This is a genomic window from Janthinobacterium sp. OK676 (assembly GCF_900103595.1).
In the GTDB taxonomy this organism is placed as follows: Bacteria; Pseudomonadota; Gammaproteobacteria; order Burkholderiales; family Burkholderiaceae_D; genus Janthinobacterium.
On sequence record NZ_FNHA01000006.1, the window covers coordinates 1 to 57671 of the forward strand.

At 64.0% G+C, this 57671-nt stretch carries 49 protein-coding genes and 1 other RNA gene (1 of these 50 running past the window's edge); 26 read left to right on the forward strand and 24 right to left on the reverse strand.

The window, feature by feature from the left end; all coding sequences use genetic code 11:
* From lpdA to aceE, 3 genes are all read right to left on the reverse strand, one after another.
* Positions 1–1729 (reverse strand): dihydrolipoyl dehydrogenase (lpdA, locus tag BLU39_RS13245; protein WP_092713676.1); only part of this gene is annotated, 1729 nt, incomplete at its 3' end.
* Positions 1730–1739: 10 nt separating this feature from the next.
* Positions 1740–3404: a dihydrolipoyllysine-residue acetyltransferase gene (aceF, locus tag BLU39_RS13250; protein ID WP_092713678.1), complete on the reverse strand. Its 1665-nt coding sequence runs from the start codon at positions 3402–3404 to the stop codon at positions 1740–1742.
* 94 nt (positions 3405–3498) lie between these two features.
* On the reverse strand, positions 3499–6195 hold the full coding sequence (aceE, locus tag BLU39_RS13255) for a pyruvate dehydrogenase (acetyl-transferring), homodimeric type (RefSeq protein WP_092713680.1): 2697 nt from the start codon (positions 6193–6195) through the stop codon (positions 3499–3501).
* 530 nt (positions 6196–6725) lie between these two features.
* Here aceE and folD point away from each other — a divergent pair.
* From folD to BLU39_RS13280, 5 genes are all read left to right on the forward strand, one after another.
* Positions 6726–7571 (forward strand): bifunctional methylenetetrahydrofolate dehydrogenase/methenyltetrahydrofolate cyclohydrolase FolD, encoded by an 846-nt coding sequence (gene folD / locus BLU39_RS13260; RefSeq protein WP_034747393.1) that lies wholly within the window; start codon positions 6726–6728, stop codon positions 7569–7571.
* A gap of 34 nt (positions 7572–7605) precedes the next feature.
* Complete coding sequence (locus tag BLU39_RS13265) at positions 7606–9687, forward strand: M3 family metallopeptidase (protein WP_175539313.1); 2082 nt, start codon at positions 7606–7608, stop codon at positions 9685–9687.
* A 5-nt stretch (positions 9688–9692) separates the two neighbouring features.
* Complete coding sequence (locus BLU39_RS13270) at positions 9693–10118, forward strand: DNA polymerase III subunit chi (protein ID WP_092714176.1); 426 nt, start codon at positions 9693–9695, stop codon at positions 10116–10118.
* Positions 10115–10486 (forward strand): hypothetical protein, encoded by a 372-nt coding sequence (locus BLU39_RS13275; RefSeq protein ID WP_092713684.1) that lies wholly within the window; start codon positions 10115–10117, stop codon positions 10484–10486. The genes BLU39_RS13270 and BLU39_RS13275 overlap by 4 nt, the downstream gene beginning before the upstream one ends.
* 310 nt (positions 10487–10796) lie before the next feature.
* Positions 10797–11939 (forward strand): branched-chain amino acid ABC transporter substrate-binding protein, encoded by a 1143-nt coding sequence (locus tag BLU39_RS13280; RefSeq protein ID WP_092713687.1) that lies wholly within the window; start codon positions 10797–10799, stop codon positions 11937–11939.
* 91 nt (positions 11940–12030) lie between these two features.
* Here the strand turns inward: BLU39_RS13280 and BLU39_RS13285 are convergent, their stop codons facing one another.
* Complete coding sequence (locus tag BLU39_RS13285; protein ID WP_092713689.1) at positions 12031–12933, reverse strand: LysR family transcriptional regulator; 903 nt, start codon at positions 12931–12933, stop codon at positions 12031–12033.
* Between the two features lie 91 nt (positions 12934–13024).
* On the opposite strand from BLU39_RS13285, the gene BLU39_RS13290 reads away from it, so the two are divergent.
* Positions 13025–14026 carry an NAD-dependent epimerase/dehydratase family protein gene (locus BLU39_RS13290; protein ID WP_092713691.1) on the forward strand — a complete coding sequence of 334 codons (1002 nt, stop codon included), beginning with the start codon at positions 13025–13027 and terminating at the stop codon, positions 14024–14026.
* Positions 14027–14047: 21 nt separating this feature from the next.
* Here BLU39_RS13290 and BLU39_RS13295 read toward each other — a convergent pair whose 3' ends face one another.
* Positions 14048–14359, reverse strand: coding sequence for a c-type cytochrome (locus BLU39_RS13295; protein ID WP_092713693.1), 312 nt, complete (start codon positions 14357–14359; stop codon positions 14048–14050).
* 223 nt (positions 14360–14582) lie between these two features.
* Positions 14583–16448, reverse strand: a complete 1866-nt coding sequence (gene ilvD, locus BLU39_RS13300) for a dihydroxy-acid dehydratase (RefSeq protein WP_092713695.1) — start codon at positions 16446–16448, stop codon at positions 14583–14585.
* Between the two features lie 165 nt (positions 16449–16613).
* Between ilvD and BLU39_RS13305 the strand changes: the two genes are divergently transcribed.
* The 3 genes from BLU39_RS13305 to BLU39_RS13315 all read left to right on the forward strand — a co-directional run bounded on the left by BLU39_RS13305 (position 16614) and on the right by BLU39_RS13315 (position 20084).
* Positions 16614–17540, forward strand: a complete 927-nt coding sequence (locus BLU39_RS13305) for a LysR family transcriptional regulator (protein WP_092713697.1) — start codon at positions 16614–16616, stop codon at positions 17538–17540.
* Positions 17541–17603: 63 nt separating this feature from the next.
* Complete coding sequence (gene lgt / locus BLU39_RS13310) at positions 17604–18434, forward strand: prolipoprotein diacylglyceryl transferase (RefSeq protein ID WP_092713699.1); 831 nt, start codon at positions 17604–17606, stop codon at positions 18432–18434.
* A gap of 153 nt (positions 18435–18587) precedes the next feature.
* Positions 18588–20084 carry a GGDEF domain-containing protein gene (locus BLU39_RS13315; RefSeq protein WP_092713701.1) on the forward strand — a complete coding sequence of 499 codons (1497 nt, stop codon included), beginning with the start codon at positions 18588–18590 and terminating at the stop codon, positions 20082–20084.
* Here the strand turns inward: BLU39_RS13315 and BLU39_RS13320 are convergent.
* The 5 genes from BLU39_RS13320 to BLU39_RS13340 all read right to left on the reverse strand — a co-directional run bounded on the left by BLU39_RS13320 (position 20081) and on the right by BLU39_RS13340 (position 22334).
* A complete protein-coding gene (locus BLU39_RS13320) occupies positions 20081–20545 on the reverse strand; it encodes an EVE domain-containing protein (protein WP_092713703.1) in 465 nt (154 codons plus the stop codon). The two genes, BLU39_RS13315 and BLU39_RS13320, sit on opposite strands and share 4 nt — an antisense overlap.
* A 79-nt stretch (positions 20546–20624) precedes the next feature.
* Positions 20625–20802: non-coding RNA, 6S RNA (gene ssrS, locus BLU39_RS13325), on the reverse strand.
* A gap of 54 nt (positions 20803–20856) precedes the next feature.
* Complete coding sequence (locus BLU39_RS13330; RefSeq protein ID WP_034747344.1) at positions 20857–21168, reverse strand: cell division protein ZapA; 312 nt, start codon at positions 21166–21168, stop codon at positions 20857–20859.
* Positions 21168–21431, reverse strand: coding sequence for a DUF904 domain-containing protein (locus tag BLU39_RS13335; protein ID WP_092713705.1), 264 nt, complete (start codon positions 21429–21431; stop codon positions 21168–21170). Before BLU39_RS13335 ends, BLU39_RS13330 begins: the two co-directional genes overlap by 1 nt.
* Before the next feature lie 156 nt (positions 21432–21587).
* Positions 21588–22334, reverse strand: a complete 747-nt coding sequence (locus BLU39_RS13340; protein ID WP_092713707.1) for a hypothetical protein — start codon at positions 22332–22334, stop codon at positions 21588–21590.
* 515 nt (positions 22335–22849) lie between these two features.
* Between BLU39_RS13340 and groES the strand changes: the two genes are divergently transcribed.
* The 5 genes from groES (at position 22850) to BLU39_RS13365 (ending at position 27836) form a co-directional block, all read left to right on the forward strand.
* A complete protein-coding gene (gene groES, locus BLU39_RS13345; RefSeq protein WP_010400979.1) occupies positions 22850–23140 on the forward strand; it encodes a co-chaperone GroES in 291 nt (96 codons plus the stop codon).
* 50 nt (positions 23141–23190) lie between these two features.
* Entirely contained in the window at positions 23191–24840 is a 1650-nt protein-coding gene (groL, locus tag BLU39_RS13350) for a chaperonin GroEL (protein WP_010400981.1), read from the forward strand.
* 220 nt (positions 24841–25060) lie between these two features.
* On the forward strand, positions 25061–25537 hold the full coding sequence (locus tag BLU39_RS13355; RefSeq protein ID WP_254788966.1) for a hypothetical protein: 477 nt from the start codon (positions 25061–25063) through the stop codon (positions 25535–25537).
* Positions 25538–25622: 85 nt separating this feature from the next.
* Positions 25623–26180, forward strand: a complete 558-nt coding sequence (locus BLU39_RS13360) for a GNAT family N-acetyltransferase (protein WP_092713709.1) — start codon at positions 25623–25625, stop codon at positions 26178–26180.
* Between the two features lie 117 nt (positions 26181–26297).
* Positions 26298–27836 carry a POT-type proton-dependent oligopeptide transporter gene (locus BLU39_RS13365; RefSeq protein WP_175539291.1) on the forward strand — a complete coding sequence of 513 codons (1539 nt, stop codon included), beginning with the start codon at positions 26298–26300 and terminating at the stop codon, positions 27834–27836.
* 113 nt (positions 27837–27949) lie between these two features.
* Here the strand turns inward: BLU39_RS13365 and BLU39_RS13370 are convergent, their stop codons facing one another.
* Positions 27950–29581 carry an alpha-D-glucose phosphate-specific phosphoglucomutase gene (locus BLU39_RS13370; protein ID WP_092713714.1) on the reverse strand — a complete coding sequence of 544 codons (1632 nt, stop codon included), beginning with the start codon at positions 29579–29581 and terminating at the stop codon, positions 27950–27952.
* Between the two features lie 391 nt (positions 29582–29972).
* On the opposite strand from BLU39_RS13370, the gene BLU39_RS13375 reads away from it, so the two are divergent.
* From BLU39_RS13375 to BLU39_RS13390, 4 genes are read left to right on the forward strand one after another with little or no spacing between them, the layout of a single operon-like run.
* Positions 29973–30719 carry a DUF4198 domain-containing protein gene (locus BLU39_RS13375; RefSeq protein ID WP_092713716.1) on the forward strand — a complete coding sequence of 249 codons (747 nt, stop codon included), beginning with the start codon at positions 29973–29975 and terminating at the stop codon, positions 30717–30719.
* A 2-nt stretch (positions 30720–30721) separates the two neighbouring features.
* Complete coding sequence (locus BLU39_RS13380; RefSeq protein WP_092713718.1) at positions 30722–31057, forward strand: DUF3649 domain-containing protein; 336 nt, start codon at positions 30722–30724, stop codon at positions 31055–31057.
* Positions 31054–32676: a PepSY-associated TM helix domain-containing protein gene (locus BLU39_RS13385; protein ID WP_092713720.1), complete on the forward strand. Its 1623-nt coding sequence runs from the start codon at positions 31054–31056 to the stop codon at positions 32674–32676. The genes BLU39_RS13380 and BLU39_RS13385 overlap by 4 nt, the downstream gene beginning before the upstream one ends.
* Complete coding sequence (locus BLU39_RS13390; protein WP_092713722.1) at positions 32676–33056, forward strand: DUF3325 domain-containing protein; 381 nt, start codon at positions 32676–32678, stop codon at positions 33054–33056. The genes BLU39_RS13385 and BLU39_RS13390 overlap by 1 nt, the downstream gene beginning before the upstream one ends.
* Here BLU39_RS13390 and BLU39_RS13395 read toward each other — a convergent pair.
* The 9 genes from BLU39_RS13395 to BLU39_RS13435 all read right to left on the reverse strand — a co-directional run bounded on the left by BLU39_RS13395 (position 33043) and on the right by BLU39_RS13435 (position 44689).
* Positions 33043–34851 (reverse strand): putative bifunctional diguanylate cyclase/phosphodiesterase, encoded by a 1809-nt coding sequence (locus BLU39_RS13395; protein ID WP_092713724.1) that lies wholly within the window; start codon positions 34849–34851, stop codon positions 33043–33045. The genes BLU39_RS13390 and BLU39_RS13395 overlap by 14 nt on opposite strands.
* Positions 34852–35019: 168 nt before the next feature.
* Positions 35020–36648, reverse strand: a complete 1629-nt coding sequence (locus BLU39_RS13400) for a methyl-accepting chemotaxis protein (protein ID WP_092713726.1) — start codon at positions 36646–36648, stop codon at positions 35020–35022.
* A gap of 226 nt (positions 36649–36874) precedes the next feature.
* Positions 36875–38350 (reverse strand): xylulokinase, encoded by a 1476-nt coding sequence (gene xylB / locus BLU39_RS13405; protein ID WP_092713728.1) that lies wholly within the window; start codon positions 38348–38350, stop codon positions 36875–36877.
* 17 nt (positions 38351–38367) lie between these two features.
* Positions 38368–39258 carry an AraC family transcriptional regulator gene (locus BLU39_RS13410; RefSeq protein ID WP_092713730.1) on the reverse strand — a complete coding sequence of 297 codons (891 nt, stop codon included), beginning with the start codon at positions 39256–39258 and terminating at the stop codon, positions 38368–38370.
* A gap of 35 nt (positions 39259–39293) precedes the next feature.
* A complete protein-coding gene (locus BLU39_RS13415) occupies positions 39294–40418 on the reverse strand; it encodes an ABC transporter ATP-binding protein (RefSeq protein WP_092713732.1) in 1125 nt (374 codons plus the stop codon).
* Positions 40419–40420: 2 nt separating this feature from the next.
* Positions 40421–41461 (reverse strand): NAD(P)-dependent alcohol dehydrogenase, encoded by a 1041-nt coding sequence (locus tag BLU39_RS13420; RefSeq protein ID WP_092713734.1) that lies wholly within the window; start codon positions 41459–41461, stop codon positions 40421–40423.
* 11 nt (positions 41462–41472) lie between these two features.
* The gene (locus BLU39_RS13425) at positions 41473–42273 is read right to left on the reverse strand and encodes a carbohydrate ABC transporter permease (protein WP_232731382.1); all 801 of its coding nucleotides are present in this window, start codon (positions 42271–42273) and stop codon (positions 41473–41475) included.
* Between the two features lie 152 nt (positions 42274–42425).
* Positions 42426–43316, reverse strand: coding sequence for a carbohydrate ABC transporter permease (locus tag BLU39_RS13430; RefSeq protein WP_092713738.1), 891 nt, complete (start codon positions 43314–43316; stop codon positions 42426–42428).
* Between the two features lie 110 nt (positions 43317–43426).
* Positions 43427–44689 (reverse strand): ABC transporter substrate-binding protein, encoded by a 1263-nt coding sequence (locus BLU39_RS13435; protein WP_232731383.1) that lies wholly within the window; start codon positions 44687–44689, stop codon positions 43427–43429.
* Between the two features lie 302 nt (positions 44690–44991).
* Here BLU39_RS13435 and BLU39_RS13440 point away from each other — a divergent pair, with 302 nt between their 5' ends.
* The 6 genes from BLU39_RS13440 to BLU39_RS13465 all read left to right on the forward strand — a co-directional run bounded on the left by BLU39_RS13440 (position 44992) and on the right by BLU39_RS13465 (position 52281).
* Positions 44992–45984 (forward strand): sugar ABC transporter substrate-binding protein, encoded by a 993-nt coding sequence (locus BLU39_RS13440; RefSeq protein ID WP_092713742.1) that lies wholly within the window; start codon positions 44992–44994, stop codon positions 45982–45984.
* Positions 45985–46079: 95 nt separating this feature from the next.
* On the forward strand, positions 46080–47039 hold the full coding sequence (locus tag BLU39_RS13445; protein ID WP_092713745.1) for an ABC transporter permease: 960 nt from the start codon (positions 46080–46082) through the stop codon (positions 47037–47039).
* A complete protein-coding gene (locus tag BLU39_RS13450; protein ID WP_092713747.1) occupies positions 47039–47836 on the forward strand; it encodes an ATP-binding cassette domain-containing protein in 798 nt (265 codons plus the stop codon). Before BLU39_RS13445 ends, BLU39_RS13450 begins: the two co-directional genes overlap by 1 nt.
* On the forward strand, positions 47829–48284 hold the full coding sequence (locus BLU39_RS13455) for an RbsD/FucU family protein (RefSeq protein ID WP_092713749.1): 456 nt from the start codon (positions 47829–47831) through the stop codon (positions 48282–48284). The genes BLU39_RS13450 and BLU39_RS13455 overlap by 8 nt, the downstream gene beginning before the upstream one ends.
* A gap of 43 nt (positions 48285–48327) precedes the next feature.
* Complete coding sequence (locus tag BLU39_RS13460; protein WP_092713751.1) at positions 48328–50955, forward strand: glycoside hydrolase family 32 protein; 2628 nt, start codon at positions 48328–48330, stop codon at positions 50953–50955.
* Positions 50956–51033: 78 nt separating this feature from the next.
* Positions 51034–52281: an ROK family transcriptional regulator gene (locus tag BLU39_RS13465; protein ID WP_092713753.1), complete on the forward strand. Its 1248-nt coding sequence runs from the start codon at positions 51034–51036 to the stop codon at positions 52279–52281.
* A gap of 29 nt (positions 52282–52310) precedes the next feature.
* Here the strand turns inward: BLU39_RS13465 and BLU39_RS13470 are convergent, their stop codons facing one another.
* From BLU39_RS13470 to BLU39_RS13480, 3 genes are read right to left on the reverse strand one after another with little or no spacing between them, the layout of a single operon-like run.
* Positions 52311–52835, reverse strand: coding sequence for a GNAT family N-acetyltransferase (locus tag BLU39_RS13470; protein WP_092713755.1), 525 nt, complete (start codon positions 52833–52835; stop codon positions 52311–52313).
* Positions 52832–53350 (reverse strand): GNAT family N-acetyltransferase, encoded by a 519-nt coding sequence (locus BLU39_RS13475; RefSeq protein ID WP_092713757.1) that lies wholly within the window; start codon positions 53348–53350, stop codon positions 52832–52834. Before BLU39_RS13475 ends, BLU39_RS13470 begins: the two co-directional genes overlap by 4 nt.
* Positions 53351–53386: 36 nt before the next feature.
* Positions 53387–54661 (reverse strand): amidohydrolase family protein, encoded by a 1275-nt coding sequence (locus BLU39_RS13480; RefSeq protein WP_092713759.1) that lies wholly within the window; start codon positions 54659–54661, stop codon positions 53387–53389.
* Between the two features lie 382 nt (positions 54662–55043).
* Between BLU39_RS13480 and BLU39_RS13485 the strand changes: the two genes are divergently transcribed.
* Together BLU39_RS13485 and BLU39_RS13490 are read left to right on the forward strand one after the other, a co-directional pair.
* Positions 55044–55886 (forward strand): phasin family protein, encoded by an 843-nt coding sequence (locus BLU39_RS13485; protein ID WP_092713761.1) that lies wholly within the window; start codon positions 55044–55046, stop codon positions 55884–55886.
* A 164-nt stretch (positions 55887–56050) separates the two neighbouring features.
* Positions 56051–57671, forward strand: the 5' portion of a protein-coding gene (locus BLU39_RS13490) for an ABC transporter ATP-binding protein (RefSeq protein WP_092713763.1). 131 nt of this gene lie beyond the right edge of the window; only the first 1621 of its 1752 coding nucleotides appear in the window; it begins with the start codon at positions 56051–56053; the stop codon falls past the right edge of the window.

The window sequence follows — 57671 nt, forward strand, 5'->3', positions numbered from 1 at the left end:
TACCGATCGATTCGCCCAGGGTCGGATGCGGATGGATGGTCTTGCCGATGTCGGTGCCGTCGCAGCCCATTTCGATGGCCAGGGCGATTTCGCCGATCATGTCGCCCGCATGCGTGCCGACGATGGTGCCGCCGATGATGCGGTGCGTCTCAGCGTCGAACAGCAGCTTGGTGAAGCCCTCGGCGCGACCGTTGGCCACGGCGCGGCCCGAAGCTGCCCAAGGGAAGTGGCCCTTCTCGACCTTGATGCCCTTGGCTTTCGCTTCGTCTTCCGTGATGCCGGCCCATGCCACTTCCGGATCCGTGTAGGCGACCGATGGAATCACCTTGACGTCGAAGTGCGACTTCTGGCCGGCGGCAGCTTCCGCCGCCACGTGGGCTTCATGCACGGCCTTGTGCGCCAGCATCGGCTGGCCCACCAGATCGCCGATGGCGAAGATGTTCGGCACGTTGGTGCGCATCTGGCTGTCGACGTTGATGAAGCCGCGATCCGTCACTTGCACGCCGGCCTTGTCGGCGGCCAGCTTCCTGCCATTCGGGCTGCGGCCCACGGCCACCAATACCAGGTCGTAGACTTGCGGCGCCGGGGCCGTGGCACCTGCTTCGGCAGCTTCAAACGTGACCTTGATGCCTTCCGGCAGCGCTTCCACCGCGACAGTCTTGGTCTTGGTCATGATGTTGTCGAAGCGCTTCTCGTTGAACTTCTGCCACACCTTGACGGCGTCGCGGTCCGCGCCCTGCATCAGGCCATCCATCATTTCGACCACGTCGATGCGCGCGCCGAACGTGGAATAGACGGTCGCCATTTCCAGGCCGATGATGCCGCCGCCGATGACCAGCATGCGTTTCGGGATCTGGCGCAATTCCAGCGCGCCCGTCGAATCGACGATGCGCGGGTCTTCCGGCACGAAGGGCAGTTTCACCACGGACGAACCGGCCGCGATGATGGCTTGCTTGAACTGCACGATTTTTTTCGAGCCGTCGCCTGCCGTCACTTCGATGTGGTTCGCGGACAGGAACTGGCCCACGCCCGTGACGACTTGCGTCTTGCGCGCCTTGGCCATGCCGGCCAGACCGCCCGTCATGTTCGAGATCACGCCTTCCTTGTACTTGCGTACCTGGTCGATGTCGATCGTCGGCTTGGCAAACGTCACGCCCGTGTTGGACATGTGCGCCGTTTCATCGATGACGGAAGCGACGTGCAGCAGCGCCTTCGACGGGATGCAGCCCACGTTCAGGCACACGCCGCCCAGGGTGGCGTAGCGCTCGACGATGACCGTCGACATGCCCAGGTCGGCCGCGCGGAACGCCGCCGAATAACCGCCAGGACCGCCGCCCAGCACCATCATGTCGACGTCGATGTCGACCTGGCCGCTGTAATTGCCGGCCGGGATGGCGGCAACGGCTGCAGCTGGTGCCGCCGCGGCAGGAGCCGGTGCCGCCGCAGGTGCAGCAGCGGCCGCCGGTGCGGCTGCGGGAGCGGCAGCGCCGTCAAGTGCTTCCACCACCAGCAGCGCGCTGCCTTCGGCGATCTTGTCGCCGACCTTGACCTTGACTTCCTTGACGACGCCGGCGTGGGTCGATGGAATCTCCATGCTGGCCTTGTCCGATTCGACCGTGACCAGGGACTGGTCCACCTTGATGGTGTCGCCGACCTTGACCATCAGCTCGATGACTTCGACTTCCTTGAAGTCGCCGATATTCGGTACTTTTACCTCTACTGTGCTCATCAATCGCTCCTTACAGCAGAATTTTGCGCATGTCGGCCAGGACTTCGCCGAGGTACACGGAGAATCGCGCGCCCATCGCGCCATCGACCACGCGGTGGTCGTAGGACAGCGAGGTGCCCATCATCAAACGTGGTTGGAAGGCCTTGCCATCCCATACCGGCTTGATCGAGGCTTTCGACAGACCCAGGATCGCCACTTCCGGCGCATTGACGATAGGCGTGAAATGCGTGCCGCCGATGCCGCCCAGGGACGAGATCGTGAAGCTGGCACCCTGCATGTCGGCCGGTTTCAGCTTGCCTTCGCGCGCCTGCAGCGACAGTTCCGTCATTTCGCGGGCGATCTGCGAGACCGACTTCTGGTCCGCGCCCTTGATCACGGGGACCACCAGGCCGTTCGGCGTGTCGGCAGCGAAGCCGATGTTGTAGTACTGCTTGAGGATCAGGTTTTCGCCCTTGGCGTCGAGCGAAGCGTTAAACGCGGGGAATTTCTTCAGCGCGGCGACGGAAGCCTTGATGACGAAGGCCAGCATGGTCAGCTTGGCCGCATCCTTGTTCTTCGCATTGGCCGCGTTGGTGTCGACGCGGAACGCTTCCAGGTCCGTCACGTCCGCTTCGTCGAACTGCGTGACGTGCGGGATCATGACCCAGTTGCGGTGCAAATTCGGACCCGAGATCTTCTTGATGCGCGACAGCGGCAGCAATTCGGTCGTGCCGAACTTGCTGAAGTCCAGCGACGGCCATGGCAGCAGATCCAGGCCCACGCCCGAACCGCCTTTGGCGGCGACGGGCGCATTTGGCGCGGCGACGGCGCCCGACATCACGCCCTTGACGAAGTTCTGCACGTCTTCCTGGGTGATGCGGCCCTTCGGACCGGAACCGCCCACGCGGGCCAGGTCCACGCCCAGTTCGCGCGCGAACTTGCGGATCGATGGCGACGCGTGCGCCAGCTTGCCGTTGACGGCAGGCGCGGCGGCAGGAGCCGGTGCCGGGGCAGCGACCGGCGCCGAAGCGACGGCGGCGGCTGGCGCGGCGGCAGCTTGCGCGGCGGGTGCCGGTGCGGCAGCTGCAGGTGCGGCAGGAGCAGCGGCGCCCGTCGTTTCCACGACCAGCACCAGCGAACCCTTGGCAACCTTGTCGCCGACCTTGACTTTCAATTCCTTGACGATACCGGCGTGGCTCGACGGGATTTCCATGCTGGCCTTGTCCGATTCAACCGTCAGCAGCGACTGGTCGACCTTGATGCTGTCGCCGACCTTGACCATCAGTTCGATGACTTCGACTTCCTTGAAGTCGCCGATATCGGGCACGGTCACTTCGACCAGGGCCGGCGCGCCGGCAGGGGCGGCAGGTGCTGGCGCGGCCGCAGGAGCGGCGGCAGGTGCAGCTTCAGCAGCCGGTGCAGGGGTGGCAGCGGCAGGCGCAGGCGCCGAGGCGTCGTCCGCCACTTCCAGCAGCAGGACCAGCGAACCTTCGGCGATCTTGTCGCCCACGTTGACTTTCAATTCCTTGACGACACCGGCGTGGCTCGATGGAATTTCCATGCTGGCCTTGTCCGATTCGACCGTGATCAGGGACTGGTCGACCTTGACCGTATCGCCTGGCTTGACCATCAGTTCAATGATCTCGACTTCCTTGAAATCGCCGATATCCGGGACTTTGACTTCCACAATGCTCATAGCTTGCTCCGTTATTTTATTTGTCAGATGGACCCGCACACACGCCAGGGCGGCACTTTCGCACCGCCCTGGCATCATCGGGTCCGCACAACGATTACTGGGTCACCGGATTCGGTTTGTTCGCGTCGATGCCGTACTTGGCAATCGCCTGCTCCACCACCGACACGTCGATCTTGCCTTCGTCAGCCAGCGATTTGAGCGCGGCCACGGTGACATAATAACGGTTCACTTCGAAGAACTCGCGCAGCTTGGCGCGGCTGTCCGAGCGGCCAAAGCCATCGGTACCGAGCACTTTATAAGTGCGGCCCTTCGGCATGAAGGCGCGGATCTGTTCTGCAAACGCGCGCATGTAGTCGGTCGTGGCGACGATCGGGCCATCCGTGTCCTGCATCAGCGACGTCACGTAAGGCACGCGCTGCTCTTTCGACGGGTTGACCATGTTCCAGCGTTCCGCATCCTGACCATCGCGGGCCACCAGGGTCAGCGACGGCGCCGACCACACGTCCGCAGCCACGCCCCAGTCGTTGGCAAGCAATTCGGCGGCGAAGATCGATTCGCGCAGGATGGTGCCGCAACCGATCAGCTGTACGCGCAGCTTGGCGTCCGCCGGACCTTCCTGCAGCTTGTACATGCCTTTCAGGATACCTTCTTCCTGGCCTGGCTTGATGCCTGGCTGGGCGTAGTTCTCGTTCATGATCGTGATGTAGTAGAACACATCTTCCTGGTTGGCGATCATGCGGCGCAGGCCGTCCTGGATGATGACGGCGACTTCATGGCTGAAGGTCGGATCGTACGGCATGCAGGTCGGGATGGTCGCGGCGAAGATATGGCTGTGGCCATCTTCGTGCTGCAAGCCTTCGCCGTTCAGGGTCGTACGGCCAGCCGTGCCGCCCATCAGGAAGCCGCGGGCACGCATGTCGGCCGAAGCCCATACCTGGTCGCCGATGCGCTGGAAGCCGAACATCGAGTAGAAGGTGTAGAACGGGATCATGATGCGGTCGTTGGTCGAATACGACGTCGCCGCGGCGATCCACGAGCTCATGCCACCCGCTTCGTTGATGCCCTCTTGCAGGATCTGGCCGGCCTTGTCTTCGCGGTAGTACATGACCTGGTCCTTGTCGACCGGCTCGTACAACTGGCCTTTCGGGTTGTAGATGCCGATCTGGCGGAACAGGCCTTCCATGCCGAAGGTACGCGATTCATCGACCAGGATAGGCACGACGCGCTGGCCCAGGTTCGGGTCTTTCAGCAGGGTCGAAATGACGCGCACGAACGCTTGCGTGGTCGAGATTTCACGGCCTTCAGGCGTGGCTTCGAGCACGTTCTTGAACGCGTCCAGGCCAGGCACCGGCAGGGTTTCTTCCGCTTTCCGGCGGCGCTGCGGCAGGTAGCCACCCAAGGCCTTGCGGCGCTCGTGCAGGTAGACCATTTCCGGCGCGTCGTCGGCTGGCTTGAAGAACGGGATGTCGGCCAGCTTGTCGTCAGGAATAGGCAGCGAGAAGCGGTCGCGCATTTCGCGGATGGCTTCGTCGTCCAGTTTTTTCGTCTGGTGCGCCGTGTTGCGCGCTTCGCCGGACTTGCCCATGCCGTAGCCCTTGATGGTTTTCACCAGCAGGACGGTCGGCTGGCCCTTGTGTTCCTGGGCGATCTTGAAGGCCGCGTAGATCTTGTGCGGATCGTGGCCGCCACGGGTCAGGCGCCAGATGTCGTCGTCCGTCATGTTGGCAACCATTTCCAGCAGCTTCGGATGCTTGCCGAAGAAGTGCTTGCGCACGTAGGCGCCGTCTTTGGCCTTGTAGTTCTGGTATTCGCCGTCGACGGTTTCCATCATCACGCGCTGCAGAATGCCTTCCTTGTCTTGTGCCAGCAGGGCGTCCCAGCCCGGGCCCCAGATGACCTTGACGACGTTCCAGCCGGCGCCGCGGAATTCGCCTTCCAGCTCCTGGATGATCTTGGTGTTGCCGCGTACCGGGCCGTCCAGGCGCTGCAGGTTGCAGTTGACCACGATGACCAGGTTGTCGAGCATGTCGCGTGCGGCCAGGCCGATTGCGCCCAGGGATTCCGGCTCGTCCATCTCGCCGTCGCCGCAGAAGGCCCAGATCTTGCGGTTGTCGGTTTTCGCGATGCCGCGTGCGTGCAGGTATTTCAGGAAGCGCGCCTGGTAGATCGCCATGTGCGGGCCCAGGCCCATCGACACGGTCGGGAACTGCCAGAAGTCAGGCATCAATTTAGGATGCGGGTACGAGGACAGGCCCTTGCCGTCGACTTCCTTGCGGAAGTTCAGCATTTGCTCTTCGCTCAAACGGCCTTCGAGGAAGGCGCGCGCGTAGACGCCGGGCGAGGAGTGGCCCTGGATGTACAGCAGGTCGCCGCCGTGGTCGGCCGTCGGCGCGTGCCAGAAATGGTTGAAACCGATGCCCAGCATGTTCGCCAGCGAAGCGAACGAGGACAAGTGGCCGCCCAGATCGCCGTCGGCGCGGTTGGCCTTGACGACCATGGCCATGGCATTCCAGCGCATCCACGAACGCAGGCGCTCTTCGTATTCCAGGTTGCCGGGACAGTGTGCTTCTTGCTTGGTGGGGATGGTGTTGACGTAGGCGGTGGTGCTGGAGAACGGGATCTGGGCGCCGCGGCGGCGGGCCAGGTCAACCATGCGCTCCATCAGGTAATGCGCGCGTTCCGGACCTTCATTTTCCAGAACGGCTTCGAGTGCGTCCAGCCACTCCTTGGTTTCCTGCATATCCGGGTCGGTGCCGATCTGTGTCGTTACCTGGTTCAGTTGAGCTGACATCTGTTGAGTCTCCTTTGTGAACGCCCCACCCCGATTTTCCGGATCGCTGTCGGACGGTATTTCGCTGATTATTTACTATTAAGTCGGTTTAGTGTGGGGATTCTAACAGCGTATTTACTATTTTTCAAATTACGATATAGCGTTTCGTATTATGAAATTGCCCTATGAAATTTATGCTGCACTGCCGCAAATTCTGCCTGGAAATTAGGGTGATCAAAGTGCCAAAAACGGCACCCAAAAACCCCCCAGGCCCTTGCGCTCCCTACGCCACCAGCACACGAGCAAAACGCATTAACGCCCCAGTCGCCCGCCCAGGCACTTCGGGCCAAGCGGGCCTGAAAAACGTCGAGGGCAAGGCGCAGCGACGCAGACAGTACGCCAGTACGGCAAGGAGCTGCAACGCCGCCATCGGCATTTTCTCAGGCCCGCGTCCCTGGCCCGCTGTTGTCACGCCTTTGCATAGCCAAAACCGCCCCTTTGCGCCGCCCGGCTTTATAATCTGTCTTTTCCCTCCCACACAGCCTCCTACCATGCCAGCACAACTGATCGACGGAATCGCCCTCTCCCAAAAACTGCGCAGCGAGATCGCCACGCGCGCCGCCGCCCTCACGGCCAAGGGCACCCAGCCCGGCCTGGCCGTGATACTCGTCGGCGAAGACCCGGCCAGCCAGGTGTACGTCCGCAACAAGGTCAAGGCGTGCGGCGACGTGGGTTTCCACTCGGTGCTGGAAAAATATGAAGCGGACCTGTCCGAAGCGGACTTGCTGGCGCGTATCGCCAGCCTGAATACCGACCCGGCCATCCACGGCATCCTCGTGCAAATGCCGCTGCCAAAACACATCAACCCGCACAAGGTCATCGAAGCGATCGCCACGACGAAAGACGTGGATGGCTATTCGGTCCTGAGCGCCGGCGAACTGATGACGGGCTTGCCCGGCTTCCGCCCGTGCACGCCATACGGCTGCATGAAACTGATCGAAAGCACGGGCGTGGACTTGCGCGGCAAGCACGCCGTCGTCATCGGCCGCAGCAACACCGTCGGCAAGCCGATGGCCCTGCTGCTCTTGCAAGCGAACGCTACCGTCACCATCTGCCATAGTGCGACCCCGGACCTGGGCCTGTACACGCGCCAGGCGGACGTGGTCGTGGCCGCCGTCGGCCGCCGCAACACCCTGACGGCCGACATGGTCAAGCCGGGCGCCATCGTCATCGACGTGGGCATGAACCGCGACGATGAAGGCAAGCTGTGCGGCGACGTGGATTTTGCCGGCGTGAAGGAAGTCGCCTCCCACATCACCCCCGTACCGGGTGGCGTGGGTCCGATGACGATTACTATGTTGCTCATGAACACGGTCGAGGCCGCCGAGCGGATTTAAGAATCACCGGGGCGGCATGACCGCCCTTTTATATATGGAACCGACGATGAATACCAATCCCCTGCTTGATTTTTCCGGCCTGCCACGCTTCGACGCGATCACGCACGAGCATGTCACGCCTGCCATCGATACCCTTTTGGCCCAGGCGCGCGCCACGGTGGCGCAGCTGGAAGCGCCCGTGGAAGTAGTGAGCTGGGAAAACTTCGTCGCGCCCCAGGACCAAATCGCCGAAACCCTGGGCCGCGCCTGGAGCATCGTCAACCATTTGAATAGCGTGATCGATACGCCGGAGCTGCGCGCCGCCTACAATGCCAACCTGCCCAAGGTGACGGAATTCTGGACCGAACTGGGCCAGAACGAAATCCTGTTTGGCAAATACAAGCAATTGCAGGCCAGCCCCGCTTTCGCCAGCCTGTCGCCGGCCCGCCGCCGCATCGTCGACAATGCCGTGCGCGACTTCCGCCTCGGTGGCGCCGAGTTGCCTGAGGACAAGAAAGAGCGCTTCGGCGCCATCCAGGAAGAGCACGCGGCCGTCGCTACGCGTTTTTCCGAAAACGTGCTCGACGCCACCAATGACTACAAGCTGCTGGTCGAGAACGAGCTTGACCTGGCCGGCCTGCCGGACGACGTGAAGGCCGCCGCGCGCGCCGCCGCCGAAAAAGCGGGCAAGCAGGGCTATGAATTCTCGCTGCACTTCCCGTCCTACTACCCGATCCTGCAATTTGCCGACAATCGCGCGCTGCGCGAAACCATCTACCGCGCCAACGCCACCAAGGCGTCGGACCAGGGCGAGGTCTTCAGCAAGAAAGAGGACTGGGACAATACGCAAAACATCGTCACCTTGTTGCGGCTGCGCAACGAAGAGGCACAACTGCTGGGCTACGCCAATTTCGCCGAAGTGTCGCTCGTCTCCAAGATGGCCACTTCGCCCGCGCAAGTCATCGCTTTCCTGGAAGACCTGGCCAAGCGCGCGCGTCCGTTCGCCGAAAAGGACCTGGCCGAACTGAAACAATTCGCCCGCGAAGAACTGGGTATCGCCGAGCTGCAGGCGTGGGACGTGCCTTACGCCTCCGAAAAGCTGCAGGAGCGCCGCTATGCGTTCTCGGCCCAGGAAGTCAAACAGTATTTCCCTGAGCACAAGGTGATCGACGGCCTGTTCCGCCAGATCCAGAACCTGTTCAACGTCGACATCAAGCCCGATGCGGCGCCCGTCTGGCACAAGGACGTGCGTTTTTACCGCATCGAGCGCGACGGCCAGCTGGTGGGCCAGTTTTACCTGGACCTGTATGCGCGCGCGGGCAAAAGCGGCGGCGCCTGGATGGACGACGCGCGCGGCCGCCGCGCCGACGCGCAACACGTGCAAACGCCGATCGCCTACCTGACCTGCAATTTCACGGAACCGGCCGTGGTGGCTGGCCAAGTCCAGCCTGCCCTGTTCACGCACGATGAAGTGATCACCCTGTTCCACGAATTCGGCCACGGCCTGCACCATATGCTGACCGTCGTCGACGAACTGGGCGTGTCGGGCATCGCCGGCGTCGAATGGGATGCCGTCGAACTGCCGTCGCAATTCATGGAAAACTTCTGCTGGGAATGGGAAGTGCTCGAACACATGACGGCGCATGCCGTCACGGGCGAGCCGCTGCCGCGCGCGCTGTACGACAAGATGCTGGCGGCCAAGAATTTCCAGTCCGGCTTGCAAACCCTGCGCCAGGTGGAGTTCTCCCTGCTCGACATGCATCTGCACTATGACTACGACGCGGCCACGGGCCAGAGCGTGCAGCAGTTGATCGACGGCGTGCGCGCCAAGTTTTCGCTGCTCATCCCGCCCCCGTTCAACCGCTTCCAGAATGCCTTCGGGCACATCTTCGCCGGCGGCTACGCGGCCGGCTACTACAGCTACAAGTGGGCCGAGGTGCTGTCCGCCGACGCCTATGCAGCTTTCGAGGAAGCCAAGGCGCTGGGACCGTCCGCCATCACGGCGGCAGGCAAGCGTTACCTGGAAGAAATTCTGTCCGTCGGCGGCTCGCGCCCCGCACTGGAATCGTTCACGGCCTTCCGCGGCCGCGAGCCGAGCATCGACGCCCTGCTGCGCCACAGCGGCATGGCCGCTTGATCGCCATGAGCCGCGTCGATTTTCACAGCAACGTGCCGGACAAGCTGGCCTATGCCTGCCGCCTGGCACGCAAGGCCTATATGGCTGGCAACAAGGTGGTCGTGCTGGTGGCCGACAGCGCCCAGCTCGACGCCTTGAACAGCGCCATGTGGACCATTTCCGCCACGGATTTCCTGCCGCACGTGCTGGCCGGCGATCCGCTGGCGGCGCAAACGCCCATCATCCTGACCGATGACGAAACGGCCGAGCTGCCGCACCACGACATCCTCGTCAACCTGTCGCAGTTGCCGCCCGCCAACTACGCGCAATTCCAGCGCGTCTTCGAGATCGTTTCCATGGATGAGCAAGATGCGCAGGCGGGCCGCCAGCGCTTCCTGCACTACCGCCAGCAGAACGTGCAGCCGACCCACTTCGTGGCAGGCAAGACATGAGCCAGCAGCCATTCGACCAGGGCATCCCCCTGCTGACGGAGGTGTTGCTGGGGCCGGAAGTGGCGGAAGCGGTGCCAACTGCGGCTGAGCCTGCCGTCGAGGAAGCGCCGGCGTTGCCGCCTGCGGTGGCGCAGCCCGACTGGGACGCCATCGAACAGCGACTGACGCAGCGCATCCTGCATCAGGTGCAGGGCAAGATCGACCATCTGCTGGAAGAGCGCATCGCCCATGTCCTGCAAACGGCCCTGCAAAACGCCCTGATCGGCATGCGCGGCGCCTTGCGCGAAGACTTGCAGCAGTCGCTGGAGCAGATCGTGGCGCATGCGGTCAGTCATGAACTGGGACATTTGCACCCACCCGCGCAGTAACTGCACGTCTGCCGTTGGCACCATTGCACCCACCGGCAAAAATCCGGGGTCAGACCCGACGGGTCTGACCCCAGCATTTCCGACCTACCCGACCTACCCTATTCTTCCCTCCAACGCCATTCTTTGGTGCGCTCGCGCCTGCGAAATCGGTGCATCGCGCCTCACTTTGGTGATTGTTGCGACAAAATGCAAAAAGCCCCAAAAGCGGCTTTGCGCCGCCTGTTTTTTGTTGTACCGTTCTTCACACGTACCGCCTGTCGAAGCGGTTTTCACGAGACGCCGCCGTATCTTTATCCATTGGAGAATGTTTATGCTGCTCAAGACCAAAGTCCTTCCACTCGCCATCGCCCTCGCCTTTGCCGGCCATGCGGGCGCACAGGAAATCATCAAGATAGGCCACGTCGCCCCGGTCTCTGGCGCCAGCTCCCACCTGGGCAAGGATAACGAGAACGCGGCCAATATGGCCATCGAGGATTTGAACGCCAAAGGCTTCAAGATCGACGGCAAGGCCGTGAAATTCGTGCTGGTGCCCGAAGATGACGCAGCCGACCCCAAGCAGGGCACGGCCGTGGCGCAGAAGCTGGTCGACGCCAAGGTCAACGGTGTCATCGGCCACCTGAACTCGGGCACGACGATTCCCGCCTCGCGCATTTACTTCAATGCCGGCATTCCGCAGATTTCGCCGGCCGCCACCAACCCGACCTATACCCAGCAAAAATTCAACACGGCCTTCCGCGTCGTGGCCAATGACAACAAGCTGGGGGGAACTTTGGGCGCGTATGCCGTGGGCAAGCTGCAGGCGAAGAAAATCGCCGTCATCGATGACCGTACGGCCTACGGCCAGGGCGTGGCCGAACAGTTCGTCAAGGGCGCCAAGAAGGCGGCGCCTGGCGTGCAAATCGTCGGCAAGGAATTTACCAATGCTAACGCGACGGACTTCAACGCCATCCTGACCAGCATCAAGTCGAAAAATCCCGACCTGATCTTCTTTGGCGGCATGGATTCCGTGGGCGGCCCCATGCTGCGCCAGATGAAGGCGCTCGGCATCAAGGCCAAGTTCATGGGCGGCGACGGCCTGTGCACGGAGCCGCTGGGCAAGCTGGCCGGCGACGCCGTGGGCGAAAACATGGTCACCTGCGCGGAAGCGGGCGGCGTGACGGGCGCGCAGCAAAAAGGCATGGACGATTTCCGCGCCCGCTACAAGCAGAAATACAATATGGACGTGCAGCTGTACGCGCCATACGTCTACGATGCCGTGATGACCATGGCCACCGCCATGCAGGATGCGAAGTCGTCGAAACCGTCCGTCTACCTGCCGTTCCTGGCCAAGGTGCACTACCAGGGCGTGACGGGCCCGATCTCGTTCGACGCCAACGGTGACATCAAGGATGGCGCGCTGACCTTGTTCACCTATCGGGACGGCAAGAAAACCAAGATGGAAGTGGTCAAATAATAGAACCTACTGCGCGGCGCGATTTGCGGCCTGCGATGCTCACTGTGCATTCGCACAGCTCCGCTTCTCAGCCACAACTCACATCCGCTCGCTACGGTTCTTGCTGTCCTGCCACGTAAGCCTGCAAACCTTCGGCCAGCGCGTCGAAGGTGGCGCGGCAGCGCAGGCTGCCGCGCAAGTCTTCATGCATGGTGACCCAGGTTTCCATCGGCAGCGAAAACGCTTGCGGCAATACGCGCCGCAGGGCCGGATCGCGCGCCGCCAGCCCCGCCTGGCATACGCCGATGCCGGCGCCTGCCCGTATCAGGGCCAGTTGCGCCAGGTCGCTGTCGCAGCGCCAGGCAAAATTTTCCCGCGTAAATCCGTTGAAAGCGGCGCCCGCATTGCGCACGAAGGGACTCGCCTCATCGTAGCCGATGACGGCATGCTGCGCCAGATCGCCCAATGCCAAAGGCGCGCCATGGCGCGCCAGGTAATCCGCGTGCGCATGCAGGCCCAGCTCGATCTCGCCCACCTTGCGCGCCACCAGCTGCTCCTGGCGCGGACGCAGCATGCGCACGGCGATGTCCGCTTCCCGGCGCAGCAAATCCTGCACCTTGTTGCTCAGCACCAATTCAATGACCAGGCCCGGATGGCGTGCGCGCAGGCGCGCCAGTATGGGCGGCAGCACCTCCACGCCCACCACCTCGCTTGCCGCGATGCGCACGACACCGGCAACGCCCTGCCCCTGGCCGCTGGCGGCGCGTTCCATCAGGGCGGCCGTATGTTCCATGGTTTCCGCATGGGGCCGCAGCGCCAGGGCCACTTCCGTCGGTAGCAAGCCCAGCTGGGAGCGCGTGAACAGGGTCGCGCCCAGCGCCTGCTCGAGCGCGGCGATATGCCGGCCGACGGTCGGTTGCGTGATGGCCAGCGCGCGTGCCGCGCCGGACAGTGAACCGTGCTTGAGCACGGCCAGCAGCGAACGGTAGTATTCCCAGGCAATCGAGGTAGTCATACATAAATGTATAGCCTGTGGACGATGCTAGTCAATTCCCAATTAGCCCTGCGCGGCAGATACTGGCTCAATCAACCACACGGAGGACAATATGGACAAAACAGCATTGGTACTGGGCGCCACGGGCGGCATCGGCGGCGAGATGGTGCGCCAGCTCTTGGCGGCAGGCTGGCAGGTGCGCGCCTTGACGCGGGGAGCAACGCCGTCGCCACGCGGCGATAACGTCGAGTGGCTGCGCGGCGACGCCCTGTCGCGCGCGGACGTGCTGGCGGCAGCCAAGGGCTGCGCCGTCATCGTGCACGCCGTCAACCCTCCCGGCTACCGGAACTGGAGCCAGCTGGTGCTGCCCATGCTCGACAACACCATCGCCGCGGCGATTGCCGAAAACGCCACCATCGTGCTGCCCGGTACCGTGTACAACTTCGGTCCCGACGCCTTTCCCGTACTGGCGGAAGACGCGCCGCAGCGCCCGCAAACGCGCAAGGGCGCCATCCGCGTGGAACTGGAAGCGCGGCTGGAACGGACCGCCACGCAGGGCGCCAGGGTCATCATCGTGCGCGCGGGCGACTTCTTCGGCCCCCGCGCCGGCAATAACTGGTTTGCGCAGGGCCTCGTGAAACCGGGCCAGCGCGTGCGCAGCGTGCTGTATCCGGGCGCGCCCGGCGTGGGCCACCAGTGGTCCTACCTGCCCGACGTGGCGCGCACGATGGTGCAATTGCTGGCCGTACGCGCCAGCTTGCCCGCGTTTGCGCGCTTTCACATGGCAGGGCACTGGGACGACGATGGCCGGCAAATGACGGGCGCGATTGCCCGCGTGGTGGAGCAGGCAACAGGAGCTGCGCCCGCCATCCGGCGTTTCCCGTGGTGGCTGGTGACGCTGGCGTCGCCGTTCGTGGCGACCCTGCGCGAAATGCGCGAGATGCGCTATCTGTGGAAAACGCCCCTGTCCATGGACAATACACGGCTGCTGGCCGTGCTGGGCCAGGAACCGCATACGCCGCTGGACGAAGCGGTGCGGGCGACGTTGCAGGGCATGGGCAACCTGCATAAGGCAGCGGGCAAAAAAAACGCGCCGGGATTGCCGGCGCGCTAATTGCAGGTGCTGCGGCACAGATTATTTCTGTGCCAGTACCCATTTAACCAGGGTGTGGGCTTCCGCCTCGCTCACTTGCGGGTTCGCTGGCATCGGGATCGCACCCCAGGTGCCGGAACCGCCCTTCATGACTTTCGCCACGAGCTTGGCTTCCGCATCCTTTTGACCGGCATACTTGGCCGCCACGTCTTTATACGCAGGACCCACCAGTTTCGTGCTCACCGCGTGGCAAGCCATGCAGTTTTTTGCCTTCGCCAGGTCCGGATTGGCCAACGCTGCTTGCGATGCCAGAGCCGATACGGTCAATACACTCACCAACATAAAACGTTTCATTGTCTTTTCTCCAAAGTTACTTCCTGCGGCATTTTACTGTGTTTCCGCAGATGCACCACGAGCCCAGATCAAGCGTTTCAATGTAGTAACGCAATGTAGTAACGATTAGGCATTCATATTCTGCCCCATCTGCGCGTCCATGACCATGTTGTTTGTAAGGCGATGTAACGACAGCCGGCCCCGCATAGTCAAACGGGACCGGCTGTCTTACTTGCGCAACAGATCAGCGCTTCTTCAATTGCGACAAGTCGCGCACGGCGCCCCGGTCGGCCGACGTCGTCAGGGCCGCATACGCCTGCAGCGCCTGCGAGACATAACGGTCGCGGTTGACGGGCAACCAGGCCGCGTCGCCCTTCGCTTCCATGGCGGCGCGGCGCGCGGCCAGTTCCGCATCCGTCACGCGCAGGTTGATACGGCGCTCGGGGATATCGATGTCGATGAAATCGCCCTCTTCCACCAGGCCGATGGCGCCGCCTTCGGCCGCTTCCGGCGAAGCATGGCCGATCACCAGGCCCGAGGAACCGCCCGAGAAGCGCCCGTCCGTGAACAGCGCGCACGCCTTGCCCAGGCCCTTGGACTTGATGTACGAAGTCGGGTACAGCATTTCCTGCATGCCGGGGCCGCCTTTCGGGCCTTCGTAGCGGATGATGACGACGTCGCCTTCGTGCACGGTATCGGCCAGAATCGCTTCCACAGCGGAATCCTGGCTTTCGAACACGCGTGCCTTGCCCGAGAATTTCAGGATGCTTTCATCGACGCCGGCCGTCTTGACGATGCAGCCCTTTTCGGCCAGGTTGCCGTACAAGACAGCCAGGCCGCCATCCTGCGAGTAGGCGTGGGCCTTGTCGCGGATGCAGCCCGTGCTGCGGTCCGTGTCGACGGCCGCGAAACGCTCCGACTGCGAGAACGCCGTCTGCGTCGGCACGCCGCCCGGGGCGGCGCGGAACAGTTCGTGCACGGCAGGGTCGTCCGTGCACTTGATGTCGTTTTGCGCGATGGCGTCGGCCAGGGTCGGCGCATGGATGGTCGGCAGAGTGGTGTTGAGCAGGCCGGCGCGCGCCAGTTCGCCCAGGATGCCCACGATGCCGCCCGCGCGGTGCACGTCTTCGATATGGTATTTGTCCGTCATCGGCGCCACCTTGCACAGGCACGGTACCTTGCGCGAGATGCGGTCGATGTCGGCCATCGTGAATTCCACTTCCGCCTCGTGCGCGGCGGCCAGCAAGTGCAGCACGGTGTTGGTCGAGCCGCCCATGGAGACGTCGAGCGCCATCGCGTTTTCAAACGCGGCCTTGGTGGCGATCGAGCGTGGCAGCACCGAATAATCATCCTGCTCGTAGTGGCGCTTGGCCAGTTCCACGATCAAACGGCCCGCGCGCAGGAACAGCTGCTGGCGGTCCGAGTGCGTGGCCAGGATGGTGCCGTTGCCGGGCAGGGCCAGGCCCAGCGCTTCGGTCAGGCAATTCATCGAGTTGGCCGTAAACATGCCGGAGCAGGAACCGCAGGTAGGACAGGCCGAGCGTTCGATTTCCGCCACGTCGGCGTCGGACACGCTGCTGTCGCCCGCCTTGATCATGGCGTCGACCAGGTCCAGCTTGATGATCTTCTGGCTGCCGTTGACGACCTTGACGACCTTGCCCGCTTCCATCGGGCCGCCCGAGATGAAGACGACGGGGATATTGATGCGCATGGCGGCCATCAGCATGCCCGGCGTGATCTTGTCGCAGTTCGAGATGCAGACCATGGCGTCGGCGCAGTGGGCGTTGACCATGTATTCGACGGAGTCGGCGATCAGGTCGCGCGAGGGCAGCGAATACAGCATGCCGCCGTGGCCCATGGCGATGCCGTCATCGACGGCGATGGTGTTGAATTCCTTGGCCACGCCGCCGGCCTTTTCGATTTCGCGCGCCACCATCTGGCCCAGGTCCTTCAGGTGCACGTGGCCGGGCACGAACTGGGTGAACGAGTTGACGACGGCGATGATCGGCTTGTCGAAGTCGCCGTCCTTCATGCCGGTGGCGCGCCACAGGGCGCGGGCGCCAGCCATGTTGCGGCCGTGGGTGGTGGTGCGGGAGCGGTATTGCGGCATGATGGACCTTCCAAAAGTGTTGGTGCCTGACTGTGCGGGTCTGCAGTAAAACCCTGCATGGGGGTACGCCAGATTGCCTTGCGCGCGCCCCACTGTCAAATATATGATGCACGTGTCTGTGATTCGATTTGGATATCACAGCAGTTATTCCACATGGAAACGCATATGAACCTGGAACTGCGCCAGCTGCGCTATTTCGTCACCGTCGCCGAAGAGCTGCACTTCGGCCGCGCCGCCGCGCGCCTGCACATGACGCAGCCGCCCCTGTCGCAAACCATCATGGCCCTGGAAGAACTGCTGGGCGCGCCCCTGTTCGTGCGCACGCGCCGCGAGGTGCAGCTGACGCCGGCCGGCACGGCCCTGCTGCCCGAGGCGCGCCGGCTGCTGGCGCAGGCACTGGATTTACCCGCGCTGGTGCGGCGGGCCGCGCAGGGCGAGGCGGGGCGTCTGAGCCTGGCGTTTGTCTCGTCGGCCGACTACAGCGTGCTGCCGCCCCTGCTGCGCGCTTACCAGGCGGCCTATCCGCAAGTGCAGATCGCCCTGCAGGAAGCCACGTCCGACCTGCAGCTCGACGAACTGCTGGCCGGGCGCACGGATGCGGGCCTGCTGATCCCGCCCCTGCCCGAGAAGGCGAAAGGGGAACTCGACTACCTGCCCGTGCTGGCCGAACCGCTGGTGCTGGCCGCGCCCTCAGGCCTCGACATATTGACCGCGCCGGGCCCCGTGCGCCTGCGCGACGTGCCGCCCCTGCCCTTGATCATTTTTCCGCGCGCCATTTCTCCCGCCCTGCACGACGCCATCCTCGGCGTGTTCCGCGCGGCCGGCATCACGCCGCAGATCGGCCAGGAAGCGATACAGATGCAGACCATCGTCAGCCTCGTCTCGGCTGGCATGGGCATCGCGCTTGTGCCACAATCGGTATCGAATCTGATGCGCCCGGGCGTAGAATACAGGCCGCTGCAGGACGCCACGCCGCTGGTGGAAACGGGCCTGGCCTGGCGCCGCGACAATCCGTCCGCCGTGCTGCAAGGTTTTTTGGCGCTGCTGCGCAAGCAGATAGGCACCCAGCGCAATAAATTAAGTGGCCGCTAAGACAAAAAACCGCAGCCGCCCCCATACTACGCAACCTTGGCTTTAAACAAAGAAAGAAACCCCATGCTGATACACCCGATGCCCGACCCGATAGCCATCCAGATCGGCCCGCTCGCCGTGCACTGGTACGGCCTGATGTACGTGCTGGCCTTTGCCCTGTTCATTATCCTGGGCAGAGTGCGCATCAAGCAGCCGCACATCGCCGTACTGGGCTGGAAGAAGGAAGACCTCGATGACATGCTGTTCTACGGCATGCTGGGCGTGGTGATCGGCGGGCGCCTGGGCGAAGTACTGTTCTACCGTCCCGAATACTTCATGCACAATCCGCTCGAGATCTTCATGGTCTGGCATGGCGGCATGTCCTTCCATGGCGGCTTCCTCGGCGTCATCCTGGCCATGTACCTGTGGAGCCGCAAGGCGGGCCGCAACCTGTTCGACGTGCTCGACTTCATCGCGCCGCTGGTGCCGCTCGGCTACGCGGCCGGCCGCCTGGGCAACTTCATCAATGCCGAACTGCCGGGCCGCATCGCGCCGGAAACCCTGCCGTGGGCCATGCAGTGGCCCGGCATTCCGTATCCCGTGCACCCGTCGCCGATCTACCAGATGCTGGTCGACGGCATTTTGGTGTTCATCATCCTGTGGCTGTTTGCGCGCAAGCAGCGCCCGCGCATGGCCGTGGGCGCCATGTTTACCCTGCTGTACGGCTGCGCGCGCTTCTTCACCGAATACTTCCGCACGCCGGACTGGGAAGTCGTGTGGCTGGGCGTGCCGATCACGTCGGGCCAGATGCTGTCCCTGCCGATGATCGTCGGCGCCATCGCCCTGCTGGTGTGGGCGTACAAAAGCCAGGTGATGGGCACGCCGCCCACCAAGGCCCGCCCGGCCAACACGTAACACCGCTGTTCCCCCGGTGGCGCGCCAGACAGGTGCGCCACTACCTCCTTCCGCAACATTTCCTTCAACGCAATAAAATTTCCTAGTGGAATAGACTTGCTGTTGACATCTCGGTATCATCGTTTTCATGCCGCCACCGGGGAGTGCCTTGCCATGCTGCCTGTCGGACAAAAACTGACGTACTCGATTGCGCTGGGCGCCTGCTATGTGCTGGCGCAGCTGGCCTTGACGGCCTGGGCAGGAACGCGCGCCCCCTGGGTCAGCTATGCGTTCAACATTCTGGCTCCCTTGCTGGCGCTGGCCGCCTGTTGCCGCTGCGCCTATATGAGCGCGGCGGGCGCCGCCAGGACGGGCTGGGCCCTGTTCGCCGTGGCCATGCTGTTCTGGAGCACGGGCATGATATTGTCGGCCTGGCAGGATCTGAGCGGACAGGTGGCGTCCGACGCCACGTATTTTTCCGATTTCGCCTATTTCATGTATGGCGCGCCCCTGCTGCTGGCCATGTCGTCCGTGACGCACGAGCATCCCTCGCGCACGCTGCAATGGCTGGACGCCGTGCAAGTGCTGCTGGCGACTTACCTGGCCTATACGGCCATCTTTTCCGTGTCGCCCTTCGACCAGCGCTCGATCGCGCCGATTCCCGCCAGCCTGCTGGTGCTGACCTACAACGTGGAAAACCTGGCCCTGGCCTGTTGCGCTTCGCTGCGCCTGCTGGCGCACCGCCGCGATGGCGGGCAAGGCCGCTTTTACCTGCTGCTGACGGTGTTCTTGTGGTGCTATGCGGGCTGCGCTGCCGCGTATAACTATCTGACCTTGCATGGCGTGACGCAAGCGTGGAGCGAAGTACTGCCGAGCCTGCCGTTCCTGCTGCTGGTGCTGCTGTCCAAGGGCGGCCCGGCGGCGCGGTCCGGGCCGGAAAGCGCCCGGGCGCAGCAAGCCCCGCAAAAGCTGACCCTGCTGATCGACAATTTCAGCCCCATCTTCTTTACGGCCGCCCTGCTGGGCCTGGGCTTTGACGTCATGCGCGCGCATTTCTACCTGGCGGCGGCGTCGCTGTTCGTCGCGCTGCTGGTCCACGCATTGCGCTCGGCCACCCTGCAAAGCCGCTACATGCAAAGCGAACTGGCCTTGCGCGCCGCGCATGACAAACTGGAAAAGCTGTCGCTGACGGACGGCTTGACGGGCATCGCCAACCGGCGCTGCTTCGACCAGACCCTGCAGCTGGAATGGCAGCGCGCCGCGCGCAACCATCAAGGGCTGGCGCTGCTGATCATCGATATCGATTTCTTCAAAAGCCTCAACGACACCTTCGGCCACCCGTATGGCGACGCCTGCCTGGTGCGGATCGCGGCCGCCCTGCACTCGGCGCTGCCGCGCGCCAGCGACCTGGCTGCCCGCTTCGGCGGCGAGGAATTTGCCGCCATCCTGCCCGCCACCGACCACGCGGGCGCGCTGGCCGTGGCGCACAAGATGCAGGAAGCGATCGCCGCCGCCGCCATCGTCCACGCGCCGTCGCGCGGCGGCCTCGTGACGGCCAGCATCGGCCTGGCCTTGAATGATGGAGGACAGACGCCGGAACAATTGCTGGCCGCCGCCGATCAGGCCCTGTACCGGGCCAAGCAGAATGGCCGCAACCGGGTCGAGGGCTAGCCTTTCAGCTTATTGGTAATCACTTTCCATTGCGCCGGCGTCACGGGCGTGATCGACAGCCGGCTGCCCTTCTTCAACAGCAGCATGTCTTCCAGTTCCGGCATCTGGCGCATTTCGGACAGGGGCAGCAGCGCCGTCTTCTTCAGGCCCCGCACGTCGACGCTGATCCAGCGCGGCTGTTCCTGCGTGGCCTTCGGGTCGAAGTATTTGCCGCCCGCTTCAAACTGACTGTGATCGGGATAGGCGCCGCTGGCCACTTCGGCCACGCCCGCCACGCCCGGCTGCGGGCAGCTCGAGTGATAGAACAGCACGCCATCGCCCGGCTGCATGCCATCGCGCATGAAGTTGCGCGCCTGGTAGTTGCGCACGCCGAACCACGGCATGGTGTGCCGGGGCGCGGCCATCAGGTCGTCGATGCTCACTTCATCGGGTTCGGATTTCATCAGCCAGTATTGTTTCATGCAGACTCCGTATCAAAGCGACAGACGTAAAAAAACGGTTGCGCATCGATGCTGCAACCGTTTTTCGTTTTCTTTCAAATTGGGCCCCGCCTGTGCCGCTATGCCGGCATCCCGAACCAAACGGTTCAAGGTGGTCACGTTAGTTCAATTTCGGGTTCGTCGAACGAGCGACGCTCACTCCCATCAAACAAAATTCGCAACCGATGCGCATAAATGGTTCAAGGAATATATGGCAATCGCGAACACCGCAGGGTAGACCCAAGTTTACTCCTTTGATCGCGCATCGCAAAGACAAATCGTCGCGTGCACGCTTAAAAAAGGTTTTCCTGGGGCGTCAAAGCGCTATCCAATACCGTGTGCATGGCCGAGATTTTCTGCTTCACTTCCAGGATCGTCAATTCGGACAGCGGACCTTGCGGCGACTTCACGGAGAGGAACTCCGCGGCCACGCCCAGGGCGGCCAGCACGGCGATGCGGTCGTTGCCCTTGACCTTGCCCGCGTCGCGGATGGCTTTCATTTTGCTATCGAGATAGATCGCCGCTTCGCGCAGCGCGCGCTCTTCGCCGTCGCGGCACACCATGCTGTAGGACTGGCCCATGATATTGACATCGACACGCGGCATTACGCTTCCTTCTCGTTCTCGGCAATATAGGCACCCGCTTCCGAAGCGGCTTGCTCCAGGCCCGCTTGCACCAGTTCGGGAATTTTTTCCAGCAAGGCTTCCACCCGCTCCTGCGCCTCGCGCATGCGTTGCACGTACAGGGCGTTTTCGGCGGACAGGGCGGCGTTATCCTTGCGCAGTTGCGCGTTTTCACGGCGCAGCGCATGGGTCATTTCGGCCAGCAGGCCTATTTTGTCGGATAATTCGTTGAATTCGGAAATCATTCCGCCACTATAGGGCGGACGCTCCATGGGCGTCAATCGAATCACGCCGCTGTCACACATATTTACATCAATGCAGGGCAGTTGGCGGACAATACACACTTTTTCCGGCGCTTTTCGCCAACTGCGCGCATCTGCGGGCGCCGCGATGGCAGCGTTTTACTCGTCGACGTAATCGGCTTCGATATCGAGTCCGCCATAGCGGTTTTCGCAAGAGCGGCGCGTCAAGGTCTGTTGTCCGCCCTTGCCGTCAAGCACCATCGTCAAATCGCGGCAAGTACGGCTGTAGCTGCCGGGTTTGGCGTCCGTGCCCGAGGGCGTCAGGCGCACTGCCAGCGGCTGCGCATTGCCCAAGCCCTTGTTGCTCCACTGGCGGCTCTTGCCATCCTCTTCATCCTTCAGGGTGCGCACGGCCGCCTTCAGCAGCGCTGCCTGCTCTTTGGCATTCAGCTTGGCCACCGTCACGTCGGACAGGAAAGGCGGATACACGACGGGCGCCGGGTCCTTGCCCTGCACGTCCCAGCGGCCGCTGCTCTGCGAACAGGTGCGCCGGCTCAAGTCCTGCGTTTTACCAGCCGCCGTGACGACGAATGTCAGGTCGCGGCACACGTGCGCCTTCAGGCTGTGTTCCGTCATGCCCGAGTTGCTGAAGTTATAGCTGACTTTGACCATCACGCCGCGCTCGCCGCCGTTGTCCCACACGTGCGCTTCCTGGTCGTCGTCATCCTTGTTCAAGTCCTTGAACAGCTCGTTAAGCAGCATTTCCTTTTGCTGCGGCGTCAGGGTGGCCACGGTGATCTCGTCGGCGATGGTGGGCGTTTGCGCGGCGGCATTGCCCAGGCAGGCGAAACCGAGGACGGCGGCGCCCAGCAGGCGCAGGGCGGGACGGGAAAGAGTCGATGGCATGATGAGTGAGCTTTCAGGTGAGAATGGCGATATTGATATGCAATTCTAATCATCTTATCAAAATCCATAGCAAAACTCTGTTTCCTGTGCGTACAGGAACGCCGTCCGCCCGACGGGCATGCTAGAGTCGCGCCTGTTGCTGACGCCCGGGAACGAGGCTTGCGTTTGCGCAAACCCTGTGTAAATGCAGGCTGCGTGGAACAAGTATCAATATGTTCCCCTTGAATAAGCCCCCTACCGTCCCTATAATTAGCACTCGTTAGTAGAGAGTGCTAACAAACTCTTTCGTAGCAATCCTCAGGACATGATGGTGCATGCCGGACAACAGCAGGGAACGCTACGCGGTGGGCGACGCCGCGATGCACCACTGCTCAAGCCGGCACGCAACGATGCCATGGGGTTTGCTTGACCGTTGCGGGCTGCTTTCAACGGCGGTCACTGAAAGCACGCCTGGCGCTGTGCCAGGCATGTATTCATTCAGCAACACTTATCCATTGAACTTTAAGGAGTTTTGTATGAATCTGCGCCCATTGAACGATCGCGTCATCGTCAAACGCCTCGACCAGGAAACCAAGACTGCGTCCGGCCTCATCATTCCTGATGCAGCTGCTGAAAAACCGGATCAAGGCGAAGTCCTTGCCGTAGGCAATGGCAAGATTCTCGACGACGGCAAAGTCCGTCCTCTGGATGTCAAAGTGGGCGACCGCGTCCTGTTCGGCAAGTACGCCGGCCAAACCGTCAAAGTTGACGGCGATGAGCTGCTGGTCATGCGCGAAGAAGACATCATGGCGATCGTCGTCAAGTAATTGTTTCCACGTTTTAGATAACTCATTCCGAAATTTCTGGAGAATTGAACATGGCAGCTAAAGAAGTAGTATTCGGCGACGCAGCGCGCGCCAAGATGGTCGAAGGCGTCAATATCCTCGCCAACGCAGTCAAAGTCACCTTGGGCCCGAAAGGCCGCAACGTGGTCCTGGAGCGCTCGTTCGGCGCCCCTACCGTCACCAAGGATGGTGTGTCGGTAGCGAAAGAAGTTGAACTCAAAGACAAGCTCATGAACATGGGCGCGCAAATGGTCAAGGAAGTTGCTTCCCGCACCAGCGACAACGCCGGCGACGGCACCACCACCGCAACCGTGCTGGCACAAGCCATCGTGCGCGAAGGCATGAAGTTCGTTGCCGCCGGCATGAACCCGATGGACCTGAAGCGCGGTATCGACAAGGCTGTTGCTGCGACCGTCGAAGAACTGGCGAAAATCGCCCGTCCTTGCACCACGACCAAGGAAATCGCCCAGGTTGGCGCGATCTCGGCGAACTCGGACTACTCGATCGGCGAGCGTATCGCTGAAGCGATGGAAAAAGTCGGCAAGGAAGGCGTCATCACCGTAGAAGACGGCAAGTCGCTGAACGACGAGCTGGACATCGTTGAAGGCATGCAGTTCGACCGCGGCTACCTGTCGCCATACTTCATCAACAACCCGGAGAAACAAGTTGCCGTACTGGACAGCCCATTCGTCCTGCTGTGCGACAAGAAAATCTCGAACATCCGTGACCTGCTGCCGGTACTGGAACAAGTCGCAAAAGCTGGCCGTCCACTGCTGATCATCGCGGAAGACATCGAAGGCGAAGCGCTGGCCACCCTGGTTGTGAACAACATCCGCGGCATCCTGAAAACCTGCGCAGTGAAAGCACCTGGCTTCGGCGACCGCCGCAAAGCCATGCTGGAAGACATCGCTGTCCTGACCGGCGGCCAAGTGATCGCTGAAGAAGTCGGCCTGACCCTGGAAAAAGTGACCCTGGCCGAACTGGGCCAAGCGAAACGCATCGAAGTGGGCAAGGAAAACACCATCGTCATCGATGGCGCCGGCGAAGCTGCCTCGATCGAAGCACGCGTAAAACAAGTGCGTGTACAGATCGAAGAAGCGACCTCGGACTACGACCGTGAAAAACTGCAAGAGCGCGTCGCCAAACTGGCTGGCGGCGTTGCCGTGATCAAGGTTGGCGCAGCCACCGAAGTCGAAATGAAAGAGAAAAAAGCCCGCGTTGAAGATGCACTGCACGCTACCCGCGCTGCCGTGGAAGAAGGCATCGTGCCAGGCGGCGGCGTAGCCCTGCTGCGCGCACGCGCCAACATCACGGTCAAGGGCGACAATCCTGATCAAGACGCCGGTATCAAGATCGTCCTGCGCGCAATGGAAGAGCCACTGCGCATGATCGTGCAAAACGCTGGCGAAGAAGCTTCGGTCGTCGTGGCAGCCGTACTGGCTGGCACGGGCAACTACGGCTACAACGCTGCCAACGGCACGTATGGCGACATGGTGGAAATGGGCGTTCTGGACCCAGCCAAAGTGACCCGTTCGGCGCTGCAAAACGCCGCTTCGATCGCTTCGCTGATGCTGACGACCGACTGCATGGTCTGCGAAATCGCTGACGACAAAGCAGGCGGCGGCATGGGCGGCGGCATGGGTGGCATGGGCGGCATGGGCGGCATGGACGGCATGATGTAATGTCCGGCGGCCAGTCGCGCAGGCGACGGCGCGACCGGCCGCATACGCCGGGACAAGGCTGGCAGACCAAAAGCTGCCAGTACCTGCCCGGCGGCCCCGAAAGCCACCTTCCACGGAAGGTGGCTTTTTTTCGTCTTTCCCTAGCAATTCCAATGATTGCCCGCCTGACTGTTTTGCTTTAGCATGGCCGCCATCTTTCCTCTTTCGCACACCCGCCACCATGCCGCCACGCGCCTCCACTTCCAGAACCACCATCATCGCCGGCATCCTGGCCGGCTTGCTGGCCGCCGGGCTCGGCGCTTTCTACGTGCACGAGCAATCGGCGCCGCGCGATGAGCATGTCCCTGGCGCCAGCGCCGGCACGGCGGCGCCGGAGAAGAACGCGCGCGCCGTCGATGCCTTGATGGCCTTACCGGAAATCAAGGCCTGGTCGGCGCATATCGAAAAGGCCTCGGGCGGCCGCGCCCACGGCGCCGTGATGGAAACGTCGCCGGAAGCACGCCTCATCGATGGCCAGCCCTACTATGACCTGAACTTTGTGGAAAACACGCCGGACGCGGCGCACCGCTGGGAGAGTTTCGTCGTCTCCCAGGATGGCAAGCGCATCCTCGTCGACGACGTCGTCAGCGGTGAGCTGATCAGCCTGGAACAATGGCGCAAGGACAACGCGCCCATGCAGCGCATCGCCACGCAGTAATTCCTGCGCCGGCCCCCTTGCCGCGGGACGCTTGCGTTGCAGCGCAAGCTTTACTTTCCGACATCGAAGCGCGATACTCGGCCACATGCCCGCCATCACTGTCCGCCCCCTCGCGCCAGACGACGCCAGCGCCTACCGCGCGCTGCGCCTGGCCGGCATCGCCGAATTGCCCGCCGCCTTCTGCACCACGCACGCGGCGGAAAGCGGCTTGCCGCTGGCACGGCTAGCCGAGCGCCTGCGCGCCACTTCCCACCAAATAATATTTGGCGCTTTCGACCAGGAACAATTGATCGCCATTGCCGGCCTGCGCCGCGAACCGATCGCCGTCGTGCATGACAAGGCCAGCCTGTGGGGCGTGTACGTGGCACCGCAGGCGCGTGGACTCGGCGCGGGACGGCAACTGGTGCAGGCGGCCATCGCGCACGCCTGCAGCGTGCCCGAGCTGGGCCGCGTGCGGCTGGCCGTGGCCCAGGACAATCACGCGGCGCTGAACCTCTACCTGGGCTGCGGTTTTAGCCTGGCGGACAGTCCCGCATCGGATGGCATGCTGCAAATGCAACTGCTGCTGCCCCGCCCTGCCCGTGCAAGTGCCGAAAGTAATGTCTTTATGAAAATCAATACCTTACAAATCCCTGCGAAATAGCGGACAGGCCGTTTTTTCTGTTGCAAGCAAACGCGGCAGGCCTTAGCATCGCGGCTTACAAAAAAAACTTGGGGAGAGCCAATGTCATCGGCCGAGACACAAACCGCCACGGGCAAAATGCCCCGGCAAATACCGTACATCATCGCCAACGAAGGCTGCGAACGCTTCAGCTTTTACGGCATGCGCAACATCCTGACGCCATTCCTCATCAGCACCTTGCTGCTGATGATCCCGATCGACCAGCGCACGGGCGAAGCCAAGCACGTGTTCCACACCTTCGTCATCGGCGTGTATTTCTTCCCGCTGCTGGGCGGCTGGCTGGCCGACCGCTTCTTCGGCAAGTACAACACCATCTTCTGGCTCAGCCTCGTGTATTGCGCCGGCCATGCCTGCCTGGCCCTGTTTGAAAACAGCGTCAACGGCTTCTATTTCGGCCTGTTCCTGATCGCCTTCGGTTCCGGCGGCATCAAGCCGCTCGTGGCCTCGTTTGTCGGCGACCAGTTCGACCAGACCAACAAGCACAAGGCCAAGCTGGTCTTCGACCTGTTCTACTGGATCATCAACTTCGGCTCCTTCTTCGCGTCCTTGCTGATGCCGATGTTCCTGCGCGACTTTGGTCCATCGATCGCCTTCGGCATCCCCGGCCTGATGATGCTGGCCGCCACCGTCGTCTTCTGGATGGGCGCCAAGAAATACGTGCACGTGCCGCCGGCGCCGCCGAATCCCGATTCGTTCACCCGCGTGGCCCGCACGGCCCTGCTGGCCCGCGTCGATGGCGGTTCGCGTCCCGGCCTGTACGTCGCCTACGTCGGCGTGATCGGCGCCCTGTATGCGTTCTACAGCATCCCAGAATGGGGCTTCGTGATCTCGGCCTGTACCGCGCTGGTCCTGCTGCTGGCCTTCGGCAGCATCGGCACGGCCATGCAGCTGGAACGCGCGCGCGGCATCCACCCTGACGAAGCCGTCGAAGGCGTGCGCGCCGTGCTGCGCATCCTCGTCATCTTCGCCCTCGTCACGCCCTTCTTCTCGCTGTTCGACCAGAAGGCCTCGACGTGGATCGTGCAAGCGAACACCATGGAAAAACCAAGCTGGTTCCTGCCGGCGCAGATGCAGGCGCTGAACCCGATGCTGGTGATGCTGCTGATCCCGTTCAACAACCTGGTGCTGTACCCGATGCTCAACCGCTTCGGCTGGGAAGCGACGGCCCTGCGCCGCATGACGGCCGGTATCGGCTTTTCCTCGCTGGCGTGGATCGTCATCGGCTTGCTGCAGCTGGCCCTCGACAGCGGCAGCGCCGTCTCCATCATGTGGCAGATCCTGCCGTACGCCCTGCTGACGTTCGGCGAAGTGCTGGTCTCGGCGACGGGCCTGGAGTTTGCGTACAGCCAGGCGCCCGTCTCGATGAAGGGCGCCATCATGAGCTTCTGGAATCTGTCGACGACGGTGGGCAACCTGTGGGTGCTGATCGTCAACCGCAGCGTCATGAACGAAGGCGTGATCGGCAAGATCGCCGAAAGCGGCATCAGCGTGACGGCCTTCCAGATGTTCTTCTTCGCCGCCTTCGCCGCCGTGGCCATGCTGGCCTTCGGCCTGTATGCGAAGCGCTACAAGATGGTCGACAACTACCGCAAGACGGTGGTGCCGGGCAAAGCGTAATCATGCAAGTAGGTCGGATTAGCCCGAAGGGCGTAATCCGACAACGCCGCTGACAATATCGTCGGATTACGCATGGCGATGCCACGCTAATCCGACCCACGCGTCCTTCTTTTTTACGTCGTCACCGTCGGCCCATCGCGCCCCGTGCGCTGGCGGATCTGCGCGAGCTGCTGCGCCACGGCGATCAGCCCTGCCAGCGCTTCCTGGGTGGGAATATCGTGGCGGGCCGGATCGGCTTCGTAGCGCTCCAGGTACAGGCGCAGGGTGGCGCCTTCGGTGCCCGTGCCGGACAGGCGCAGCACGATGCGCGCGCCGTCCGTCATGATGATGCGGATGCCCTGCTGCGTGGCGACGGAACCGTCGACGGGGTCCGTGTAGCTGAAATCGTCGGCCAGCGCCACCGTGTAGCCATGGACTACCTGGCCCGGCAAGGCGGCCAGCTGGCCGCGCACGGCCTCCATCAGCTGCGCCGCGCAAGCGCTGTCGATGTCTTCGTAGTCGTGGCGCGAATAGTAGTTGCGGCCATACGTGGCCCAGTGCGCGCGCACGATGTCTTCCACCGATTGTTTTTTCGCTGCCAGCAGGTTGAGCCAGAACAGCACGGCCCACAGGCCATCCTTTTCGCGCACGTGGTTCGAGCCCGTGCCATAACTCTCTTCGCCGCACAGGGTGGCCAGGCCGGCGTCGAGCAGGGTGCCGAAGAATTTCCAGCCCGTCGGCGTCTCGTGGCAGGGGATGCCCAGCGCGCTAGCGACCCGGTCGGCCGCGCCCGACGTGGGCATGGAGCGGGCGATGCCTTTCAAACCGTCGCGGTAGCCGGGCGCCACGGTGGCGTTGGCGGCCAGGATGGCCAGGCTGTCCGAGGGCGTGACGTCGAAACGGCGCCCGACGATCATGTTGCGGTCGCCGTCGCCATCTGACGCGGCGCCGAAGTCCGGGGCATCGTCGCTGGCCATGCGCGTAATCAATTCCTGCGCGTTGACGGGGTTCGGGTCCGGATGGCCGCCGCCGAAGTCTTCCAGGGGCACGCCGTTGATGACGCTGCCCTTGGGTGCGCCCAGCATGCCTTCCAGGATGGCCGTCGCATACGGCCCGGACACGGCGTGCATGCCGTCGTAGCAGAGGCGCAAGCCGCCCGCGAACAGGGCGCGGATGGCATCGAAATCGAACAGCTGCTGCATCAGTTCCGCGTAGTCCGCGACGGAATCGATCACTTCGACGGTCATCTGCTCGATGCGCACGGTGCCCAGGGTGTCGAGGTCGATATCGGCAGCGTCGCTGATGCGGTACTCGGTGATGGCTTGCGTGCGCGCAAACATGGCTTCCGTGACCTTTTCGGGCGCCGGGCCGCCATTGGCGATGTTGTACTTGATGCCGAAATCGCCATCCGGGCCGCCCGGGTTATGGCTGGCCGACAGGATGATGCCGCCGCTGGCGCCATGCTTGCGGATCACGCAGCTGACGGCCGGCGTCGACAGGATGCCGCCCTGCCCCAGCAGCACGCGCGCATAGCCGTGCGCGGCCGCCATGCGCAGCACCGTCTGGATAGCCGCGCGGTTGTAGTAGCGTCCGTCGCCACCCAGCACCAGGGTCTGGCCACGGCAGTCGCCGAGCGTGTCGAAAACGCTCTGCACGAAGTTTTCCAGGTATTGCGGTGCGCTGAACACAGCCACCTTCTTGCGCAGGCCCGACGTGCCGGGCCGCTGGCCGGCAATCGGCGCCGTGTTGATGATTTGAATAGCCATGTTGCCTCCATATTAACTTCCCATGTTAACGCAAGTGGGGCAAGCGGCAAAGCGTTGTACGTCAGCGATGGTGCGGTAATACGCTTAAGCTGGCGGCACCATGCGGCACCTCACTCTTGCATGTCTCACAACCCCACATTATAATAAGAATAGTTCTCATTCACATTTAGACTCTCGACAGAGTGTGCACGCAGCCGCTACGCCAGTGCGCAGTTGAATGACACGCTGCGCCAGCCAGGCATGTCCGCCAAGCAAGCCTTCCCATATCAATAACGAAAGTAGAAGTTTCATGGCGCGAGCACGTTCGCTGGCCGGCACTGCCGCCGCGACGTCCCGATACTTCGCACCGCTGCGATAACCATGTTTCTCATCACGAACGAAGGGATACACCATGCACCTCACTTCCATCGCGCGCCTCGGCGCCCTCGCCACCGCCCTGCTGGGGGCGGCCCTCGTTTCCGGCACGGCCAGCGCACACCAGATCTGGCTGCAGCAGGACGGCAAGGCGGCCAGCGTCTACTTCGGCGAGTTCGGCGACAACCTGCGCGAAGCGTCGCCCGGCCTGCTCGACAAGTTCAGCATCGGGAACGTGACGTGGATTTCGGCGGCCGGCAACAAGTCCCTGCAGGCCAGCAAGACGGCCGGCGCCTTTGTCCTGAACGGCAAGGTGGCGGCCGGCGAAAGCATCATCGTCGAGGAAGACAACTACCCGTCGTGGGAAGAGAAAAAGGATGGCAAGGCCACGCGCACCGTGTGGATTCCCGCCGCGCGCCTGATCGCCGACGGCAAGGCGCAGACACCCGCGCTGACCCTGGACCTGGTGCCGACCGGCAAACCGGGCCAGTTCCAGGTCAGCTACCAGGGCAAGCCGCTGGCGCAGGCCAAGGTCAACGCCGTGGTGCAGTCGGGCTGGAGCAAGGAGGCGTGGAGCGATGCGCAAGGCCTGGTCAGCTTCCCGCTGCCATGGAAGGGCACCTATGTGCTGGAAGTGCAGCACACGGACAAGACGGCCGGCCAGCGCGGCGCGCAAGCCCATGACAAGGCCATGTTCGTGACCACCCTGAGCCTGGTGCAGCCGCAAGGCGTGACGCCGCTGCCGGCCGGTCCGGCCCTGCCGCCCAGCAAGGATCACGACTGACCATGCAAGCGCCAGCCATCACTAAAATGCCGCGCCTGCGGCTGTCCGCCGGCGCCGTGTACCGGCTCGGCGTGGCCTCGCGCAGCGTGGCGGCCATCGTCGGCGGCTACGTGCTGGCCGCGCTGGTCACCATGCTGCTGTCGGTGAGCCTGCCCATGGCCCGTTCCGAAGCCGTCATGACAGCCACCCTGCTGTCGTTTGCCATCTACACCTGCGCCGTACTGTGGGCCTTCGCCACGCGCAGCGCCCTGCGCGCCTGGCTGGGCCTCGCGATTCCCGCCGCCGTCATCGCCGCCATCCTGCAGTGGATGGACGCACTATCCTGGAGTCTCGCATGAAAGAAGGTTTCCGCCAGTCGATGGCATGGCTGCACACCTGGTCCGGCCTGCTCGTCTGCTGGATTCTATTGCTGGTGTTTTGCGCCGGCACGGCCAGCTACTACCGCAATGAAATCACCTTGTGGATGCAGCCCGAACTGCATGGCGCCGCCGCCAGCGAAGTGAGCAGCGAGGAAGCGGCCAAGGTCGCGCAGCAGGCGATGGAAGAGCGGGCCACGGGCGCCACGCGCTGGTTCATCAGCCTGCCCGGCGAACGCAGCGCCGCCACGCAGCTGGGCTGGAGCAAGCCATCGCAACCGGGCGAAAAGAAACGCGGACGGCGCGGCAATTTTCATAGCGAAAAAGCCGACCCGGCCACGGGCGAGGTGCTGTCCAAGCCGCGCGAAACGCGGGGCGGCGAATTCCTCTACCGCCTGCACTTCGACCTGCACTACATGCCGGCCATCTGGGCCCGCTGGATCGTGGGTTTCTGCGCCATGTTCATGTTCGTCTCCATCATCAGCGGCATCGTCACGCACAAGCGCATCTTCAAGGACCTGTTTACCTTCCGGCCGAAAAAGGGCCAGCGCTCGTGGCTGGACGCGCACAACGTGACGGCCGTGCTGGCCCTGCCCTACCACATCATGATCACCTACACGGGCCTCGTCACCCTGATGTTCCTGTACATGCCATCGGGCGCCACGGCCGCCTACAAGGGCGACCAGGACGCCTTCTTCGCCGAAGCCTTCCCGGGCCGCTCGGGCGACAGCAAGCCGGCCGGCGTGGCCGCACCGCTGACGGCATTGGCCCCCCTCGTGCGCCAGGCGGAACAGCACTGGGGCGGCGGCAAGGTCGAACGCATCTCCATCAGCCATCCGGGCGACGCCAACGCCACCGTGACGTTGACGCGCGCGGGCGGACGCGACATGTCGTCGAAGCAGCCGTCGATGGAATTCGATGGCGTGTCCGGCAAGCTGCTGTCGACCGACGGCGAGGCGCAGCCTGGCGCCGCCGCCACGCAAGGCGTGATGGTCGGACTGCACGTCGCGCATTTCGGCGGCCCGCTGCTGCGCGCTCTGTTCTTCCTGTCCGGCCTGGCCGGCTGCGCCATGGTCGCCACGGGCGCCCTGCTGTGGGCCGTCAAGACGCGCCAGAAGCAGGCCAAGGCGCTGGCCGCCGGCAAGCGCGCCAGCTTCGGCCTGCGCCTGGTCGAGGCACTCAACATCGGCGCCATCGCCGGCATCCCGATCGCCTTCGGCGCCTACTTCTGGGCCAACCGCCTGCTGCCTGTGGCGATGGAAGAGCGGCCGCAAGAGGAAATCGCCTGCTTCTTCGGCGCCTGGGCACTGGCCGCCATCATCGCCCAGCTGCGCCCGTCGCGCGCCATGTGGCGCATGCAGCTGGCCGCCGGCGCCTTCCTGCTGGCGTCGCTGCCCGTGCTGAACGTCTTTACCACCGATTCGCATCTGGGCGTGACCCTGTTCCTGGGCCGCGGCCCCGTGGCGGTGGCCGCCTTCGACCTGGTGGTGCTGGTGCTGGGCCTGGGCCTCGCGTATGCGGCGTTCAAGTTGAAGCCGCTGCCCGTGAAGGCGGTCAAGGTCGCGCCGGTAAAACCGGCGCAGACGATGGAGGCCGCGTGATGGAGCCGCTGTCGAACTTCCTCGCGAATTTTCTCGTTTTAGCGCTGTGCTATGCGGGCCTGTCCTCGCTGTGCCTGGCGATGGACCGCCACTACGCCGACCTGCACGGACGCGGCGCCGAACCGCCCGCGCCGCTGCGCCGCCGCCTGCAGTGGGCCGGCTGGCTGGCGCTGGCGGCGGCCCTGGCCTGGGCCATGCACATCGCGGGCGGCGGCTATGGCCTCGTCTACTGGGTCGGCAGCCTGACGGGCTGCGGCTTGCTACTGATCTGGCTGCTGCCGTACGCGCCCCACCAAGCCATGCGCCTGGCGCGTATCGCCGGCAGCGCGGCCGTGCTGGCCGCCGTGATACTCGCGGCGCTGTCCGTCACGCCGGGCTAGTCGACTTGAGCCGCGCCTCGATGTCCTCGGGCGCCACGGCGCGGCCAAGAAAATAGCCGAACGCTTCGTCGCAGCCCATCTCGGCCAGCAGTTCCAGCTGCTCGCCGCTTTCCACGCCGCCGGCGATGGTGCGCAGGCCGAGCGTGCGCGCCATGGCCACGATGGCGCGCACCACGGCGCTATCGCCGCCCGGCTTGCCCAAGTCGTCGACGAAGCATTTTTCGATCTTCACGGCATCCGTGGGAAAGCGTTTCAGGTAAGTGAGCGAAGCGTCGCCCGTGCCGAAATCGCTGATGGCGATCGCCATGCCCAGCTGGCGGAACTGGCGCAGTATCAGTTCGCAGTTCTGGCTGCTGTCGATCAGGATGCCGGCGGCGATTTCCAGTTCGATGCAATGGCCAGGCACGCCGGCCGCCTCCAGCGCGGCGGCGAAATTGCGCGCGATATCGCGCTGGTAGAACTGGCGCGCCGACAGGCTGACGGACACCGTCAGCATCTGCCCCTGCGCGATCCAGCTGCGCGCCTGCTCCACGGCCGTGGCCAGCACCCAGGCACCGACCGGCAGGATCAAGGCGCTTTCCTCGAGCACCGGCAAAAAGTCGAGCGGCATCATCAGGCCCAGTTCCGGATGCTTCCAGCGCAGCAGCGCCTTCACGCCCGTGATCCTGCGCGTCTTCAAGTCCATGCGCGGCTGGTAGTACAGCACGAATTCATTGCGTTCGAGCGCGTGGCGCAGGGCCGTCTCGAGGATGGTGCGCGAATACGACTGCGTCTGCATGCGCGGGGCGTAGCGCTGGCAGGTACCGGGCGCGTGGCGCTTGGCCGCATACATGGCCAGGTCGGCCTTTTCGATCAGCGCATTGACGTCGTCGTCGTCATCCGGGTACAGGGCCACGCCCACGCTGGCCGCCACCGACAGGCTGTATTCGCCGATGACGAAAGGCGCGGCGATGGCGCGGACGATTTTCTCGGCCACCCGCTCGGCATCGTGCGCCGCGCGCAGTTCCGTCAGCAGGATGATGAATTCGTCGCCGCCCTGGCGCGCCACCGTGTCGACCTTGCGCACGCACTGCTGCACCCGGCGCGCGAACTCCGTCAGCACCTGGTCGCCCACGTCGTGTCCCAGGCTGTCGTTGATGGATTTGAAGCGGTCGATGTCGACGAACAGCACGGCCAGCAGCCCCTGGTGGCGGCGCGCGTAGGCGATGCCGTGCTCGAAGCGGATCTGGAAATGCAAACGGTTCGGCAAGCCCGTCAAGCCGTCGTGGTGGGCGATGAATTCCAGCTGCTGCTCGGCGCGCCGGCGCGCCGACACGTCATGCAGCAGCAGCACCGCGCCGCCCTGCACCAGCGGCGCGCAGCTGTACTGCACGTCGATGCGCTTGCCGTCGAGATGGCGCAGCAGCACGGCGCCGCGCGCCACTTCCAGCACTTCCTGCCGCGCCACGCAGTCGCGCACCTGGCGCGCCGCATCGATGGGCGAGCCGTCATGGAACAGCGGCAGCAGTTGCGTCACGGGCTGGCCCGGGCCATCGTCGCCCAGCAGCCCGCCCATGGCGCTGGCGCGGGGATTCAGGTACTGCACCACGCCGTCATGGTCGGTGCCGATGACGGCCGCCGGCAAGGCATGCAGCAGCGCCAGCGCATCGGCCATGCGCCGCGCCTGCGCCGCCTGCAGCACCGCGCCCGTCGCATGGCGCATGCGCCACATGCGCGCCGCCCGCCACTGGCAGGCCAGCAGCACGGCGAGCACCATGGCCAGGGCCAGGCACAGCGCCAGCAGCAGCGCCGTCATGCGTCACCCGGCAGGCAAGAGATGGAAGACATGCTTTTCCTTTGCAACGCGCGCCGTGCGGCCGGGCGCAGATACATGCTGAAAGGAAATAATATAAGAATTTCGGCGCGATATTTGCCTGATGGGGCGCCGCTTGACTGGCATCAAGCGGCGCGTGGCGCGTGTGCTTCAGGCCAGCGACAGCTTCCTGGCCGGGGCGGCGCCCGCCGGTACGGCCATGCCGGGCGTGCCGTGCAGCTTGAAGATGCTGACGGCGTCGGCCAGGCTGGCCGCCTGCTGCTGCAGCGCGTCCGCGGCGGCGGCGGCCTGCTCCACCAGGGCCGCGTTCTGCTGCGTCACGCCATCCATCTGGCTGATGGCGATGCTGATCTGCTCGATGCCGTCGCGCTGCTCCACGCTGGCCACGGCGATCTCGCCGATGATGGCGTTCACGCGCTGCACGCTGCTCACCACGTCATCCATCGTGCGCCCCGCCTGGCCGGCCAGCACGCTGCCCTCTTCCACCGTGCGCACGGATTCGCCGATCAGCTGCTTGATTTCCATGGCCGCCGCGGCCGAGCGGTGCGCCAGGCTGCGCACCTCGGTGGCCACGACGGCGAAGCCGCGTCCCTGTTCACCCGCGCGCGCCGCTTCCACGGCCGCATTCAGGGCCAGGATATTCGTCTGGAAGGCGATGCCGTCGATGACGGCGATGATGTCGACGATGCGCTTCGATGAAGCATTGATATGGCTCATGGTCTGCACCACTTGCGCCACGGCTGCGCCGCCGCGCTGCGCCACGTCGGACGCGCCGCCGGCCAGCTGGCGCGCCTGGTCCGCGTTGTCGTTATTCTGCCGCACGGTGGACGTCAGCTCGATCATCGAGGCAGCCGTTTCTTCCAGCGAACTGGCTTGTTCTTCCGTGCGCGAGGACAGGTCCATATTGCCGCTGGCGATTTCCGCCGAGGCCGTGGCGATGGCGTCCGTGCCGGTACGCACCCGTCCCACGATGGCGGCCAGGTTGCCGCTCATGGCTTTCAGTGCGCGCAGCAAGTCGCCGATTTCATCGCGGCTGCCATCGGCCACCACGGCGCGCAAGTCGCCGGCCGCCACCTGCTGGGCAATGCCGACGGCCGCACCCAGCGGTACCGTGATGCTGCGGATCAGCCACCACACGGTGACGCTGCCGACGACCAGAGTCACCAGTACGGTGGCCAGCATGGCGATGCTGGCGCTGCGGTGCGCGGCCGCGTCCTGTTCCTTCATTTGCGCCATCAGGCTGTGCGACTGCTTGCCGATGGCGGCCACGATGGCGTCGATCTGGCGCGTCGGTTCGCGGTCCATGCCCTTGACCAGCGCATCGACCACGTGGGCGCTGTCGGCACGCGCGCCATCGAATTTTTGCAGGGCCGCCAGGTAGCTCACGCCCAGCGCGTCGTGCGCCTGCAGCGCCTGCTCCACGGACGCCGTGTCGAGCCCCAGCGCCGCCATCATCGATTGCAGGCCTTTCAATTCCTTGCGCGTCTGCGCGCCGCTGGCGACGAACGCTTCGCGGTAACGCTGGAAGGCGGCCGCATCACCGCCGCGCAGCAGGATGTTTTTCCACTCCTGCACCTGGATCTTGAATTCCACCTGCGCGCTGCGCGCCGCATCGACGGCTTCCGTCAGGGCGACGGAGCGCTGCATGGCGTCCGCGCTGCGCGCGCTGGCCGCGTCGAGCGCGCTCCAGCCGCGCGCACCGACGAAGACCAGCGCAAGAAAGAAGAAGGCGCCCAACAGACCGAGGCGGACGGAGATTTTCAGATTCGCGAGTTGCATGTGTTTCTCCCAGCGGCAAGAACAGGATGGCAACAAAAGGCTGCCGAAAACTATCCAATTCTCACCCGATGGCCGAATCATGCAGCGCCCCCGGTGAAAAACCAAGCGGCGCTTTCGCTACAGAAACACTTTCAACATAGAAACAACAAATTACAAGGGAAGGTTGACTGCCTGACCATGGTGACGTGTTCGCAGCATGGTCAGGCCGGCAATCTTGCCGGTCGCTTCAGCGCGACACGGCGGCCGCTCCCGCGAACTCCTCGCGCAGCAGCGGATACAAACGCCGGTAGCGCGCCAGCCGTTCGTCCAGCACGGCGGACGCCTGCGGCGCGATGGTCTCCTGCACGGGTGGCCGCGTGCACACCTGCGCGGGCGGCAAGCCCGTCACGGCCATCTGCGCCAGGCGCGCCGCGCCCATGGTGCCGCCAGCCGCGCCGTGGTCGTGGCGCAGCACGTTCAAGCCCGAGGCATTCGCGCACAGCTGGGCCCAGAAGCGGCTGCGCGAACCGCCGCCCACGAACGACGCTTCTTCCAGCTGCGTGCCGGCGCTGCGCAGGGCCGCATTGCCGTCGGCCATGGCAAAGGCCACGCCTTCCATCACGCTGTAGGCCAGGTCCGCCCGTCCGTGTTCCGTCGACAGGCCGAAGAATACGCCGCGCGCGCAAGCGTCGTTGTGCGGCGTGCGCTCGCCGCTCAGGTAGGGCAAAAAGACCGGTGCGGCGCCCGCCTCGACGTGTTCCGCCAGCTTCACCAATTCGCCGATGTCGGACGACTGCGTCAATCGCGCCACCCAGCTGAGGCTGGACGCGGCGCTGAGGATCACGCTCATCTGGTGCCAGCGCTCGGGCAGGCAGTGGCAGAACGCGTGCACGCCCTGGCCAGGATTGGGCGCAAAGCCATCACTGCCCGCGAACAGCACGCCGGACGTGCCCAGCGACAGCAGGCCGGCGCCCGGCTCCGCCACGCCCAGGCCGACAGCCGCCGCCGCATTGTCGCCCGCGCCGCCGGCCAGCAGCACTGGGTGCGCAATGCCCCACTCCTGGCACAGGGACGGCCGCACCTGCGCCGCGGCGGCGTTGCCTTCGACCAGGCGCGGCATGTGCTCACGCGTCAAACTTGTCGCCGCCAGCATGCGTTCGGACCAGTCGCGTCTGGCCACGTCCAGCCACAGGGTGCCGGAGGCATCGGACATGTCGGACACGTACTCGCCCGTCAGGCGCAGCGCCACGTAATCCTTGGGCAGCAAGACCTTGGCCGTGGCGCGGAACAGCGATGGCTCGTACTTCTGCAGCCACAGCAGCTTGGGCGCCGTGAAGCCGGGCATGGCCTGGTTGCCCGTGATGGCGCGCGACTCGGGCACCAGCGCCTCGAGCTCCACGCATTCGGCAAACGCGCGCGTGTCGTTCCATAACATGGCCGCGCGCAGCACGTGCTGCTGCTTGTCGAGCAAGGTGGCGCCATGCATCTGGCCCGACAGGGCGATGCCGCGCAAGCCGGAAAACGCCACCGGCTGCGCGGCGCGGATGGCGGCGATGACGTCCAGGGTGGCGTGCCACCAGTCTTCGGGATTCTGTTCCGACCATCCCGGATGGGGGCTGGAGACGCGCAAGGTCACGCCGGCGCTGGCGAGGATGGTCTGCGCATCATCGGTGAGGATGGCCTTGACTTCGGAGGTGCCGATATCGATACCGAGATATGTCATTTGATTCCAGAAGAAAGTTAAGAATGGCCGTCGACGGACGGCTCGGGCATGTTCATCAGCAGGCAGGAGCGGAACTTCGACGGCGACATCTGCTTGTGGGCCAAAAACTGGCGGTTGAAATTGGAAAGGTTGTTGAAGCCCGTGCGGTAGCAGATGTCGGTGACCTTCATGTCCGTGTTCATCAGCAGCTCGCAAGCGAGCGCGATGCGCTCCTGGTTCACGTACTGGATGAACGAAGTGCCCGTATGCTTGCGGAAGAAACGCGTGAATTTCAAAGTGTTCATTTCCGCCACGTCGGCCACGTCCTGCTCGCAAAAGTCGAGCGTGATGTTCTGCTTGATATAGGCCAGCACCAGGTTGATGGTCGACGACATGTAGCGGCCCGCCTGCGCCAGGTAAGCCACGCTGGCCAGCGCTCGCCGTTCGCGGCAGTCGCACAGTTCGCCGAACAGGCGCGTAAACAGTTCGACCCGGCGCAAGCCCTGCGCCGTCGTCAATTCCTTCATCAGCGGCACCAGGCGCAGGCCCAGCGCGTCGGGAAATTGCAAGCCCCTGGCCGCCTCGCCCAGCAGGGCTTTCAGGGGCGCCATTTCCGGAAACAGCAGCGCGCAGCGTTCGATGAAGTCGCCGGAAAACTGCAGCACCAGGTCGCGCTCGGGCAGGACCACGCCTTCCGGCAGTTCGCTGACCCAGTTGTGCGGCAGGTTCGGCCCCGTCAGGATCAGATTGCCCGCCCCGTAGCTGCCGATATGGTCGCCGATGAAAAATTTGCCGTTTGACGTGATGATGAAGTGCAGTTCGTACTCGGGATGGAAATGCCATTTCGCCACCGTGTGCGGAAAGCCGTGCGCCCACGCGCGAAACGATTCGTGGATCGGTTTGTGTATCAGTTCCAGGTCAGGCGTCACGGCAGTTTCCTTGCGCGGTCTCGTTGCCAGCTATTCTAACCACTTAGCTGAGCACTGAGCGCCAAAGCGAGCCCGCTGTCGGCGTCGAACAGATGCATGTGCTCTTCATCGAAGGCCAGCGCCAGGGTCTGGCCCACCTGCGCCGTGCTGCTGGCCACGTTCGCCGGCAGCAGCGCGGACAGGCTCAGGGCGCCGCACTGGAAGCTGATCAGCGCTTCGGCGCCCAGCAACTCGACCAAGTCGATCGCGCACGCCAGGCCATGCGTGCCTGCCTGCTCCTGCGGCAGCGCCGCGCGCAAGTGATTCGGCCGCAAACCGAACACCACGCGGCTGCCTGCCGCCAGCGCGGCGAAGCGGGGGGAAATCAAGGACCAGCGATAGCCGGCGCAGACGAGCACCGTTTGCCCGCCGTCTTTTTCGACGACGCCATCGATGAAGTTCATGGCAGGCGTGCCGATGAACCCTGCCGCAAACAGGGTGCGCGGATGGTTGTACAGCTGCGCCGGCGTGCCGATCTGCTCGATGTGCCCGCCCTTCATCAGCACCACCCGGTCGGCCAGCGTCATGGCTTCGAGCTGGTCGTGCGTGACGTACAGGGTGGTGGTGCGCAGGCGGCGGTGCAGGCGCTTGATGTCGGCGCGCAGCTGCGCGCGCAGCTTGGCGTCCAGGTTCGACAGCGGTTCGTCGAACAGGAACACCTGCGGCGTCTTGATCATGGCGCGCGCAATGGCCGTGCGCTGCTGCTGGCCGCCCGACATGGCGCGCGGCTTGCGCTCCAGCAGGCTGTCCAGGCTGAGGATGGCCGCCACCTCGCGCACGCGGCGCTCGATCTCGTCGTGCGGCACCTTCAGGCGGCGCAAGCCGAAGGCGATATTGTCGTACACCGTCATGTGCGGATACAGCGCATAGTTCTGGAACACCATCGCCACGTTGCGCGCGCGGGGCGGCAAGTCGTTGACGATGGCGCCGCCGATGTGCAGCTCGCCGCCGCTGATGTCTTCCAGGCCCGCGATCATGCGCAGCAAGGTCGACTTGCCGCAGCCCGATGGCCCCAGCAGGACGATGAATTCGCCGTCAGCTATCTCCAGGTCGAACGGCTGCAGCACGGCCGTCTTCTCGTCATAAGTCTTGTGCAACTGCCTGCAAGCGATGTTTGCCATGGTTAGTCTCCTGCCAGTTCGATCTGGATCTTGACGTCGCGCGGATGGCCCTGGGCCGCTTCCTCGAACGCCTGCACGCCGTCGGCAAAACCGAAGGTGCGCGAAATGAAGGGCTTCACGTCGATCTTGCCCGAAGCCAGCAAGGCGATGGCGCGCGGGAAGATGTTCGCGTAGCGGAAGACGGATTCGATGCGCACTTCCCTGGCCTGGATGGCGACGATATCGAAGGGGACATTTTCGGGCGGCATGCCGACCAGCACCAGGCAGCCGTTCGGGCACAGCAGGTCGACGATGTTGTCGTAGGCACGCATGCTGCCGCTGGCTTCAAAGACGATGTCGGCGCCCCAGCCGTCCGTCAGTTCGCGCACCGTATCAAACAGGCTGGCCTGGCGCACGTCGACCGTGGTCACGGCGGGATTGTCGGCGAACAGGGCCAGCTTTTCCGGCACCAGGTCGGCCAGGATCACGCGCGAGCAGCCGCCCGCCAGCGCGGCCAGCGCATTCATGGCGCCGATGGTGCCGGCACCGATCACGACGGCCACGTCGCCCGGCTTGATGGCCGCCTTTTTCGCCGCCTGCAGGCCGATGGCCAGCGGTTCGACGATGGCGCCTTCGCCGAAGCTGACGTTGTCGGGCAGCTTGAAGGTAAAGGCGGCCGGATGCACGACGTACGGCGTGAGGCAGCCGTGGATGGGCGGCGTGGCCCAGAAGCGCACGGCGGGATCGAGGTTGTACAGGCCGCGCATGGTGGCCGGCGAATCGAACTGCGGCACGCCCGGCTCCATGCAGACCCGGTCCCCTACCTTCAGGTGCGTGACTTCCGCGCCCACTTCGGCCACCACGCCGGACGCTTCGTGGCCGAGCACCATCGGCGCTTCGACGGCGAAGGGGCCGATCTTGCCGTGCTTGAAATAGTGCACGTCGCTGCCGCAGATGCCCACGGTGTGTATCCTGATTTTCACGTCGCGCGGGCCGACGGCCAGCGGCAGGTCGATGTCGCGCAGGGTGATGGAATGCGCTTGTTCCAGTACGAGTGCTTGCATGATGGAATTCCTTATTTATGTTTGAGCATGGAGTTGAGCAGCCGTCCCAGGATGCCGACGAACAGCAGCGGCGGCAGCGCCAGCAGCACGGTCGAAGCGTTCACCACGCCCCACGGCACTTCCTGGCCCATCGAGGTAAAGGCCGACGCCACCACGGGCAGGGTCATGCTCTTCGACGAGGTGAGCGCCAGCGCGATCATCAGTTCATTCCAGACCAGCACGAAGCTGAAGACGATGCCGCCCATCAGGGTCTTCGACGCCACCGGCAGGGCCACGTGCCAGAACACCTGGTAGGGGCCGTAGCCGTCGAGCGCGGCCGCTTCCTCGATCTCTTTCGGGATGCGGGCAAACGCGGGAATCGACAGCCAGATGATGGTCGACAGGGTCACCAGCAGATACGTCACCACCATCGACAAACGCGAGTCGTACAGGCCCAGGTCGATCCAGATCGAGATCAAGGGAATGGCGACGGCGACGGGCGGCAAAAAGCGCAGCGACAACAGGAAGAACTGGATATCCTTCTTGGCCGGGATCGGATAGCGGGCGATCGCATACGCGGCCGGCACGCCCAGCACGGCCCCCAGCAGCACGGCCACGCCGACGATGGCCACGCTGTTGCCCAGTCCCGTCAGCACTTCGGGGCTGGCCAGCACCTGCTTGTAATTGGCCAGTGTCGGGCTGAAGAAAAAGCGCGGCACGGGCGTGACGATGTCCATCAGCTCCTTGAAGGAATTGAGCACGGCCCACAGGATGGGGAACAGCGCCACCAACACGATGACGGTGGTAATGGCGGTGGTGGTGATGGCACCAATGCCGCCCGGGGTGCGCAGCACCCTAAGACACCTGACAAAACCGTTGCGAGCAGATGTGAGTTGTGGCTGAGAAGCGGAACTGTGCGCATGCACAGTGAGCATCGGAGGCCGCAAATCGCGCTGCGCAGTAGGTTTGGTTAGGGTGTTCTTAGTCAGTTTTCCCATTTGGCGACCCGCTTCCAGAGTAAAGTGAAGATGACAGTCGTGGCCAGCATCATCAGCACGGCCATGCTGGACGCGTACGACACCTTGCCCATCAGGCCGATGCCCTGCGCATACGCGTACATGTCCAGGGTTTCCGTGGAGATGCCGGGGCCGCCCTTGGTCATCACGTAGATCAGGTCGAACGAGCGCAGCGACTCGACCATCTTGATGAACACGAGGCTCATGATGGGCACCTTCAGCATGGGCAGCGCGATGTAGGCATACACCTGGAGCGTGCTGGCGTAATCGAGGCGCGCCGCTTCCAGCGGTTCGCCGGGCAGGGTTTCCAGCAGCTTCAGGATGACGGCGCCGAAGAACAGGCCCCATTGCCAGATGTCGACCAGCGCCACCGCGTACAGGGCCGTGGCGGGATCGGCCAGCAGGGCCGTGCCGCCCAGGCCCACGCATTCGAGCAGCCAGTTCAAAATGCCCATCAGCGGCGAATACATGAACTTCCAGATGAAGGCGGCCGACACGCGCGGCAGCAGCACGGGCACGATCAAGAGCAGCGCGATGATGTCACGCGTGCGGCCCTTGACTTTCTCGAACAGGAACACGGCCAGCAGCACGCCGACGATCAGCGAGCCGGCCACGGTCACCACTTCCCAGATGGCCGACACTTGCACGGCATTGAGGAAGCGGCGGTCGCCGAACAGGCGGAGAAAATTGGCAAAGCCGACGTAATCGCTGTCGCTGTAGCGCAGCACGCGGTTTTGCAGGGCCAGGTTGATGGCAGCGATGCTGGGCACCAGGCCCAGTACCAGCAGGACCAGCAGCGGCAGGGTCAGGAAGACGGCCGGCAGCCAGGTGTGGCGTTTCTTGCGGATGGAGTGTGGCATAGGATGGCTTTCGAGCTTCATTTTTTCACCCAAAAGGCTAGGACCGGGGTCGGCCCCTGAGGGTCCGACCCCAGCGTTTCGCCGTTGGGGCTTGGAACCGTACTACCGCCTTATTTGCGTTTACTGGCCCGCTGCATCACCTCGGTCGCATACTCATTCGCCTCATCCAACGCGCTTTGCACGTCGCCACGCGTGCCCGTAAACACTTCCTCCAAAACGACACCCAGGTTGTCGCCGATGTCCGGCCACTCGGGGCTGGGCCAGATGGTGACGCGCGAGACGGGCGTGGTGTCCGTCAGGCCCGCCTGGATCTGCGGCTTGACGTGCTTGCGGAAGTAGTCGCTGTTGATGGTGCTGCTGCGGTTGTAGTCGCTGAAGACGTTGTCCTTCAGGCGCGCCTGCTCCTGCTCCTTGCCCGTGGCGAAGGCGATGAACTTGCCCGCCGCCTGGCGCGTGCATTCATCTTTCGCGCCGGTGGCGGAGATGGCCAGGCCGTGGCCATACGCGGCCGACGCCAGCGGCGATGGCGGACGCACGTAGCCGACCTTGTCGACCACCGAGGATTTTTTCGGGTCTTCCATCCAGTCGGCAAACGGCGTCGACTCGATCATGAAAGCCACCTTGCCCGACCTGAACGCTTCGAGCGCATTGCTCCAGTCGTAGGTGGCGCCACCGGGCGGCGAATACTTGAACAGTTCGCGGTACAGGGTGGTGGCTTTCACGGCCTGCGGCGAATTGAAGACCGGCACGCCATTGTTTTCCCACTTGCCGCCGGCGGCCAGCATGAACGGCGCCCAGCGCCACACATTCATGCCCGAGCCGCGCTGGCCCCGCGCCGCCCAGCCATACACGTTCGGCGGGCTGTTCATTTTCTTCACGGCGGCGACCAGTTCATCGAGTGTTTTCGGCACGGCGATGCCGGCCTTTTCCAGCAGGTCGCGGCGGTAGAACAGGAAATCGCTGCCGCCGATCAGGGGCGCGAAATACGCCACGCCCTTGTACGAGGCGACGGCGCGGCGGCCCGGCAGGAAGTCCTCGTAGTCGGCGTCCTTGGGCAGGTATTTGAGCAGGGGGACGACCCAGCCGGCCGTGGCGAATTCGGCCACGTTGGCTTCGTCGATGTAATAGACCTGGTAGGAGCCGGCCTTGGTGGAAGCGTCGAGCCTGGCCTTGGAGCGGCGGTCGTTTTCGCCGAAATAGCTGATTTGTACCTTGGTGCCGCTTTTCTTTTCGTACTCGGCGAGGGTCTTTTCCATCACCGTCAGGCCCAGGCTTTTTTGCGCCAGCACCTTGATCACGGGCACCGAGCAGCTTTGCGCCGAGGCGTCTGCAAACCCGGCGGACATGAGGGTGCCCCATGCAACAGCAGTCATGATTTTCATAACACGTCTCCATTTTTATAGTCCGGCGGTTTTCCACCGGTATGCCAACTATAAAAACAAAGCCCATCCGCCACCACTGCAAAAGCGGCGAGTTTTCAAATACTATTTTTCAGCAAAACGGCCTCCATGCCGGCCGCGATGGGCTGATCTTTTTTACCACACACAATATATAAAGCCGCTTGATTTATTAATTACCCGAGCGTATATTTGGCTCGGGCACCGCATTGACGGCCGCCCCCAGGCCGAGGCAATCGCCTCCCGGTAAAAAATAAATAGATTCTGGAGACAACACAATGAACGTCAAACAATGCATCGCACTGGCTATCCTGACGGCAGCCGGCGGCGCCGCCATGGCCGAGGAAGCAATCGTCGGCCTGATCACCAAGACCGATACCAACCCCTTCTTCGTGAAGATGAAAGAAGGCGCGCAGCAACGCGCAAAGCTGAAGGGCGCCAAGCTGTTGACGGCGGCCGGGCGCGCCGACGGCGACAACGCCGGCCAGGTCACGGCGATCGAGAACATGGTGGCCGCCGGCGCCAAGGCGATCATGATCACGCCGAGCGATTCGAAAGCCATCGTGCCGGCCATCAAGAAGGCGCGCGCGGCCGGCGTGCTGGTGATCGCCCTCGACAGCCCGACCGAGCCGCAGGACGCCACCGATGCGCTGTTCGCCACCGACAACTACAAGGCCGGCTTGCTGATCGGCCAATACGCCAAGGCCGCCTTCGCCGGCAAGCCCGTCAAGATCGCCATGCTGGACTTGTTCCCCGGCCATCCGGTGGGGATAGCCCGCCACAACGGTTTCCTGGCCGGCTACGGCGCGCCGGGCATCAGCGCCAAGACGGTCGGGCCGGCGAAAACCGCCGACGTGGTGTGCATGGCGGACAGCTTCGGCGACCAGGGCAAGGGCCAGACGGCGATGGAAAACTGCCTGCAGAAAAATCCCGACATCAATCTCGTGTACACCATCAACGAACCGGCCGCCGCCGGCGCCTACAAGGCGCTCAAGGCCCTGGGCAAGGAAAAGAACGTGATGATCGTTTCGGTCGACGGCGGCTGCGCCGGCGTGCGCGACGTCAAGGCCGGCGTCATCGCGGCGACGGCGCAGCAGTATCCGCTGAACATGGCAGGCCTGGGCGTCGAAGCCGGCGTCGAATACGCCAAGAACGGGAAGAAGGCCAGCGGCTACGTCGACACCGGCGTCACCCTGATCAGCGACAAGCAGCAAGCGGGCGTCGAGAGCCGCGACACGGCGTTCGGCCTGAACTCCTGCTGGGGTAAATAAATCCACGCAGTCGGCCGCGTTCGGCAAGGCTGCCTGCCTTGCCGGCATGCGGCCGCCTGCGCGTCGCCTTTTCCCCTCTTGAATATGGATAACAGATGCGTTCCACCGTTCCGACATTTATGCCGCCGCTCTCGAAACTGGGCCCGGTCATTGCCCTGCTCGCCGCCTGCGTGTTCTTTGCGTCGCAAAGCGACCGCTTCCTCAGCAGCCAGAATTTTTCCCTGATCTTGCAGCAAGTCATGGTCGTCGGCATCATCGCCATCGGCCAGACCCTGATCATCCTGACCGCCGGCATCGACCTGTCCTGCGGCATGGCCATGGCGCTGGGCTCGGTCATCATGACCAAATTCGCCGTCGACCTCGGCATGAACCCCTATCTCGCGATCGGGTGCGGCGTCGCCGTCACCGTGCTGATCGGCTTCATCAACGGCGCACTGGTCACTTCGATCAAGCTGCCGGCGTTTATCGTCACGCTGGGCACGATGAACATTGCCTTCGCCGTCACGCAGCTGTACTCGCAGGCCCAGACCGTCACCGGCCTGCCGGAAGCGATGGGATTTTTCGGCAACACCTTCCAGCTTGGCCAGGCCACCTTTACCTACGGCACCGTGCTGATGCTGGGCATGTACGTGCTGACCTGGCTGTACCTGCGCGAGACCGCGCCCGGCCGCCACCTGTATGCCGTCGGCAACAATCCGGAAGCGGCCCGCCTGACCGGTATCGCCACGAATAAAGTCTTGTTGGGCGTCTACATGATCGCCGGGATGTGCTACGGCATCGCCGCGCTGATGTCCGTGGCGCGCATGGGCGTGGGCGACCCGCAGGGCGGCCAGACCGACAACCTCGACAGCATCACCGCCGTCGTGCTCGGCGGCACCAGCCTGTTCGGCGGGCGCGGCTCGATCATGGGCACCCTGGTCGGCGTGCTGATCGTCGGCGTGTTCCGCAACGGCCTGACCTTGATGGGCGTGTCCTCGGTGTACCAGATCCTGGTGACGGGCATCCTGGTCATCCTGGCCGTGGCCACCGATCAACTGACACACAAGAAAGGTTGATGAACATGACAACGCATGTGCAAGCCGTATTCCAGGCCCGCGGCCTGGTCAAGCGCTACGGCAGCGTGACCGCGCTCGACGGCACCGATTTTGATTTGTTGCCGGGCGAAATACTCGCCGTAATCGGCGACAACGGCGCCGGCAAATCCTCGCTGATCAAGGCCCTGTCGGGCGCCCTCGTCCCGGACGAAGGCGAGATGCTGCTCGACGGCAAGCCACTCCACCTCAAGTCGCCGATCGACGCCCGCCGCTACGGCATCGAAACGGTGTACCAGGATCTGGCCGTGGCGCCGGCCATGACGATCGCCGAGAACCTGTTCCTCGGCCGCGAACTGCTGCGCAAGGGCATGCTGTCGCGGTTTTTGCGCCTGATCGACAAGAAGAGCATGCTGGCCGAGGCGGAAGCCCATATGCGCGATCTGAAAATCGGCATCCGTTCGATGAAGCAAGCCGTCGGCACCCTGTCTGGCGGGCAGCGCCAGGGCGTGGCCGTGGCGCGCAGCACGGCGTTTGCCAAACATGTCGTGATACTTGATGAACCAACCGCCGCACTCGGCGTAAAGGAGGGAAATATGGTACTGGAATTGATACGCAATGTGCGCGAGCGCGGCCTGCCGGTGATTTTGATCAGCCACAACATGCCGCACGTGTTCGAAATCGCCGACCGCATCCACGTGCAACGCCTGGGCAAGCGCGTCGCCGTCCTCGACCCGAAGCACATCAGCATGTCCGACACCGTGGCAGTGATGACGGGCGCGAAGAGCGCCGAAGAATTTCCGGAGGAAGCCCATGCTTAAGGGAATCGATCCGCTGCTCAGCCCGGAATTGCTGAAGATCCTGTGCGAAATGGGCCATGGCGAGGAAGTCGTGCTGGTCGACGCCAACTTCACCAGCCAGACCCTGGGCCAGGGCAAGCCGCTGGTGCGCCTGCCCGGCATCGGCCTGCAGCGCGCCAGCGCGGCGCTGCTGTCGGTGTTTCCGCTCGACGCCATGGTGGACCAGCCGGTCGCCTTCATGAAGGTATGCCACACCGCCGACGGCTATCTGTCGGCGCTGCAGCGCACCATGCTCGAGCAGATCGTCGCCAGCGGCGCCGCCACGCCCGAGCAATGCGAGGCGGTCGAGCGCTTCGCCTTCTACGAACGCGTCAAGGGCGCCTACGCCATCGTGCAGACCGGCGAAATGCAACCGTACGCCAATTTCCTGTTCAAGAAGGGTGTGATCAGCGATCCGCTGGCGGGCTGAGGAACGTGCAGCCGGAATAAAACATAAAATATAAGGAGACAGCATGTCAAAGCACTTCCCTGTTCTCGCCTCTTGCCTTGCCACCCTGCTGGTGGGCTGCAGCGGCGGCAACGACAGCGACAGCGGACCGCCTCAGTCCAGCCACCTGGAAACCTACCGTCCCCAGCTCTCGTACACCGCCGCCAAAAACTGGCTGAACGATCCGAACGGACTGGTCTATCACGACGGCGAATACCACCTGTTCTACCAGTACAACCCGAACGGCAATACCTGGGGCGACATGTCCTGGGGCCACGCCGTCAGCACCGACCTGCTGCACTGGAACGAGCTGCCCGTCGCCCTGACGGCCGAAAAAGACGCCGCCGGCAAGCTCACGCAAATGTTCTTCTCCGGCAGCGTGGTGGTCGACACCAACAATACCAGCGGCCTTGGCAGCGCCGGCAATCCTGCCATGGTGGCCGTCTACACCAGCGTGTACCCGCAAGGAAAAACGCTGGCCAACGGCCAGGTGCTCGCCCCCAATACCCAGGCCCAGTCCATCGCCTACAGCCTGGACCGTGGCCGCACGTGGACCCAGTACGCCGCCAACCCGGTGATTGCCGCGCCACCGGCGCCGTTTGAAACCGAAGGGCAGAATTTCCGCGATCCCAAAGTCTTCTGGTATGCGCCGGAGCAAAAATGGGTCATGGTTGCCGTGGCCTCGGAGAAGCACCAGGCGCTGCTGTTCTCGTCCAAGAACCTGCGCGACTGGACCTACATGAGCGCCTTTGGCCCGGCCAACGCGGTCGGCGGCATCTGGGAATGTCCCGACCTGTTCGAGCTGCCCGTCGATGGCGACGCCAGCAAACGCAAATGGGTAATGAACATCAACATCAACCCCGGCTCGGTGGCCGGTGGTTCCGGGGCGCATTATTTTGTGGGGAAATTCGACGGTACGCGCTTTGTGGCCGACGCCAGCAGCGTGATCGACAAGAAGCCCCCCACGGGCACCGTCTACCAGGACTTTGAAGCGGCCAGCTTCGATGCCATCGGCTGGACCTCCACAGGCGACTTTGCAGGCAAGACGCCCGTGGCCCCCTCGCATGGCGTGGCCGACAACCAGGGCAGCCAGTTGCTCGACACCTACCGGCTGGGCAAGGATGACGGCGCCACGGGCACGCTCACTTCGCCCGCCTTTACCGTCACCAGCAAGTACATCAATCTGATGGTCGGCGGCGGACGCCATCCGCGCCTGGCCGGTGCGGGCGACGGCACGGTCCCTGCGGGTACCTTGCTGTTCCCGGGCGCCGGTTTTGAAGGCCCGGCCAATGCCACCTACGCCGACCTGGGCTGGACGCCCGCCGGCGACCTGGTGGGGCAAAAGGTTGCCGCCGGAAGCGATGCCGACCGTCAAGCGGCAGCCGGCAAGCTGGGCGCCGGTGTGTTCAATTCCTTCTTCGGGGCTGGCGACACGCCCAAGGGCAGCCTGACGTCGCCCACCTTCACCATCTCCAGGGCCTATATCAACTTCCTCATCGGCGGCGGCAACCATCCCTATGACAGCCCCAATCCGACGGCGGTGGTGCTCAAGGTCAACGGCAAGGTCGTGCGCAGCGCCACCGGGGCGGAATCCGAACTGAACTGGACAAACTGGGACGTGCGCGAGTTCGCCGGACAGCAGGCCCAGATCGTCATCATCGATGACAACGACGGGGCCTGGGGACACCTGCTTGCCGACGTGTTCGAGGCCTCGGACCAGCCGGCCAAGCCCGTCAGCGATGAAACGACGGTCAACCTGCTGGTCAACGGCCAGGTGGTCAAAAGCGCAACCGGCGCCAATGCCGAAACCCTGAACTGGCGCAGCTGGAACGTGGACGCCTACCGGGGCAAGAGCGCGCAGATCCAGGTGGTGGACAAAAACACGGGCGGCTGGGGCCATATCCTGGTCGACCATATCGTTTTTTCAGACGCTGCCAAGGAAGAAGCCAACTGGCTCGACTACGGCGCCGACTTTTATGCCGCCGTGACCTGGAACGGCATACCCGATGGCAAGCGCATCGGCCTGGGCTGGATGAGCAACTGGGACTACGCTGGCAACACGCCCACCACCCCATGGCGCAGCGCCCAGACCTTCGCCCGGGAATTCACGCTGCGCACCATAGCCGGCCAGGTGCGGCTGGTGCAGCAGCCGGTGGACAACTTCAGCACACTGCGCAGCAAAGCGCTGTACAGCGCCCAGGACCGTTCCGTGGCCGCCGGCGTGCAAGCGCTGACTATCTCTCCCGCCCCGGGCCAGGCCCTGGACATCGTGGCCAAGTTCCAGCCGGGCAGCGCCAGCGGTTTTGGCCTGAAGGTGCGCACCGGTACGAATGGCGAAGAAACCGTCATCGGCTATGACGCGGTGGCCGGCGAGGTCTACATCGACCGCAGCAAATCGGGCGACGCCAGCTTCAACGCCAGCTTTGCCGCCCGCCATACCGCCCCGCTGCCCCTGCGCACCGGCACGGTGGACCTGCGCATCGTGGTCGATACCTCGTCGGTAATGGTATTTGCGGGCAACGAGGTGGTGTTGACCGACCAAATCTTTCCGCAACCGTCCAGCAACGGTGTCGCGCTGTTCGCCGTGGGCGGCGCGGCAACGCTGAAAGATCTGACGATATGGCCTTTGAAGTCGATCTGGGCCAGGCGCTAACGCTGCTTCACTGGCGGGGCGGTGGATATGTAATAAAATGTCCTTCTTTACGCCTGTAGAAACCGGACCCGCCCCGCCATGCCAGACAGCTTTACCGAAGAGGCGCCCGCGCCGCAAGCAGCCATCAATGATGTGCCATGGCTGCAGCCGCGCGGCTCGAACCAGATGGGCATGAGCCAGTTCAACGAGCGGGTGGTGCTGCAGGCCGTGCGCTTGCACGGCAGCATGCCCAAGGCCGACCTGGCCCGGCTGACCAATCTGAGCACGCAAACGGTTTCCCTGATCATCAACCGCCTGCTGGACGACGGCCTGGTCAGCAAGCGCGCGCCCGTGCGCGGCAAGGTCGGCCAGCCGTCGGTGCCCATCATGCTCAATCCGGACGGCGCCTTCTCGATCGGCATCAAGATCGGCCGGCGCAGCCTCGACGTGTTGCTGGTCGATTTCGTCGGCAAGACGCGCGAGCGCCTGTCGTTTCCCTATTCCTTTCCCGTCCCCGACACCGTGTTCGGCCAGATCGAGTCGGCGCTCACAAGCATGGCCGTGCTGCTGGGACCGAAGTTGCTGCCGCGCCTGTGCGGCGTCGGCATCGCCGCGCCGCTGGGCTTGGGCGGCTGGCAGAATCTGCTCGAGATGGCGCCGGAGCAGGCCAACGCGTGGGACAGCATCGACATCGGCCAGCGCGTGCAAACGATGACGGCGTTGCCGGTCGAGTTCGCCAAGGATACGGCCGCCGCCTGCGTCGCCGAGCTGGTGCTGGGGCGCGGGCGCAGCATCAAGAACTTCCTGTACATCTTCGTCGACATCTTCATCGGCGGCGGCCTGGTCATCAACAGCCATTTGCACAGCGGCCTGCACGGCAACGCCGGCGCGGTCGGCTCCTTGCCGCTCGGCATGGCCACGGCCGGCGCCAGGCATCCGCCGGGCCAGCTGCTGGGCGACGCTTCCCTGTTCAACCTCGAGCAGTTGTACACCCTGGCCGGGCTGGACCCGGCCGCCGCCCACGACGGGCGGGCGCTGCAGGACCCCTTCATCACGCACACCGTGGCATGGCTCGACGACGCGGCGCGGGCCATCGCGCTGAGCATCACCAGCGCCACCTGCCTGCTCGACCTGGAGGGGGTGATTATCGACGGCTCCTTCGACCGCGGCCTGCTCGAGCAGTTGCTGGCCCAGGTCGAGCGCGCGCTGGAATGCTATAGCTGGGAGGGCATCGCCAGGCCGCAGGTGCTCGGCGGCACCGTCGGCTCCGACGCGCGCGCCGTGGGCGGCGCCTTCCTGCCGCTGTATGCGCATTTCGCGCCAGACCGCGATCTGTTCCTCAAGTAAAGGTCCTGCCGCGTTGTGTTCTATCGAGATTAAGGAAAACTCTTGCGATAGATATTGATGTCCTTGCCAACGATGGGCTGGCGCGAAAAGCGTTCGAAGCGCAAACCGAGCTTGTTGATCAGGTTGATCGAAGGCTGGTTCTGCGGCGACACAAGGCCATACACCGCCGGCAGGCACAGCACGTCGCGCGCATGGCGCAGCACGCTAGCTGCCGCCTCCCAGGCCAGGCCCTGGCCGCAGTACGCGGGCAGCAGCGCGTAGCCGATGTCGGGACCCGGCATGGTGGCGCGCTTGATCAGGCCGCACATGCCGATCGCCACGCCATCGCCACGGTGCTCGACGATATAGAAAGAGTAGCCGAGTTCCTGCTGCTGCGCGATCGGGCCCGTTTCCAGCGCCGCGCGCGCCGCGTCCACGGTGTGGATGTGGCGGTCGCCGATGGTGGCCAGCCAGGTCGGCTCGTTCACCAGCCCGAGGAAAAACGCCCCATCATCGACGCTGGCGGTACGCAGACGCAGACGGGACGTCTCGATCACAGTGACGGCGCCGCTCATGCCGGCCACTGCATCGGGTCGGTCAGCAGCTGGTACATCACGTAGGCGTCGACATAGCCGAGCTGCGCGTGGCGGTAGGCCAGCGGCAGGGTGGCAACCACCGTGAAGCCCAGTTTTTTCCACAGGGTGACGGCGGCCAGGTTGGTGCTGACGACGAAATTGAACTGCATCGCCAGGTAGCCCGCGCGGCGCGCTTCTTCCATGCAGTGCACGCCCAGCAGGCGGCCCACGCCGACGCCCTGCGCGGCCGGGTCGACCATGAACGAGGCATTGGCCACGTGCGAACCATGGCCAGGCTGGTTCGCCACCAGCTTGTACATGCCCAGCAGGCGCTCGCTGCCCATCACGGCGACAAAGCTTTGCACGCCGGGACCGAACCAGTAGGCGTGGCATGCTTCGCGCGTCGTGTCGGCGGGGAAGGGATAGGTGTCGCCGCCGGCCACCAGGGTCTGGAAGATCGGCCACATGGCGTCGAAGTCGGCTTCGCAGGCCGGGCGGATATCAATTTCTTTCAAGGCGGTGCTCCCGATAACAAGTGATGGCTGATTGTATCAGCGGCCCAGGCGGAAGTTCACGCTGTCCGGACGCCCCGGCAAGTGCAGGCGCGATTGCGCGCGCGGCGCCTCGCTGACGACTTTCCCGCGGCGCAGCACCAGGCGCCGCGCCGCGCGCAGACGCAGCGCTTCCACGGTGCTGCCGCAATCGAGGATCAGCAAATCCGCATGGCAGCCGGGCGCGATGCCGTAGCCGTCGAGACCCAGGATGGTCGCCGGCGTCTCGGTGACGGCCAGGAAGCAGTCGTGCATCGCTTGCTGGCCCGTCATCTGCGCCACGTGCAGCCCCATGTGCGCCACTTCCAGCATGTCGCCCGAACCGAGGCTGTACCACGGGTCCATCACGCAGTCGTGGCCAAACGCGACGGGGATGCCGGCGGCCAGCATTTCGGGCACGCGCGTCATGCCGCGCCGCTTTGGATACGTATCGTGGCGCGCCTGCAGGGTGATGTTGATGAGGGGATTGGCGATGGCCGCCACGCCCGCCTCGCGGATCAGCGGCAGCAGCTTGCTCACATAATAATTGTCCATCGAATGCATGGACGTCAGGTGCGAGCCCGTCACCCTGCCCTGCATGCCAAGGCGCTGGCTGTGGAAGGCCAGGGTTTCGATGTGGCGCGACAGCGGGTCATCCGACTCGTCGCAATGCATGTCGACCATCAGGCCCCGCTCGCAGGCGAATTCGCACAACAGGCGCACGGATTCCGCGCCGTCGGCCATGGTGCGCTCGAAATGCGGGATGCCGCCCACCACATCGACGCCCATGGCGATCGCGCGTTTCAGATTGTCGAAGGCGCCGGCGCTGCGCAGGATGCCGTCCTGCGGAAAGGCCACCAGCTGCAAATCGAGATACGGCGCCACTTGCCGCTTGACGTCGAGCAGCGCTTCGACGGCCAGCAGGCGCGGATCGCAGATATCGACGTGCGAGCGGATGGCCAGCAAGCCGCGCGCCACGGCCCAGTCGCAATACTGCAAGGCCCGTTCGATCAGCGCATCCTGCGTCAGCTGCGGTTTCAGTTCGCCCCACAACGCGATGCCTTCGAGCAGGGTGCCGGACGCGTTCACGCGCGGCAAGCCATAGCTGAGCGTGGCGTCCATGTGGAAGTGGGCGTCGACGAACGGCGGCGTGACGAGGTCGCCGGCGGCGTCGATCTCTTGCGCGCCCCGCACGGGCAAGGCGGGGCCGACGGCGGCGATGCGGCCGCCCTCGATGGCGATATCGATGGCGCGGCGCCCGTCGGGCAGGCTGGCATTGCGGATGACAAGGTCCATGCGGACACTCCTTCGGTTGACTACGGTACCTGGCGCTTCGAGTAGATTGTCCTCTTGGCTTGCTCAAGGATGCTGCGGTGCACGAATATCGTCACTGTCAAAAGCGTAGCCATAGATTCCCTGACAACGCTTTGCGCACGCGCAAACTTTTGGCAAATGCTGCCAGGCGCATGAATACCAGCATGCACGGGGCACACGCCCTTGAGAAAATAGCTTTCAACTAACTCGAATCACCGCTAGAATATTCATATTGCGTTGCATCATAAAAAGTCTATGATCAGCTGTTTAGCACGCTACCTACTTTACAAAACGCGGCCAACTCTGGTTTTCGGGATTTTGCAGAGCGTTTTGCCAGCATTTTAATCCGTACAAAGGAGTAAATATGTTTCCGCTTCCTGAACAATTTTCCAGCGCCGCCAAGTCGCAACTGGAAAGCCAGCTGCAAATCTTCAGCACCCTCACCAGCAAAGTCTTTGAAAGCGCCGAGAAAATCATCGCGCTGAACCTGAACGCCGGCAAGGCCGCCATCTCGCAGACGGCGGAGACGGCACAGCACCTGCTGGAAACGCAGGACCCGCGCGACTTCTTCAGCTACAGCAGCAGCCAGGCGCAGCCGAATATCGAAAGCGTGCTGGCCTACAGCCGACAGCTGTTCGGCATCGCCTCGAGCACCCAGGCGGAATTGCTGGCCTCGGCCAAGGCCCGCCTCGACGAAGCCGCGCCTGTCGCCGCAACCGCTCCTGCTCCTGCTCCGGCAGCGGCCAAGCCTGCGCTGGCCGCTGCACCGGCGCCTGCCGCTGCCGCTCCTGCTGCTGCGCCGGCGCCGGCGCCGGCAGCGGCACCTGCCCCCGTTGCCGCCAAGCCTGCCGAAGTAGCCAAGGCAGCATCCGCCCCCGTTACTGCGCCGGCAGCCAAATCCGAAGCAGCGCCTGCCAAGGTTGCCGAGAAAACTGCCGACAAGCCCGCCGTGAAAGCGGTGGAAGCCAAACCGGCAGCCAAGCCGGAAGCGGCCAAGCCTGCACCTGCACCTGCGAAAGCCGCCGCGCCGGCACCAGCCAAGCCGGCCGCCAAGCCAGCCAGCGTCGCCGGCAAGACCGTGGCCAAGGCCGCCGTCAAGCACGCCCCTGCCCCAGCCGCCAAGCCGGCAGCCAAGGCAGCGCCCAAGGGCACGCCATCGAAACAGCTCGACATGCTGAGTGGTGGCAAAGGCAGCGGCCGCAAGTAAGCTCGCGCACAACGCTGATGCGTCAAAACAACGGGCTACGGCCCGTTTTTTGCGTGCCCGTCCACAGCGCGCTTTTCCGCCTTGTTGTATCCTACGCGTACTTTCCGTCCGCGTGCCCGTCCTTCCGCCCCGCGACACCCCATTACTCAAAACAAAAGGTAACCATGAGTTTATCGAGGCTCATCGCCGGCTTCGTGCGTCAGCATTGGCCGGCGTATGCCGCCGCTGCCGTCATGCTGACGGGCGTGGCAACACTGACCGTCTGGATCCCGCGCCGCGTGGGCGCCATCATCGACGCGCTGGCCGCGCACCGCATGACAACGGCCGAACTGTGGCTTGAGCTGCTGACCCTGCTCGCCGTCGGCGTCGTCATCTATTTCCTGCGCGTGGGCTGGCGCATCACCCTGTTCAAGGCCGCCTACCAGCTGGGCGTGATGCTGCGCACGCGCTTTTACACGCGCATGTCGCAGCAGGGCGCGTCGTTCTACCAGAACCAGCGCACGGGCGACCTGATGGCGCTGGCGACGAACGACATCGACGCCATCGAAATGGCCGCCGGCGAAGCCATGCTGGCCGGCTTCGACGGCACACTGACCTTGCTGATGGTGCTGGGTATCATGCTGCTGGGCGTGGACTGGCGCCTGGCCTGCATCGCCCTCCTGCCCTTCCCGCTGATGGGACTGGCCTTCTGGCGCATCTCGAGCCATATCCATACGGCGTCCACGGATTCCTTAAAGCGCTTTTCGGCGCTGAACGACCATGTGCAAGAGTCATTGTCGGGCGTGCGCACCTTGCGCGCGCTGGGCCTGGAAGAGCGCAGCAGCAAGCAGTTTTCCGCCCTGGCCGGCCACGCAGCCAACGCCAGCCTGACGGCGCAGCGCTGGGAAGCGGCGTACGAACCGGCCGTCGGCCTGACCCTGACGGCCGCCACCGCGCTGACCCTGGGCCTGGGCGGCTACCTCGTGTGGCAGAACCAGCTGACCATCGGCGCGCTGACGAGCTTTTCCATGTACCTGGGGCAGCTGATCTGGCCCATGTTCGCCGCCGGCTGGGTGCTCTCGCTCATCGAACGGGGCCGCGCCGCCTGGCAGCGGCTGCAACCGATGCTGGACGCGCCGCTGGCCATCGACGACCACGGCACGATTGCCGCGCTCACGCCCGGTCCCCTGCAATTGCGGGACGTCGGCTTTGCGTATGCGGGCCAGACGGCGCCGGCCCTGTCCGGCATTTCGCTGCGCCTGCTGCCGGGCCAGACCCTGGGCCTCGTCGGACCCACGGGCAGCGGCAAGTCGACCCTGCTGCGCGTGCTGCTGCGCCAGGTGACGCCGCAGTCGGGCACGGCCACGTGGAACGGCCATGCGCTCGACGCCTACACCCTGCATGCGCTGCGCGCGGCCATCAGCTGGGTGCCGCAGGAGTCGTTTTTATTCTCCGCCACCATCGCCGACAATATCGCCCTGGCCCGGCCCGGCGCCACGCGCGAGGAAGTGGAACGGGCGGCGCAGCTGGCCGACATCCATGCCGACATTTTGCAGTTCCCCGATGGCTATCAGACGCACGTGGGTGAAAAGGGCATCACCCTGTCCGGCGGCCAGCGCCAGCGCGTGGCGATCGCCCGCGCCCTGCTGGCCGACAACGGCTTGCTGCTGCTCGACGATGCGCTGTCCGCCGTCGACACAGGCACGGAAACGCGCATCCTGCAGCACCTGGAAGAACTGCGCGCGCGCCGCCCCGAGCGCAGCGCCATCATCGCCAGCCACCGCCTGAGCGCCGTCGTCAATGCGG

Bases quoted from the DNA above. Each gene is read 5' to 3' on its own strand.
- aceF (WP_092713678.1), bottom strand. From the start codon at position 3,404: ATGAGCATTGTGGAAGTCAAAGTCCCGGATATCGGCGATTTCAAGGAA.
- aceE (WP_092713680.1), bottom strand. From the start codon at position 6,195: ATGTCAGCTCAACTGAACCAGGTAACGACACAGATCGGCACCGACCCG.
- folD (WP_034747393.1), top strand. From the start codon at position 6,726: ATGCCAGCACAACTGATCGACGGAATCGCCCTCTCCCAAAAACTGCGC.
- BLU39_RS13265 (WP_175539313.1), top strand. From the start codon at position 7,606: ATGGAACCGACGATGAATACCAATCCCCTGCTTGATTTTTCCGGCCTG.
- BLU39_RS13270 (WP_092714176.1), top strand. From the start codon at position 9,693: ATGAGCCGCGTCGATTTTCACAGCAACGTGCCGGACAAGCTGGCCTAT.
- BLU39_RS13275 (WP_092713684.1), top strand. From the start codon at position 10,115: ATGAGCCAGCAGCCATTCGACCAGGGCATCCCCCTGCTGACGGAGGTG.
- BLU39_RS13280 (WP_092713687.1), top strand. From the start codon at position 10,797: ATGCTGCTCAAGACCAAAGTCCTTCCACTCGCCATCGCCCTCGCCTTT.
- BLU39_RS13285 (WP_092713689.1), bottom strand. From the start codon at position 12,933: ATGACTACCTCGATTGCCTGGGAATACTACCGTTCGCTGCTGGCCGTG.
- BLU39_RS13290 (WP_092713691.1), top strand. From the start codon at position 13,025: ATGGACAAAACAGCATTGGTACTGGGCGCCACGGGCGGCATCGGCGGC.
- BLU39_RS13295 (WP_092713693.1), bottom strand. From the start codon at position 14,359: ATGAAACGTTTTATGTTGGTGAGTGTATTGACCGTATCGGCTCTGGCA.
- ilvD (WP_092713695.1), bottom strand. From the start codon at position 16,448: ATGCCGCAATACCGCTCCCGCACCACCACCCACGGCCGCAACATGGCT.
- BLU39_RS13305 (WP_092713697.1), top strand. From the start codon at position 16,614: ATGAACCTGGAACTGCGCCAGCTGCGCTATTTCGTCACCGTCGCCGAA.
- lgt (WP_092713699.1), top strand. From the start codon at position 17,604: ATGCTGATACACCCGATGCCCGACCCGATAGCCATCCAGATCGGCCCG.
- BLU39_RS13315 (WP_092713701.1), top strand. From the start codon at position 18,588: ATGCTGCCTGTCGGACAAAAACTGACGTACTCGATTGCGCTGGGCGCC.
- BLU39_RS13320 (WP_092713703.1), bottom strand. From the start codon at position 20,545: ATGAAACAATACTGGCTGATGAAATCCGAACCCGATGAAGTGAGCATC.
- BLU39_RS13330 (WP_034747344.1), bottom strand. From the start codon at position 21,168: ATGCCGCGTGTCGATGTCAATATCATGGGCCAGTCCTACAGCATGGTG.
- BLU39_RS13335 (WP_092713705.1), bottom strand. From the start codon at position 21,431: ATGATTTCCGAATTCAACGAATTATCCGACAAAATAGGCCTGCTGGCC.
- BLU39_RS13340 (WP_092713707.1), bottom strand. From the start codon at position 22,334: ATGCCATCGACTCTTTCCCGTCCCGCCCTGCGCCTGCTGGGCGCCGCC.
- groES (WP_010400979.1), top strand. From the start codon at position 22,850: ATGAATCTGCGCCCATTGAACGATCGCGTCATCGTCAAACGCCTCGAC.
- groL (WP_010400981.1), top strand. From the start codon at position 23,191: ATGGCAGCTAAAGAAGTAGTATTCGGCGACGCAGCGCGCGCCAAGATG.
- BLU39_RS13355 (WP_254788966.1), top strand. From the start codon at position 25,061: ATGCCGCCACGCGCCTCCACTTCCAGAACCACCATCATCGCCGGCATC.
- BLU39_RS13360 (WP_092713709.1), top strand. From the start codon at position 25,623: ATGCCCGCCATCACTGTCCGCCCCCTCGCGCCAGACGACGCCAGCGCC.
- BLU39_RS13365 (WP_175539291.1), top strand. From the start codon at position 26,298: ATGCCCCGGCAAATACCGTACATCATCGCCAACGAAGGCTGCGAACGC.
- BLU39_RS13370 (WP_092713714.1), bottom strand. From the start codon at position 29,581: ATGGCTATTCAAATCATCAACACGGCGCCGATTGCCGGCCAGCGGCCC.
- BLU39_RS13375 (WP_092713716.1), top strand. From the start codon at position 29,973: ATGCACCTCACTTCCATCGCGCGCCTCGGCGCCCTCGCCACCGCCCTG.
- BLU39_RS13380 (WP_092713718.1), top strand. From the start codon at position 30,722: ATGCAAGCGCCAGCCATCACTAAAATGCCGCGCCTGCGGCTGTCCGCC.
- BLU39_RS13385 (WP_092713720.1), top strand. From the start codon at position 31,054: ATGAAAGAAGGTTTCCGCCAGTCGATGGCATGGCTGCACACCTGGTCC.
- BLU39_RS13390 (WP_092713722.1), top strand. From the start codon at position 32,676: ATGGAGCCGCTGTCGAACTTCCTCGCGAATTTTCTCGTTTTAGCGCTG.
- BLU39_RS13395 (WP_092713724.1), bottom strand. From the start codon at position 34,851: ATGACGGCGCTGCTGCTGGCGCTGTGCCTGGCCCTGGCCATGGTGCTC.
- BLU39_RS13400 (WP_092713726.1), bottom strand. From the start codon at position 36,648: ATGCAACTCGCGAATCTGAAAATCTCCGTCCGCCTCGGTCTGTTGGGC.
- xylB (WP_092713728.1), bottom strand. From the start codon at position 38,350: ATGACATATCTCGGTATCGATATCGGCACCTCCGAAGTCAAGGCCATC.
- BLU39_RS13415 (WP_092713732.1), bottom strand. From the start codon at position 40,418: ATGGCAAACATCGCTTGCAGGCAGTTGCACAAGACTTATGACGAGAAG.
- BLU39_RS13420 (WP_092713734.1), bottom strand. From the start codon at position 41,461: ATGCAAGCACTCGTACTGGAACAAGCGCATTCCATCACCCTGCGCGAC.
- BLU39_RS13430 (WP_092713738.1), bottom strand. From the start codon at position 43,316: ATGCCACACTCCATCCGCAAGAAACGCCACACCTGGCTGCCGGCCGTC.
- BLU39_RS13435 (WP_232731383.1), bottom strand. From the start codon at position 44,689: ATGACTGCTGTTGCATGGGGCACCCTCATGTCCGCCGGGTTTGCAGAC.
- BLU39_RS13440 (WP_092713742.1), top strand. From the start codon at position 44,992: ATGAACGTCAAACAATGCATCGCACTGGCTATCCTGACGGCAGCCGGC.
- BLU39_RS13445 (WP_092713745.1), top strand. From the start codon at position 46,080: ATGCGTTCCACCGTTCCGACATTTATGCCGCCGCTCTCGAAACTGGGC.
- BLU39_RS13450 (WP_092713747.1), top strand. From the start codon at position 47,039: ATGAACATGACAACGCATGTGCAAGCCGTATTCCAGGCCCGCGGCCTG.
- BLU39_RS13455 (WP_092713749.1), top strand. From the start codon at position 47,829: ATGCTTAAGGGAATCGATCCGCTGCTCAGCCCGGAATTGCTGAAGATC.
- BLU39_RS13460 (WP_092713751.1), top strand. From the start codon at position 48,328: ATGTCAAAGCACTTCCCTGTTCTCGCCTCTTGCCTTGCCACCCTGCTG.
- BLU39_RS13465 (WP_092713753.1), top strand. From the start codon at position 51,034: ATGCCAGACAGCTTTACCGAAGAGGCGCCCGCGCCGCAAGCAGCCATC.
- BLU39_RS13470 (WP_092713755.1), bottom strand. From the start codon at position 52,835: ATGAGCGGCGCCGTCACTGTGATCGAGACGTCCCGTCTGCGTCTGCGT.
- BLU39_RS13480 (WP_092713759.1), bottom strand. From the start codon at position 54,661: ATGGACCTTGTCATCCGCAATGCCAGCCTGCCCGACGGGCGCCGCGCC.
- BLU39_RS13485 (WP_092713761.1), top strand. From the start codon at position 55,044: ATGTTTCCGCTTCCTGAACAATTTTCCAGCGCCGCCAAGTCGCAACTG.